Raw genomic sequence first — 55436 nt, forward strand, 5'->3', positions numbered from 1 at the left:
AGACGAAAAAGTCCGAGGCCAAGCCGAAGAAGAAGGCGGATGCCAGCGCCGAAAAGCCGCTCGCCGCCAAGGCCGCCGCAAAAGCGAAATCGGCCAAGGGCGCGGCGAACAGCAAGCCTATTTGATAGCCTTCAGAGGGTGGCCAGCGTCCGGTTGGTGATCGCGCCCGCATAGGCGTCCCGCTGGGTGACCTTCTGCTCCAGCGCGGCGATGATGCTGTCGGCAAAATCGATGTCGTAGAGATCGAACATCACGTTGAGGCCGCCCGGCGTGAAGACGTTGATCTCCAGAATCTTGTCGCCGACGATATCTAGGCCGACGAGGAACATGCCGTCCTCGACGAGTTTCGGCCGCACCATTTCCGCAATCGCAAGGATTTCCGGTGTGATCTCGACGGAGACCGCCGTGCCTGCCGCGTGGATGTTCGAGCGCACCTCGCCCTTCGCGGGCACCCGGCGGATCGCGGCATATTTGCCGTCCCGCTCCAGCGGGCGGCCGTTCATCAGGAAGAGCCGGATGTCGCCTTCGGTCGCGGCCGGCAGGTAGTTCTGCGCGATCAGGTAGCCCTCGCCGCTGACGGCCTCGAAGATCTGGTTGAGGTTCGCCTCGTCGGGTGAGCCGATCTTGAAGACGTTCTTGCCGCCGGAGCCCTGCAGCGGCTTCATGATGACGCCCTCCTTGTGCCCATCGATGAAGGCGCGGATTTCGTCGATGCTCTTGGAAATCAGCGTTTCCGGCCGCACGGCGCGCGGAAAACCCTGGAAATAGAGCTTGTTCTGCGCCAGCGACAGCCCGTCCGGATCGTTGACGACGATGGTGCCGCGCGCGGCAGCAAGCCGGCCGAACATCGCGCCGACATGGGCCGCCCAGGGCCGGTCATCGGCATCGAGCGACGGGTCGTTGCGCAGAAACAGCACGTCGACATCGCTCGTGTCCATCGTCTCGATGGCAGTGTCATCGCCCTGGAGGGCCGAGTGAAAACTCTCCGCCTTCTTGTAGCGTTTTCCCGGCAGCACGCGGCCGCGCACCGACAGGCTGTCATCTGCCCTGAGCACGAAATCGCCCGGCGTCACGTAGCAGATCTCATGCCCGCGCGCGAGTGCGGCCATGGCAAGGCCGGTGGTGGTATAGGTCGGGGTTTCCCCCTCGATCGAATTGACGAAAAAGGCGATACGCATGGTTGCTCTCCTCAAGCTTCGAGCATTGTCAGGGGTGTCAGTCCGGCACGGGCGAGCTCCAGCCTTGCGCGCCCGCGATCGGTTTCGAGACAGAGTGGCCGCAGGATCGGCGCCTTCAGCAGGCCGCGGGCGCCGAGTTCCTCCATCACGCTGAAATGGCCTGCCGAAATCTTGCCCATCCAGAACGGATCGAGCGCGCCGCCGCCCTTCAGGTGGCTCAGCAGCGAAAGCAGCCCGCGCAGATAGATCGCGTCCTTGGCGAGCCCGCCGCCGCGGAAGACGCGCAGCAGCAGGCCGAAGGCGGTCTCGGCGTCGAAATCGTATTCCTGCGTCAGCGTGCGAAAACTCTCGACGAAGGAGGCGCCGGCCAGCATCAGGTCACAACCGACGACGCGGGCGGCGAGCAGCCGCAGCCGCTCCGGCGTGAAGCCGCCGGCAAGGAATTCGGCGAAGACCGCCAGCCCCTCCTGCATGCCTTCATAACCGGAAAGCCCGGTGCGGAAGACGCGCAAGCCCTGCGCCGAGCCGTTGAAATAGGTGAGCAGGTGCACGCCGACCTCGTGGCTCAACAGCGCATCGACGCGGTGGCGCATCATGCGCGTGCGCCGTGAAATCAGCAGGCGGCGGCCGGAGACGAGCAGGCCGGCCGGCACGTCGTCGCGCAGTTCGATCGCCGCGTCGAAACCGTCATAATTCTGGTGGTAGTGCATCATCATAGAGCGCGCCTTGCGCTCGACATAGAAGCAATCCACCACCTCGTCGTCATCGGCCGCGGCGGGCATGCGCTTGGCGTCCCCCGTCCCATGAAGGACTTCCGCCGCTGCCTTGCGCAGCGACGGCTCGACGGGGCCGTAGAGCGCGCGGCCGAATTCGACGAAACGCGCCTTCTCCCGCGCGCCGATCAGCGTCAATTGCAGGTCGAGCTCCTGCTGCTTTTCGCGGTAGATCTGGTGCAGGACGGGATCTTCGAGCCGGTCGAGCGAAATGGAGTAGAGGCGGCGCTTCTGCCCCTCCACCAGGAGGTTCAGCGGCCGGTAGAGGAAACGTGGCGGCCGGTCGTATTGGTTCGCCTTGAACTCCTGCCAGGCGGCATTGGCGTTGATCGGCGTCACGGCAAGCAGGAAATCAAAGCTGGAGGCGACATCGTCCATGCCGCGGTCGGCCCGCTCGACCGCGTCGATGAAGGCCTTTCGGCCGAAGGCCCGGTAGGTGGCGGGTTTCGGAAAGCCGTCCGCCTCCAGAAAGGCCGCGAAGGCGCGCAGGCCGGCGTCGAGGAAATTGTCGACGAGGCGCTCGCGCAGGTCCGGATAGGTGGCGTCGGATCCTGTGACGCGGTAGATCGGCGCGAAGCGCAGCGTCAGAAGCGGCAGCTTGAGCTTCAGAAGCTCCGGCCGTGCACAGGGATCGTCCTCCGCTGCGCAGAGCTCGACATGCGGCGTGCGGAAGCGGGCCTCGAACGCCTCAACCGCCGTCTCGAACGCCTCCATCGCCCGCCTGGCTGCGGGCTGGCGCGTCGCCGACAGCATGACCTCGAAGGGCTGGAGGAATGGTGCATCGTCGGACAGCAGCCGGTCGCGCTGCAACTCGTCCACGTCGAGCAGCACGAAGGTGCCGAATTTATTGCGCAGCGCCGCGGCAATCGGTGCGATGAGCTCGACGGCGTCCTCGATGCGCGGCGTGACGAGGTAGGAGGCGTTCGCGGCGGCGACCTCGCGCGCCACGACATGGGTGTCCGGCTCGCCGACATGCAGGCAGAGAAACGGCAGTGGCCGGTCGATATGCAGGCGCCCGCCTTCGAGGTCGCGCCGCACCGGCTTGCCGGCTTCGAGCGCTTCGATCACGTCCTGAACAAGCATCTTTTCCTGCTTCTGGCGCGGCTTGCGCGCCGCCTTCGCTGGGCTCATGCGACCTCCCGCAGCGCCCGTTCGAGCACCGGCGCAGCACCCGCGACGAGCGCCTGAAGGGCCGCAAGCGCCTGCCAGTCCGGCGCGCCCGTCCATTCGTCCATGAAGACCTTCTTGAATTCGACGGCGATGGCGCAACCGTTTTGCGGGAAACGCTCGTGGATGAAGCGCGTCTGCTCGCCACGCCCCTCGAAGGCGATGTTCTCGCGCACGTCCAGCCGGCGGCCGAGAAAATCGAAATCGGCGGCGAAGTTCATGAAGGCATCGACCACCGGCGCCCATCGGGACCGATCCATCGAGGAGGTGCCGATGTTGATTTCCGGCGCATCGCTTGCTTCGGTCGGAGGTGCCGAGGGGCCGGCGCGGCGGTGGTTGTAACTGTGCATGTCCAGCACGACGAAGCGGCCGTGCTGCGCCTCCACGCCGCGAAGATAGTTTTCCAGCATGCCGTAATAGGCATCGTGCACGGCGAGGCTTTCGGCAAGCTCGGTTTCGGAGGGCGGCGCGCGCCAGACCTTCAGGCCCCAGGCCTGTTCCGGCCGCAGGTAGATGGCGCCATCGCGGGCGCGATTGAGGTCGATCTCGAAGCGGGAGCGGTGGAAGACGATGCGATTGCTGAGGCCGCGAATGGTTTCGGCCGTGAACGGGTCTTCCTCGCGCAACCGCTCGTCGTCGTCCAGCGCCATGTTCAAGAGGAGGTTCTGGCGCACGGCGTGGCCATTGTGGATGGCGGTGCCGACGATCGGCGAGGCGCCGCGCTGCGTCGTCCACCAGGCATGCTCGTCTCCGCGGTCGATATCGTCCAACATTCGCCTCGCCCTGCCCTGTTTCCGTCCGCAAGGAATGCCCGAGGAAGATGTTCGTTCCACCCGTTGCGGTACGATGGCCCCTTGGAGGCGGGCGCAAAGCACTCTATCTGAACGGCAACACGTTTTTTTGAACGAGGATCCCCGTGCGCTCGCTCTACATGCTGGCCGGCCTGCTGATGACGGCGCTCGGCATTATCGGCGCTTTCCTGCCCCTGCTCCCGACGACACCCTTCCTGCTCGTCGCCGTCTGGTGTTTTTCGCGCTCCTCGCCGCGTCTCGAACAGTGGCTGCTGAACCACCGCACGCTCGGCCCGCCGCTCCAGAACTGGCGGCGCGAGGGCGCCATCTCCGCGCGCGCCAAAATCGTCTCCGTCTGCCTCATCGTCGCGAGCTACGGCTTCTTCTATTACCGCACGCAGCCCTCGCTGCTTCTCGCCGCAACGGTCGCGCTCATCCTGTCGGGAAGCGTGCTGTTCATCCTAACCCGTCCCCTGCCGAAAAGGAGCTGAAGAGATGGCTGCGAGCGAAAATCCGGTCATCGTCTGGTTCCGCAAGGATCTGCGCGTCGACGACAACGCCGCGCTCGCCGCCGCCGTGGAGACGGGGCGCCCCATCGTCACGCTCTACATCCGCGAGCCGGAAAAAGCCGGAACAGGCCCGCTCGGGGGTGCGCAGCAATGGTGGCTGCATCATTCGCTGGCCTCGCTCGGCAAGACGCTTCAGAAGCTCGGCTCACCGCTGGTGCTGCGCAGCGGTGCGGCGGATGCGGTGCTTGCCGATCTGATCGAGGAGACCGGCGCCGACGCCGTCCACTGGAACCGCCGGCACGATCCCGCGGGCATCGCGATCGACACGGAGATCAAGGCGGCGCTGAAGGGGCGCGGCATTGCCGCCAAAAGCTTCGCCGGACAATTGCTGCACGACCCGACGCGCCTGATGACCGGGGAGAAAAAGCCGTATCGCGTCTATACGCCGTTCTGGAAGGCGCTGGAGCGGGAGGGCGAGCCGCATGAGCCGATCGACGCGCCGGAGAAACTGACTTCCCTCCGAAAGACCGCTGCATCCGAGACGCTCGACGACTGGGACCTCCTGCCGAAGAAGCCGGATTGGGCGGCCGCATTCCCCGATGTCTGGACACCCGGGGAGGAGGCGGCGCGCGAACGGCTGGAAAGCTTCGTCGACGGCGCGATCGACGGTTACAAACAAGATCGCGACCATCCCGCGATCGACGCGACGTCGATGCTGTCGCCACATCTGGCGCTGGGCGAAATCTCGCCCGCCCGGATCTGGCATGCCACACGCGGCCTGAGGGCGCCGGCGGAGGACGTCGTGCATTTCCGCAAGGAACTCGCCTGGCGGGAATTCTGCTACCACCTGCATTTCCATTTCCCGCAGCTTGCGGAAAAAAACTGGAACGACCGTTTCGACGCCTTCCCTTGGGAAGCGGCTCGCAAGAACTTCAAGCTCTGGACCCGCGGCCAGACGGGCTATCCCATCGTCGACGCCGGCATGCGGCAGCTCTGGAAACATGGCTGGATGCACAACCGCGTGCGCATGATCACCGCTTCCTTCCTGATCAAGCACCTGATGATCGACTGGCGGCGTGGGGAAGAATGGTTTCGCGATACGCTGGTGGATGCCGATGCGGCCTCGAATGCGGCGAACTGGCAATGGGTGGCGGGCTCCGGCGCCGATGCCTCGCCCTTCTTCCGCATCTTTAACCCGATCCTGCAGGGCGAGAAATTCGATGCGGACGGCACCTATGTCCGCACCTTCGTGCCGGAACTGGAGAAGCTCGATGCGGCCTGGATACACAAGCCCTTCGATGCGCCGGAAAGTGCGCTGAAGAAGGCCGGCGTCGAGCTTGGGAAAACCTATCCGAAGCCGATCGTCGATCACGGCAAGGCGCGCGAACACGCACTCGCCGCCTACAAAGCGCTGAAGGGCGACTGAATCAGTCTTCGCGCGCGAGTGCGGAGACGAGCAGCGAGACGAAGGCCTCGCCCGCCTCTTCCAGCGCGCCGCTATTGTCGATGACGACGGTATCGGCGGCGACGACAATTTCCGGCACGGCACGGTCGAGACGCTTTGCAATGCCCTCCGCACTTTCCCGGCCGCGCGCGGCAAGCCGGGCGGCAAGAATGTCCGGCCGCGCGGTGATCACCACGACCTTCAGCCGCGCGTAGGCATCGGCGAAGGCGGGCAAGGCCGAACGGCTGCCATTGGCAACGAGCGTCACGCCGGTCGCCAGCGCGTCCAGCGTTTCGCGCGGGATGCCGTAGGACAGGCCATGCGCCTCCCAGGAGACGGCGAAGCCGCCCTTGGCGGCGCGTGTGCGAAACCCTTCCGCGTCGATCGCCTCATGCTCCTCCCCCCCGGCATCGGCCGGGCGCGTGATGACGCGGCGAACGAAGCGCACACGGGCCTCTTCGGCAAAATGCCGCGCCGCATAGCACATCACGCTATCCTTGCCGGCACCGCTCGGACCGACGACGACGACCATCGTGCCGGCAGCAACGACAGGCGGCTGGCGGACGGCGGCTTCGGCGTCGAGGCTCATGCCACGCGCCTGCCCTGGCGCCAGACGGAGCGCACGACCGGAACGCCGGAGGGGCGGCGCACGCGCACGAGATCGGCGCGCAGGCCCTTGGCGATCGCGCCTCGATCATCGAGGCCGACCGTGCGGGCGGGGGTCGTCGAGACCATGTTGATGGCCTTCGGCAGGTCCATGCCCTCATCGGCGAGGATGAAGGGCGCGTGCATCAGGCTGAACGGCACGTAGTCGGAGGACAGCACGTCGAGCACGCCGATGTTGGCGAGGTCGCGAGCGGCGATGTTGCCGGAATGCGACTTGCCGCGCACGATGTTCGGCGCGCCCATCAGCACGCTCATGCCGGCACCATGCGAGGCCTTCGCGGCTTCGACGCTGGTCGGGAATTCGGCAAGGCGGATGCCGTAGCCGATCGCCTCCTCGACATGCTCCAGCGTCGCATCGTCGTGGCTCGCGACCGAGATGTTGCGGGCGGCGCAGGAGGCGGCGATCGCATCGCGGTGCGGCTTGGCATAGCGGGCGGAAAGGTCCTGCTGGCGCTTGCAGAAGGCGTCGAACTCGTCGTCGGTGAGGCCGCGCTTCTTCTTGTAGTAGAGGATATATTGCTCCAGCGTCTGGAACTGGCGCTGTCCAGGCGCGTGGTCCATCAGCGAGACGAGACGAACGAGCGGATCATCCTCGAATTCCTCGTAGTGTTCCAGCACGTTGTCGGTCGAGACTTCGCAGCGCAGGTGAATGAGGTGTTCCGCGCGCAGGCGGTCCTCGTTCTGCGCCTCTGCGATGGCGTTGGCCATGGCGCGCATCTCGCCCTTCTCGAAGCCGCCGTCCTCGTCCGAGCCCATGCGCAGGCAATCGAAGACGGTGGTGATGCCGGAGGTCACGACCTGGGCGTCGTGTGACTGGATGGCGGCCGTCAGGCCCCAGCGCACGCCGGGGCGCGGCGAATAGTGGGCTTCCAGATGGTCGGTGTGCAGTTCGACGAGGCCGGGGATGAGGAAGTCACCTTCCATGTCCTCGCCCTCATTAGAGGAGCCTTCGGAGATGTCGGCGATCAGGCCATCGCGCAACACCAGCGTGCCGTCGAGGATCCTGTCCTCAAGCACGATGCGGGCATTGGAGAGAACGGTTTCGCGGGTCATGTCAGGCGGTCTTTCTGTTGGCTGCGGCTGCGAGCGGGAAGAGCGAATGGACGGTGAAATCAGCGCCGCGCGACGGCTCCCGGAAGAGCGCCAGACCGGCGATCGTTAGCGGCCGGCCGTGGAAATCGGCGAACTGGTCGAGAAGCACGCGTTCGACGGCATCGCGGCGCTCGGCCGGAACGCGCCCCGTCAGCGTCATGTGGAAGCGGAACTCGTCGAACACGTAAGGATAGCCCCACTGCACCAGGTTCTGGCGCTCGGCGGCCGTGAGTTCGTCGGGCTTGCGGCGGGAAATGTCTGCCGAGGTCAGCGGCGCGCGAAAACGCTCGAAACGGCGCACGACTTCGCCGGCAAAGCTCTGCAACGCGTCGCACTGGTCGCCCGGCACGAGCGCGAAGAACGAGCCGAGCCGGCCGACGACGAGTTCCGGAATGTCGAACGGCTCGGTTTCTGAGACGAACCGGCCGATTTCAGCCACGAAGTCGGCCTCGCTGCGGCCTTCGGCAAGCGCAAAGGGCGCCTTCATCGTGGCGTGGAAACCATAGCGGCGCGGGTCTGCCGTGAGGCCCGAAAGCGTCGCCGCGTCGAACCCGCCCACGGCCGGCTGCTCCAGGGCTGCACCCGTGAACGCATTGCGCCCCAGCCAGCGCTGGGCGGAAAGGGTCAGCGGGTCGCTTGCAGGCGGGGTGAAATAGAGGGCGTAACGCAAGGGCTCATTCCTATAAAATTCAAGTCATGCCGCCGGATCGGCGGCATCGGATCTTGTAGGGATTCGTGTGGCAGCATCATGCCGCCACGCCGATCAATGCGACGGCTTGCCCATCAGGCGGGAACGCAGCGCATTCGATATGCCGTCGAAGACGAAAACCACCATGAGGATCAGCAGTACCATGTAGGCGACGTTCTCCCAGTCGGAATTCGTGCGCATCGCCTCCCAGAGCTTCAGGCCGATACCGCCGGCGCCGACGGCACCGATGATCGTGGCGGAACGGGTGTTCGATTCCCAGAAGTAAAGCGCCTGCGAGGCGAAGAGCGGCATGACCTGGGGCAACACGCCGAAGCGCTGCACGGCGACGGGTGCCGCCCCCACCGACTTCACGCCTTCGCGCTGCTTGTCGTCGATGTTTTCCAGCGCTTCGGAATAGAGTTTGCCGAGCGTGCCGGTGTCGGTAAAGAAGATCGCCGACATGCCGGCGAGCGGCCCGGGACCGAAGGCGCGGGTGAAGAACAACGCCCAGATGAGCATGTCGACGGAGCGCAGGAAGTCGAACAGGCGCTTGGTGATCTGGTTGGAGAACCAGTTGCGCGTGATGTTGCGCGCCGCGAGGAACGCCAGCGGGAAAGCGAGCAGCATCGCAAACAGCGTTCCGACGAAGGCCATGACGATCGTCTGGAGCAGCTTGGTCCAGACGTCGAGATGCTGCCATTCGGAATTGTAGAGGATATTGTCCCAGGCAAGCGACAGGTTCGACTGTTTCGGGTCGATGCGCTCGCCCGAGGTGATCAGCGACACCACGTCAGACGTCGACTTGCCGTGGAAGGGCGAGTTGGTGTCGAACAGGAAATTCGCCCAGCCGAGGAAGCGTTTGCGGATCGAGACATCGTCCGCCTCGATCTCGCCCCAGCCGGCAAACCCAAAGGCCAATGTGATCTTCTGGCCCGGCGTCTTCTGCGTCGCCCAAGCCGGCAGCGTGCCTTCGGGCTTCACCTCGGAACCGTCCACGTCCACCACGAGCGTCTCGCCGGCATGCTGGACCGTCACGCGCTCCGGCACGACCTCGACGCTCGTCGTGGAATTGAGCGTGATCTTCGCGCGCTTGACCACTTCTTCCTCGCGCGTCGTCGCCGTTGCAAGGCCCTCGGCCGCAGCAGCCGAGCCGCCGATGACGGCGCCTTCGCCCATGAAGCCCATTGAGGCGGGCTTCTTTTCCGTCGTGGTCGTGGCACCGGCAGCAGGCGTCGTGCGGGTCATCGTGCCAAGCTCGATTTCGACCCAGTCAGGCTTGGCATTCGGGCCGAGCGGCGAGAAGCGCGGATAAGTGAGCTTCATCGCGCCATCGGGATCGATCGCCACTTCCGGGCGGACCTCGTAGGAGACCCAGTCGGCGAGATAGGTGCCGGCAATGTTCCAGTTCGCGGTGCCGAGCACATGGCCGATCGCGAAAAACCACCAGCAGTAGAGCGCATAGAGCACGAAGCCGCCGGTGATGATGGCGATACGAAAACGCTGCCAGAACGAGCGGTGGAAGACGGCCGGGTGGCGTGCCGCGATCTCATCCATCTGTGCGGAATTGAGGGTCGTCATGGCGCACTCCTATTGAGCCAGCCGGAAGGCATGATCGCCGACCAGCTTGCGGCGCAGCCAGGCGGAAAACTGGTCGACGGCGATGATGGTGATGAGGAGAAGCAGCACGATGGCGAGCGTCTTCGCCTGGTGGTTCTGGCCGATCGATAGGCGCAGCAGCTCGCCGATGCCGCCGCCGCCGACGGCGCCGATGATGGTCGAGGCGCGCACGTTGATTTCAAGGCGCAGCAGGAAATAGCTCACGAAGTTCGGCAGCACCTGCGGCACGATGCCGAACCAGACGCGCTCCACCCAGCTCGCACCCACGGCGCGAAGCCCCTCCTCGGCCTTCATGTCGGCATTCTCGACGACCTCGAAGAACAGCTTTCCAAGCGCACCCACCGTGTGGATCGACACGGCGATGACGGCGGGAAGCGGCCCGAGCGACAGGATGGCGAGGAAGAAGCCGGCGAGCACGACTTCCGGGAAGGCGCGAAGGATTTCCATGAAGCGGCGCACGAAACCGCGCAGCAGGCGGTTGGCGACGAGATTCTTGGCGGCGAGGAAACAGAGCAGGAAACCGAAGACCATGCCGATGATGGTAGAGAACAGCGCGATGTTCAGCGTTTCCAGCATTTTGTGGAAATATTCCGGCACGTAGAGGCTCTCGGTGATGTAGAGCCGGCCTTCGGGATAATTGTACTTGAAGCTGCCATCGTCATAGGGCGACGGCAGGTCGAACAGTGCGCGGAAGACCTCAAAGCCATCGCGTGGCACCATGTCGCCGACGAAGTCGAAGAGATAGGGCAGCCGGTCGAAGAACTTGCCGGCATTCGTCTCGTTGGCGAACCACAGCGAGCCGGAGAGTGCGACCGCAAGGATGGCGAGGCCCAGCCAGGTATAGAGGCGGCGGCGCGCGTTCAGCTCCTGCCAGTGTCGCTCGATCAGTGCGCCCTTCTCGCTGAAGCCGTCGTGGAGCGTGTTCGTGGCCATGGTCTATCCCGGCTTGTTCAAAAAACAGAGGCGCCGGCCGGGGTGCGGCCGGCGCCGATGTCCGTATGGCGATCAGCCGCCGATCGTTGCCTTGCGGGCGTCGATGATCGGCTTGTAGAAGTCGACGTTGACTTCCGTGAACGAGGTGAAGTCACCGCCCATGACGGCGGAGAAGCAGGCTGCGTCCTTCTTCGGCAGGTCGAGCATGAACTGCTTGAACTTCGCCTTGGTCTCGTCAGCCATCGCGCTGCGAACGACGATCGGGCCGTTCGGGATCAGCGGCGACTTCCAGATTTCGACGAGGTCGTTCATGTCGAGAATGCCCTTCTCGACCATCTTGTAGAGGTTGCCGGAGGTGTAGCCGTCCTTGAACTCGCCAACGCCCGAACCGAAGGTCGTGCCGGCATCGAACGTGCCCTTCAGCACTTCGAGGACGAGGTTTTCGTGACCGCCGCCGAAGCCAGTTTCAGCGAAATATTCCTTGACCGGGCCGCCGATGGCTTCCGGCAGGGTGACGAGCGGGATCAGGTAGCCGGAGGTGGAGTCCGGGTCGGCGAAGCCGAGCTTCTTGCCCTTCAGGTCTTCGAGCTTGGTGATGCCGGAATCCTTGCGAGCGACCATGATCGAGTGGTAGCCAGTCGAGCCGTCGGTCTGGACGGTCGTCAGGATCGGCTCGACAGCCTTCGGGTCGGCGAGGTAGATCTTGGCATAGCCGGAAGCGCCGAGTTCGGCGTAGTCGAGCGTACCGCCGAGCAGGCCCTGGATGACGCCGTCATAGTCGGCAGCCGGGAAGAACGAGACCTTCTCGAAGCCGAGGTCGGCCTTCAGGTGATCGCCGAGGCACTGGTAGTTGCGCAGGCGATCCGCTTCGTTTTCGCCGCCGATGATGCCGACGCGGAATTCCTTGAGGTCTTCAGCCTGTACGTGGCCGGCGAGCGCGATGAGCGCGACGGCGCCGAGAAGAACTTTCTTCAGCATGGTCTCTCTCCTGTTTGACCGGCTTTGCCGGCTGGAAGTTTATGACCCTTCACGCGGGTCCTTCGATCCTGGCGGGGAGCTTAAAGCCCGGCCAGTGCCAGCGGTGTCGGGCTGGCGGATTCCTTGATGTTGTCCTGTTTGGCGGGGTTGCGGATCGCCGTGGAGGTCATGCTCTCGTCGATTTCCGCGCCATCTGCGCCCGTGCCGTAGATCGTGCGCACCGCTTCGCTATCGAGCTCGCGCGCCGAACCGTCGAAGACGACGCGGCCATGCGCCATGCCGATGATGCGCTCGCAATAAGCGCGCGCCGTATCGAGCGTGTGCAGGTTGGTGATGACCGTGATGCCCTCGCGCTCGTTGATGTCGCGCAGCGCGTCCATGACGATCTTGGCGTTCAGCGGATCGAGCGAGGCGATCGGCTCGTCCGCGAGCAGCATCTTCGGGTTCTGCATCAGCGCACGCGCAATCGCCACGCGCTGCTGCTGGCCGCCGGAGAGCGTGCCGGCCGGCTGAAGAGCCGTCTGCTCGATGCCGAGGCGTTCGAGCGCGGCAATTGCCATGATGCGCTCTTCCCGGGTGAAGAGGTTGAGGATGCTGAGCGTGGTCGAGCGGTGGTTCAGGCGGCCGAGCAGCACGTTGGTCAGAACGTCGAGACGCGGTACCAGGTTGAACTGCTGGAAGATCATGGCGCAGTCGCGCTGCCAGTTGCGCAGGCCGGAGCCGCGCAGCGACGAGACCTCGATATCATTGAAATGGATCGAACCTTCGCTCGGATCGGCCAGACGGTTGATCATGCGCAGCATGGTGGACTTGCCGGCGCCCGAGCGGCCGATGACGCCGACCATCTGGCCCTGCGGGATGTCGAAGGTCACATCGTCGACCGCAACGCGCTCGCCGAAACGGCGGGTGACATTCTTCAGTCGGAACATGGCGGATCCCTCTTTTTTCAGGCTGAGCCCAAAGTCGGGCAGTGTCGTTTTCGGGACTGGCTGTAAACGCTGTTGATGAAGCGGCAATGTCAGTTTCATGTCGGAAAGATTACAGTCCACAGGGCTGAAATTCCGGCTTCTCGCGCGCCCTCTTACCCGTCGTGACGGGCAAGAAAGGCTTCTGCGTCAAGTTTGCGAAAATCGTCCAAAGCGGTGCGCAACCGGGCATGATCCCAGTCCCACCAGGCGAGTTTTTCCATGCGCTCGGCGATGTTTCGGGGGAAACGTTCGCGGATGACTTTCGCCGCCACGCCGCCGACGATCGTGTAGGGTTCGACGTCTTTTGTGACAACCGCGCCCGATCCTATGACAGCGCCATTGCCGATTGTGACACCGGGCAGAACCGTCGATCCGTGGCCGATCCACACGTCATGGCCGATGGTGACGCGGTGCTCGCGCCGCCAGGCGAAGAAGTCCGGTTCGGGCTCGGCATCGGGCCAGTAATCGTTGGCCCGATAGGTGAAGTGGTGCAACGTCGCGCGCCACATCGGATGGTTCGTTGCGTTGATGCGGACCGACGAGGCGATGTTGGCGAACTTGCCGATCGTCGCGCACCAGACCGAACCATCCTCCATGATGTAGGAATAGTCGCCGATCTCGGCCTCGCTGATGCGGCAGCGCTCGGCGATCTCGGTATAGCGGCCGAGCGTCGTCTCCGCGACCTTCGCCGTCGGATGGATCAGCGGCGTTTCGGAAAGCTTGGTCATGCGGCGGCCTTTCGCGGTGAAAAGGCGGACACATCCACGATGCGGTCGGCGACCTTTTCGCGCACGTCCTCGTCGTGGAAGATGCCGAGCAACGCCACGCCGGCCGCCTTCTTCTCCTCGATCATGCTGACGACGACGGCGCGGTTCGTCGCGTCGAGCGAGGCGGTCGGCTCGTCGAGCAGCAGGATGCGGTGATCGGTGATGAAGCCGCGCGCGATGTTGACGCGCTGCTGCTCACCACCGGAGAAGGTGGCGGGCGGAAGCTGCCAGAGTTCGCGCGGCAGGTTGAGGCGGGCAAGCATCGCTTCCGCGATCTCCCTCGCTTCCGCCGCAGCGGTCCCGCGGCCGAGCAGCGGCTCGGCGACGACATCGACGGCCGCGACGCGCGGCACGGTGCGCAGGAACTGGCTGACGTAGCCGAGTGTGGCGCGGCGCACCGACAGGATCGTGCGCGGATCGGCGGTCGCGAGATCGAGCAGGCGTCCGCCATGTTCGATCAGGATCTGGCCGCTGTCGACGGCATAGTTGCCGTAGACCATCTTCAAGAGCGAGCTCTTGCCGATGCCGGACGGACCACCCAGCACGACGCATTCGCCGGCCTTCACGGAGAAGGCGACATTCGACATCACCGGCAGGCGGATGCCGTCGCGAAGATGCATTGTAAAGCTCTTCGCCACTTCGGAAACAACGAGAGGGGTCGGCATGGTCACACCTGAAGGATCGAGGAGACGAGGAGCTGGGTATAGGCTTCGCGCGGGTCGTCGAGCACGCGGTCGGTCAGCCCCTGCTCGATGACGACGCCGTCCTTCATCACCATCATGCGGTGCGAAAGCAGGCGCGCCACGGCAAGGTCGTGCGTGACGATGATCGCCGACAAGCCCAGGTCCTGAACGAGGCCGCGCAACAGGTCGAGCAGGCGGGCCTGCACCGAGACGTCGAGGCCGCCCGTGGGTTCGTCCATGAAGATCAGGCGCGGCGAGGTCACGAGGTTGCGGGCGATCTGCAGGCGCTGGCGCATGCCGCCGGAAAAGGCGCGTGGCTGGTCGTCGATACGGTCGACGCTGATCTCGACGCGGCCGAGCCAGTTGCCGGCCGTCTCGCGGATATTGCCGTAGTGCCGCTCGCCGACGGCCATCAGCCGCTCGCCGACATTGGCGCCGGCCGAGACGGCCATGCGCAGGCCATCCGCCGGGTTCTGGTGCACGAAGCCCCAGTCGGTGCGCATCAGGAAGCGGCGCTCCGCCTCGCTCATGCGGGAAAGCTCGCGCATTTCCCCATCCCGCATGCGGTATTCGACGGCGCCGGAGCTCGGCATCAGGCGGGTGGCAAGGCAATTGAGCAGCGTCGTCTTGCCGGAGCCGGATTCGCCGACCACCGCCAGAACTTCGCCGGGCCAGAGGTCGAAGGAGACATTCTTGCAGCCGATGCGCGCACCGTAGAACTTTGAAATGTCACGGACTTTGAGCAGAGGGGCGTCAGTCATTCGGCGGCCTCCTTGTTATAGGCGAGATGGCCGCGGTGGCCATTGGCGCAACGTTCCTCGCAATGGTCGGTGTCGGAGCAGACGAACATCCGCCCGCCCTTGTCGTCGAGCACCACTTCGTCGAGATAGACATTCTCCGCGCCGCACAGAGCGCAGGGCTTGTCGAAGGTCTGGATCTCGAAGGGATGATCCTCGAAATCGAGGCTGACGACTTCGGTATAGGGCGGTACGGCGTAGATGCGCTTCTCGCGGCCGGCGCCGAACAACTGGAGCGCCTCCGAGCGGTGCATCTTCGGATTGTCGAATTTCGGCGTCGGCGACGGGTCCATCACGTAACGCCCCTCGACCTTCACCGGATAGGCATAGGTCGTGGCGATATGGCCGTTCTTGGCGATGTCCTCGTAGAGTTTTACATGCATCAAGCCGTATTCTTCCAGCGCATGCATCTTGCGCGTCTCGGTCTCGCGCGGCTCAAGGAAGCGCAAGGGTTCCGGGATCGGCACCTGGTAGACCAGCGTCTGGCCGGCCGTGAGCTTCTCTTCCGGAATGCGGTGGCGCGTCTGGATGATCGTCGCCTCGCGGGTCTTCGTCGTCACCGCGACATTCGCCACCTTCTGGAAGAAGGCACGGATGGAGACGGCGTTGGTCGTGTCGTCGGCGCCCTGGTCGATGACTTTCAGCACATCCTTCGGTCCAAGGATCGCTGCCGTCACTTGCACGCCGCCGGTGCCCCAGCCATAGGGCATCGGCATTTCGCGGCTTGCGAAGGGCACCTGGTAGCCGGGAATGGCGATCGCTTTGAGGATCGCACGACGGATCATGCGTTTCGTCTGTTCGTCGAGATAGGCGAAGTTATAGGTCGCGAGCCCGGCGCTCGTCGGAACATCAGGAGTCATGGGTCGTTTCCTGCTGGGAAAGGAGGAGGACATGGAACTGACCACCTTCATCGTGATCATGATCGCGATACTGGTTGCCGTCGGCGTCTTTTCGCGACGGCGTGAGAAGGACTGAGCTCATTCGGCGGCATCCCTCATGACGGCGTCGGCCCGCTCCTCGTATTCCCGCCGCATGCGGCGCACGAGATCGAGTTCAGCCTGGAAATCCACGTAATGCGGCAGCTTTAGGTGCTCGACGAAACCGGTCGCCTGCACATTGTCCGAATGGGAAATTACGAATTCCTCATCCTGCGCCGGCGCCATGATGTCCTCGCCGAATTCTTCGGCGCGAAGAGCGCGATCGACCAGCGACATGGCCATGGCCTTGCGCTCGCTCTGGCCGAAGACGAGGCCGTAGCCGCGGGTGAACTGCGGCGGGTTCTTTGCCGAGCCCTTGAACTGGTTGACCATCTGGCATTCGGTAACCTGGATGCGGCCGAGCGAGACGGAGAAACCGAGCTCCGGCATGTCCAGCTCCACCTCGACCTCGCCGATGCGCACTTCTCCGACGAAGGGATGGGTGCGGGCATAACCGCGCTGGGTGGAATAACCGAGCGCCAGCAGAAAACCTTCGTCGCCACGGGCAAGCGCCTGCAAGCGCAGGTCTCGCGCCATCGGGAATTCCAGCGGCTCGCGCGTGAGATCCCCCGCGACATGGCCCTCCAGCAGGTTGCCATCATCCTCGACGAGGCCTTCGCGGGCCAGGATGTCGGAGACGCGCATGACCGGCTCGCCGGGCTCGTCGCGTTCGAGGGCCGTGTCGACCGGTTCGTCGCCGAGCAGCGACGGGTCGAGAAGGCGGTGCGTATAGTCGAAGGTGGGCCCAAGAAGCTGGCCGCCCGGCAGGTCCTTGTAGGTCGCCGAAACGCGACGCTCGACGAGCATCGCGCCCGTCTCGACCGGCTTCGAATAACCGAAGCGCGGCAGCGTGGTGCGATAGGCGCGCAGGATGAAGATCGCCTCGATCATGTCGCCCCGCGCCTGCCGGACGGCAAGGGCCGCAAGCGCCCGGTCGTAGAGCGAGGCTTCCGCCATCACCCTGTCGACGGCGAGCCCGAGCTGGGCGACGATCTGCTCGATGCCGATCGCCGGCAGCGAACGGTCACCGCGGCGGCGGTCGGCGAGAAGGCGGTGGGCGTTGGAGATGGCGGCTTCGCCACCCTTGACGGCAACATACATGGCTCAGGCCTCCTTCACGCGAAGAACGGTGGTGCGCGGCAGGCACAGGATCCGGTCGCCGGCAACGAGGATCAGGTCCACGCCGCGCGGAAAATTCTGCCGGTTCTCCGACCAGAAATGCGGGAACATGTCCGGCAGGCCGAGCGGTGCGATCTCTTCTTCCGTGCGGATGCCGGGGCCGGTCAGCACGAGCGGGCGGCCACCTTCGAAAGCTTCGATCTCGACGACGAGCGTCGTGGAACGATCCGGATATTCCTGCGTGCCCTGCGCGAAGAGGCAGAGATTGGGCAGCATCGCGCCCTTTTCCACGAAAGCGAAACGGGCGTTCTGGCGCTCCTCCGTCAGCGTTGCGCCGGCATTGAAGGCGAGCCAGCCGGGCAGCGCCGAGGCGCCGAGCTTCGGCGTCAGCCAGACGGTGGTGTCATGGTCGCAGAGGGTGAGCGCGACGGCGCCGGCGGCGGCGTTGAGCGGTGCCGGTGGCATGACGGGCGCGGCAACCTGGCCGATCGTGCCCGGGCGGGCCATGCAGTCCATCAGCGTGCGGAAGACGGCCTGCGCCTCGAACACCGGCTGCGCAAAGCCGCCGGCAAAGGCGAGCGTATCGAGTGACATCAGTCCTCTCCCCGAACCATGGTGAAGAAATCGACGCGTGTGGCGGCCGTCTGACGCGCCTTTTCAGCGTCCTCGTCGGCAATGCGCGCCGCAATGGCATCAAGCAGCGTTTCGACATCCGCCTTGCGGGCTGGCTGCTGGAAGAGCGCATCGAATGTCGCGGCAAGCCGCGCCTTGACGGGGTCCGTACCGAGCGACTGGCCGTGGCCGACCGTGCCGTCTTCCAGCCGGATGCTGGCGCGGGTGACCGTCGCCTCGCCGAGATTGAACGGCGCGCCGCCACCGCCGATGCGGCCGCGCACCATGACGAGGCCGGTTTCCGGCCCGCGCACGGGCTGGACGGCCGGCTTGTCGTCAATCGCGTCCCAGGCCGCCTGCAATTCCGCGCGGCTCGCCTTCGCCAGCAGGCCCATCGCCCTCTGCCGCTCGCCGGCCGCGCCTTTCGCGGCGCTCTCGGCAGATTTCTGTGTTGATGTCATTGTCATCTCTCCAAATGTCTATTAATCTAGACAACCGAACATCTAAGTCTTGTCTTATTGGGCGGGAATGACAAGGGTGTGACAGAGGGTATTCGCGGGGGCGAAAATGGTGGAACGACAATCGGGCGTGGCGCTTTGGCGCCAGATCGCGGATCGCATGCGGCTTGCGATCAACAATGGCGATTTCGACGAGACCGGCATGATGCCGCCGGAAGTGGTGCTGGCCGGCCGCTTCGGCGTGAACCGGCATACGGTGCGCAGCGCCATGGCGGCGCTTACGGAAGAAGGCATCGTCCGGCCGATCCAGGGCATCGGCACCCGCATCGAGCGGCGCGACCGCCTGCGTTTCCCGATTTCGCGGCGCACGCGTTTTTCGCAGGGCCTTGGCAACCAGGCGCGCGATCTCGAAGGCAAGCTGCTGGATGCTGCGACGGAAGCCGCACCGGCCATCGTTACGGAAGCCTTGGGGCTGGCGGCCGGTTCACGCTGCGTGCGGCTGGAAATCGTCAGCAGCGCCGACAAGCGGCCGATCTCGCGCTCGACGAGCTACTTCCCGGCCGACCGTTTCGCCGGCATGGCGGAGGCTTACGAGAAGACCCGGTCGATCACCGCGTCCTTCCGCGAACTCGGCCTTCCCGACTATGTGCGCCGCTCCACCGAAATATCGGCCATCCATGCCGAGGGCGACGACATGCGGCAACTGAAGCTCTCGCCAGGTGCCATCATCCTCGTGGCGGTGGCCACCAATACCGACCTCGACGGCACGCCCATCCAGTTTTCCCGTACGCGTTTTGCCGCCGATCGCGTCAAGCTGACGGTGGAGCCGGAGCCCGAGGTTATTTCCGGCAGCAGAGGATGAAGCGGCGGTAAAGCAGCGTGCGCAGCTTGTTGCGCAGATCCGCGGTGCGGCGCTGCGCGGCAGCGATCGGCGCATGCGAGCCGATCGTCATGTTGCGAAAGCCTGCTGCTTCCAGCAGCGGCAGCACGCGGTTGACGCTGAGGCCGTCTCCGAAGGGAAGCCGCTCCATGATGCTGGCATGCCGCTCGCTCATCGCGCCGTCATAGTGGGGATCGACGCCGGCAAACCTGTCGATGACCGCGATGGCGCGGCTTGCCAGCCGGCCGAGCCGGGTGGGTGCCGCCCAGTCGCCATCGAAGAACAGCAGCGTGCCGCCGGGCTTCAGCATGCGGTGCCATTCGGCAAAGGCGTGTTGCGGCGTCGTCAGCGTCCAGACCAGGTGGCGGCAGACGATCGCGTCATAGCTTTCGTCCGGCTCCATCGGGTTTTCCGCATCGGCGAGCAGGAAGCGCAGCCCCTTCGCGCCGGCATGTTTTCGCCGCGCGACCTCCAGCATCGCCTCGGAAAAATCGAGCGCCGTCACTTCGTGGCCGAGCGACAGCAGCAGGCGCGTCACCTCCCCCGTGCCGCAGGCAAGCTCCAGCACGCGGCGCGGTTGCGGGCCGAGCCGCTCGCGGATCGCTGCCGCCCAGGCATCGAATTCCGGGCCTTCCGGAATGCGGTGGCCGAAGGCGAGGTCGAAGGTTTCGGACCGTCGCGACCAGTAGTCGCGAATGTCTTCCTTGAGGTGGCTGTTGGGGAGGGCTCCGTGCATCAGTTTCCCTCGCCTGCGACGAGTTTCAGGCGCGGCGGCCGCGGATCGGGACGGCGATAGCGGATGACGCAGCCACCGGCGCCGTCGCGCTCGACGTCAACGGTCACGCCGAAGACATCGTGCAGGCGCTCTGGCTCCAGCACCTTGGCGGGTGTGCCGAGGGCCACGATGCGGCCGCCTTGCATGACGGCGATGCGGTCGCAGAACATGGCGGCGTGGTTGAGGTCGTGCAGGGCTGCGACCACGGTCAGCTCCTGTTCGCGCACCAGCTGGAGCAGGCCGATCTGATGGCCGATGTCGAGATGGTTGGTCGGCTCGTCGAGCAGCAGGATCGGCGATTGCTGCGCGAGCGCGCGGGCAATGTGCAGCCGCTGCCGCTCGCCACCGGAGAGCGTGTGCCAGAGCCGATCGGCGAAATGCGCCATGTCGACCTCCTCCAGCGCCCGGTCGACGATCGCATCGTCCGCTTTCGACCAGGGCGTCAGCGCGCCGAGATGCGGCGTGCGGCCGAGCTCGACGGCCTGGCGGGCGGTGATGCGCTCGGTCGTCTCCGCCTGCTGCTCGACGAAGGCGATGCGCTGGGCGATCTCGCGCCGGCCATGCGCCTGCAAGGGCCTGCCGCCGAGCAGGACGTCGCCGCGCTGCGGCTTGCGGATGCCGGCGATCAGCGCCATCAGGCTGGTCTTGCCGGAGCCGTTCGGGCCGATGATGCCGAGGAACTCGCCGGGGCGCACGTCGAGCGAGACATCCGACAGGATGGTCGTGCCGCCGGCCGACCAGAAGAGACCATTTGCCGAGAGCGTCATAGCGCCGATCTCCGCTGGCTGAGGATGAGGGCGAAGGCCGGCGCGCCGAACAGCGCCGTGATGACGCCGATGGGCAGCACCTGGCCGGGGATGATGACGCGCGACAGCACGTCTGCCGCGATCATGAAGATCGCGCCGATGAGCGCGGAAGCCGGCAGCAGCAGGCCATGGCGAACACCGACGACCATGCGCGCGGCATGCGGAATGACGAGGCCGACGAAGCCGATCGAGCCGACGATCGACACCATGGTTGCCGTCATCAGCGCGGAGATGGCGATCAGCACGATATAGACGCGGCGCACCGGAATGCCGAGCGAGGCGGCCGATTCCGTGCCGAAGGTGAAGGCGTCGAGCGCGCGGGCATGCCACAGGCAGACGAGAAGGCCGAGGATCGCCACCGGCAGCGCCAGCCAGACATCCGGCCAGCGCACGCCGGAGAGATTGCCGAGCAGCCAGAACATGATGCCGCGCGCCTGTTCGGCGCTTTCGGCCTTGGTGACGATGAAGGAGGTGAGCGCATTGAAGAGCTGCGAGCCGGCGATGCCGGCAAGGATGATCGCGCCGGTGCCCCGCCCTGCCCGCACGGCAAGCGCACTGACAAGGCCGAAGGCGACGATTGCGCCGAGGAATGCGCCGGCCGGCAGCGTCAAGGCGCCCGCGCCGATGCCGAGAATGGCGACGGAGACCGCGCCGGTGGACGCCCCCGCCGAAATGCCGAGGATATAGGGATCGGCGAGCGCATTGCGCAGCAGCGATTGCAGGATGACGCCGCAGAGCGCCAGCGCCGAGCCGCAGCAGGCGGCGACCACCGCCCGGCTCAGCCGGTAGTTCCAGATGATGCCCTCATCGATCGGCTCGATTGCGTGCCCCGCCTGCCAGAGGCGGTTCGCCACCGTCTTCGCGACGATATCGAGCGGTATCGCCGTCTCGCCGACGGCGGCCCCGACGCCGAGCGCGACGACCAGCAGGACGAGCGCCGCGAAAGCGGCGCCCGTGCGGAACAAGAGGGGGCGTTCCGCTATCACTTCGCCAGACCAGCCTTTTCAATGGCATCGGCAAGCTGCTCGATGCCCTCGATCGTGCGGATCGTGGGGTTCATCGCCTGCGCGTCCATATCGAAGACATGGTTGTTCTTGACGGCCGGCATCAGGCTTGCCACCGGGTCGGTCTTCAGGAAGTCGAGCTTTGCCTCGAGGCTGTCGAGCGGATAGCGGCGGCGTTCCATCGAACCGGCCACGATGATCGTCGGACCCGACTTGGCGATCGTTTCCCAGCCCACCATCGGCCACTCGTCGTCGGTCTTGATGATGTTGTCGATGCCCAATGCCGACATGATGTAGCCGGGCGCACCGTTCTTGCCGGCGACATAGGGATCGGAATCAGCCGCGCTGGAGAACCAGAACACGGCCGACAGCTTGCCATCCGCAGCCGCGACCTTGGCGCGGGCCGCCGCCTCGCGTGCCTTCAGTTCGGCAACGACCTCTTCGCCCTTGTCCTGTACGTTGTAGATCTGTGCCAGTTCGCGCACTTCCTGATAGACGAGGTCCATCGTGAAGACCTGATGGCGCACGCCGTCGCTTGCGGCGCTGTTCTCCTTACCGACGCAATCGGACGGGGATGTGTAGACCGGAATGCCAAGCTCCTCGAACTGTTCGGGTTTGGCGACCACGCCTTCCGGGCCGATCTGCCATTGGAACTGGACCGTGACGATATCCGGCTTCTTGCCGAGCACGCTCTCGAAGCTCGGGTCATTGTCCGCGAGGCGATCGATCTTGGCATTGACCTCTTCATAGCCCTTCAGAACGGGGCCGACCCAGAGCGCGGTGCCGACCACGCGGTCTGCAAGACCGAGCATGTAGAGAATTTCGGTCGAGCTCTGGCCGACCGAAACGGTTTGCGTCGGCGCCTTCTGGAAGGTGACCGGACGGCCGCAATTCTGCAGCGTCAGCGGATACTGCGTCTCGGCCGCCGCGGCGGTGTAGGCTGAAAGCAGAAGCGCCGCAGAGCCGGCGACGAGCGAGAGCAGCGATGCGGACCGCGCGGCCGCAGAAAACAGGGTCATGTATTTCTCCCGGATGAATGAAAGCGTGCGGCCTCAGCCGACGCGCCAAAGGGGGCGGATCGATCGCGGTCGGGAGAAAACGAGGGAAGGTCTGCCAGGTACGGCAGGCAGGTTCGTCATGGCGTCTCCGTTCCGGGCATCCCCGCCCGTGACTTGGATTGTTGCTATGACGGCAGGTCTCCTGGCTCACGGATATCTGCTGCCTGTCTGCCTTCCCGCGGAAAACCGCAGTGGCATGACGCGAAAATCGCGTCCGAGGACAGGCGGCAATCCGCCTACAGTTGCGGGGGCAGCCACGGAATGGGTCCCTGTTGGGTCGTCCGTACCGTGTTCCCTATTAATCCCCTGGGAGTCATCCTTCAGGGAACCGTCATCCCATCCTTAGTCCCCGGCAGTCGGCAGCGTCAAGGCGCTCAGCTCTCGAAATCCCCGAAGACGTCCTGAAGGCGGGTCAGCGTGTCGACGCGCTCGCTCACAGCCTCGCCCATCACGACGATGATGTTGGAGAGCATAAGGTCCATGACGGCGGTCATGGTGGCCGCGCCATCCCACAGCGGCCCGTGCGAGCCTGGCACGATGAGGCAGATATCCGAGACCTCCGGCCCCCAGGGGCAGAACTCGTCTGTCAGGAGCACGACCTTGACGCCCGCGCGTCGCGCCTCCAGCGCCAGCGGCCGCGCCTTGGCGGCAAAGCGGCGCACGTCGTGCAGAAACAGCAGGCGCCCCTCGACGGAGCCGTCCAGCAGTTCGGAATAGGTGCCGTTCAGCCCGTCGACGAATTGCACGCGAGGCCGCGTATAGGAAAGCTGGCTCGCGAAATACTGCGCGATGCCGCGCACGTTCTGGTAGGCGGCGACATAGATCTCCGTTGCGCCGACCAGCGCATCGATCGTCTGCTGCCATTCCGGCGCATTGGTGATTTCGTAGATCTGGCCGAGATTGTCGATCTGCTGCTGGATGAGGCCCGCGAGAAGTTTTCCTTCCTTGCGGTCCTGCTCCAGCCGGTCGACCTGGCCCTTGACCTGCCAGGCGGGGTTGGAGCTGCCGCGGCGCAATTCGCCCTTAAGCTCGTCGAGGCCGTCAAAACCCATGCGGCGGAGATACCGCCCGACGGTCATCGGGGAAAGTTCCAGCCGCTGGGCGATGGAGCGCGCCGTCTCGAAGGGCAGATCGGCGATGTTGCGCTCGATATAGTTGGCGATCAGCTTGTCGGATTTGGACCGCCGGAGGTCGTCGGACTGAACGAGCTTCAGAATGCGTTTCGACACGTCGCCCTCCCCCAAAAAGACCGCCCGTCCGAAGACGGGCGGGATAGTCACGCCATTACTGCGCCGTCTTCACCCGCGTCCAGACACGGTCGAGCTGGCGGAGCGCCGGGCCAAGATCCTCGAAGATCTGGAGACGCGCCATGGTCTCGGCCGGCGGATTGATCTCCTTGCTATTCTTGATCTTTTCCGGGGTCAATTCCCGCGCCGGCACGTTGGCCGTGCCATTGGTCTGCTGCGAGACATTGAGCGCCGCGATCTCCGGCCGCGTGTAGAACTGGAGGAATTTGACGGCGTTCTCCTTGTTCGGCGCGCTCTTCAGCACGCAGACGTCCTCCTGGTACATGGTCCCGCCTTCTTCCGGGATCACGTAGCCGAGATCCTTATCGTCGGCGAAGACATCGACCATGGCGCCGACGAAGAAATGGCCGGCCGCAACATCGCCGGATTGCACCATCGGCCGCGTGTCATAGGTGAAGGCCGCGACATAGGGCTTCATGGCGATGATCGTTTCCGCCGCCTGCTGCAATTGGGCCGGATCGGTTGAGTTGATCTTGTGGCCGTTCAGCATGAGGCCGACGGCGAGCACCTCGCGCATGTCGTCGAGCAGGGTGAATTTCAGCCCCTTGGCCTTCACCGTCTCGATCAGGTCCTTCCAGCCGGTGATGTCCTTGCCGAGGATCGTGCGGTTATAGAAGATGCCGACCGAACCCCAGGCATAGGGCAGGCAATATTCTCCCTTCGGGTCGCTTTTCGCGCGCAGGAAGGCGGGGTCGATGTTCTTGAACCCCTCATAGGTGTTGATGTCGGTCTTTTCGAGCAGGTCCAGCTTGGCCATGATGTCGTGCATGTGTACGGACGGAAAGACGATGTCGTAGCCCGTTGCACCACCCTGGATTTTTGCCAGCATTTCCTCGTTGGAGGAATAGGTCGAGAGGTTGACCCTGATCTGGGTCTCCTCCTCGAATTTCTTCAAAACCTCCGGATTGATGTATTCGCCCCAGTTGTAGATGTTGAGCTCAGTGGCATTTGCCACGCCCGCCATGGCCACGAGGGCGGCAAGCGAGAAAGCGGTCTGGCGCGTCCATGCGCGAAGGCCGGATGCGCCGGCATTGGAAATTTTGATCATCGATAGTCTCCTCTGTTGGTTGGCCCGCGTGGCCCCGGCGCTTTCCTTTGCGCCGCCTGTTCCTGTCCCGGCTTCTTTCGGCCGTTGACTTGGATGAACAAATGGTATCCAGATATCTAAATCGCACAAGCGTTATTTTTATAACATAATGGGGAACGACGATGCGAGATTCCATAGTCCGCCTGGAAAAGGCGGCGAAGGCCTTTGCCACGCCCGAAGGCCAGACCGTGACGGCGCTCGATGCGATCGACCTCGATGTCAGCCGCAACGAATTCCTGACGCTGCTCGGTCCTTCCGGCTGCGGCAAGACCACGCTGCTTCAGGCGATCAGCGGTTTCGTCGAGCTCGATGCCGGGCGCATCCTGATCGACGGCGAGGATATGACGGACCGTCCGCCCTATCGCCGCCCGGTCAATACGGTGTTCCAGAACTATGCCCTCTTCCCGCATATGACCGTCGGCGAGAACACCGGCTATGCGCTGGAAGTCGCCGGTGTGGCGAAGGCGGAGCGCACGAGGCGTGTCGCCGACGCGCTGCGTATGGTGGGGCTCGAAGGCATGGAGGGCCGCAAGCCGCGCCAGCTTTCCGGTGGCCAGCAGCAGCGCGTGGCGCTTGCCCGCGCCATCATCGCCCGCCCGAAACTGCTGCTGCTCGACGAGCCGCTGTCAGCCCTCGATAAGAACCTGCGCCAGGCCATGCAGATCGAGCTGAAGACGCTCCAGCACGAACTCGGCATCTCCTTCATCTTCGTGACGCACGACCAGCAGGAGGCGCTGACCATGTCGGATCGGGTCGCCGTTCTCTCGGGCGGGCGCATCCAGCAGCTCGATACGCCGCGTGCCATCTACGACCAGCCGAAGAACAGCTTTGTCGCCACCTTCGTCGGCGCCAGCAATCTATTCGAAGGCGAGGCGGTTGGCGGACATCTCCTGACGAAGGACGGCCTCTCCATTTCGCATGCCAAGGCACAAACCACAGGCACGGCGACCGCCCTCATCCGCCCCGAACAGTTCTTCCTCGCGCAGCAGGGCGACAGCGCCCCGAGCCTCGACGTCGATCTCGAACAGATCGTCTTCGTCGGCTCCACCTTCGAATTGTTCGGCCGCACCGCGACGGGCCGGCGGGTGATCGCCGAAATCCCGGCGACGCGTCGAAACCTCGTCGGCGAGATCGAGCAGTCGCGCCGCGCGCGTCTCGCCTATGATCCGGCCGCCGTCCATCTCATCCCGGCGGAGGCCGCCTGACATGTCGTCGATCGCCTTTCGCCGCCGCGCCCAACTCGGCCTGCTTCTCGGGCCGGTCTCGCTGTTCCTTGCCGTCTTCTTCCTCGGTCCGCTCGCCATCATGATCGTGACGAGCTTTCTGGCGCCCGGCCTCTACGGCGGGGTGGAATGGACCTGGTATCCGCACAATTACGGCCGCATCCTCGGTTTCGCCGACCCGATGTTCGAGGATTTCGATCCGGTCTATATCGCGATCTTCCTGCGCTCGCTGAAGATCTCGGCACTCACCGTCGTCGCCACGCTTATCGTCTGCTACCCGGCCGCCTTCTGCATCAGCCGGCTTTCCGAGCGCTGGAAGAATTTCTGCCTGTTCCTCATCACCCTGCCCTTCTTCACCAGCCTGATCGTGCGGCTGTTCATCTGGGTGCTGATCCTGCGCCAGACCGGCCTCGTCAACGCGGTGCTGCTCAACACCGGCGTCATCGCCCGGCCGCTGGAGCTGATCTATACGGACGGCGCGATCATTCTCGGCATGGTCTATATCTTCATCCCGTTCATGTTCATGCCGGTCTATGCCAGTGTCGAAAAGCTCGACTGGACGCTGGTGCGCGCCTCGCTCGATCTCGGCGCCGGGCCGATCCGCACGTTCCTGCGTATCATCCTACCACTGACGGCGCCCGGCATTGCCGGCGGTGCGGTGATCGTCTTCATTCCCGCGCTCGGCAATTTCGTCGTGCCGGCCATCCTTGGCGGCGCCAAGGTCATGATGCTCGGCAACCTCATCGAGCAGCAGTTCCTCGCGGCGCGCAACTGGCCCTTCGGCTCGGCGCTTGCCATGATGGTGATGTGCGTGATGCTGGTGCTGCTTTTCGCCTATGTCATCGTGTCCGGCCGCCGCGGCATTGATGCCGCGACCGGGCGCTGAGGGAGGCCGGCCATGAAGATCATCGCCTCCCTCGCCCGCGGCAGCCTCATCGGCTACACCGCGCTCTTCTTCGCCTTCATCTACATCCCGCTGGTGCTGATCGCGGTCTATTCGTTCAATTCCAATCCGGTCAACATGATGACCTGGACCGGCTTCACCACCGAATGGTACGCTCAGGTCCTCGGCTTCAAGACGGCGGTTTCGGAAAGCGCGCTCTATATCGAATCGACCGACCAGCTCGTTCAGGCCGTCTGGAACAGCCTGATGATCGCCGCCTCCACCACCACCATCGCCACCGTGCTCGGCACGGCGATCGCCATCGCCCTCTACCGCTTCGATTTCTTCGGCCGGCGTTTTTATCGCGTCGTCATGTTCATGCCGATGCTGATGCCCGATATCGTGCTCGGCATCGCGCTGCTGATCTTCTTCGTCAATGCCGGCGTCAATCTCGGCCTCACGACGATCATCATCGGCCAGTGCACCTTCCTGATCTCCTACGTCTTCATCGTCGTCTCCGCCCGGCTCGCCGGCATGGATCGCACGCTGGAGCATGCGTCCGCCGATCTCGGCGCCAATGAATGGACGACGTTTCGCAGGGTGGTATTCCCGCAGCTCCTGCCCGGCATCGTCGGCGGCGCGCTGCTCGCCTTCATCATCTCGATGGACGACCTCGTGATCACCTATTTCATCGCGGGCGTCGATGTGACGACGCTGCCGATGTTCATCTTCGCCATGCTCCGGCGCGGCATCAAGCCGGAGATCAACGCCATCGCCGTGATGATGTTGACCTTCTCCTTCGTCGTCGCCTCGCTCGGCCTCTACCTCCGCTCCCGGCAGAAATGACCATGACCCAGACAAAACCCCGCGCCCGCGACCTCGGCCTGCCCTTCACCGCCCGCACCGGCCCCTTCAACGCCATCACGGATGTCGAGGGCATCGCCGTCGGCTTCCAGACCATCCGGGAGGAAACCCCGCGCCCCGGCCGCAAGCTGCCGGTGCGCACCGGCGTCACCGCCATCCTGCCGTATGCCGACAGCGAAACGCCCATCCCGGTCTATGCCGGCGTGCACCGCTTCAACGGAAACGGCGAGATGACAGGCACGCACTGGATCGAGGACGGCGGCACCTTCCTCGGCCCGGTGATGATCACCAATACCCACGGCGTCGGCATCACCCATCACGCGACGACCCGCTGGATGCTGGAGCGCTACGCCTCGACCTACGAGGTGGGTGATTTCCTCTGGCTGATGCCCGTCATCGCCGAAACCTATGACGGCGTGCTGAACGACATCAACGGCATGCCGGTAACGGAAGCGGACGTGCGCGCGGCGCTGGAAAACCTGTCGCGCGGCCCCGTTTCGGAGGGCAATTGCGGCGGTGGCACCGGCATGATCACCTATGGCTTCAAAGGCGGCACCGGAACTGCCTCCCGCATCGTCACCGTCGGTGATCGAGAGTATACAGTCGGCACGCTGGTGCAGGCCAACCACGGCCAACGCGACTGGCTGACGATCTGCGGTGTGCCGGTCGGCAAACACCTGCAGGACAACACGCCGCAAAGCCAGCTCAAGGAGCGTGGATCTATCATTGTCGTCATCGCCACGGACCTCCCCATGGCGCCGCACCAGTTGAAGCGCCTCGCCCGCCGCGCCGCCATCGGCATCGGCCGCAACGGCACGCCGGGCGGCAACAATTCGGGCGACATCTTCCTCGCCTTCTCGACCGCCAATTCACAGCCGATGGCCCACAAGGCACAGGCCATGCTCAACCTCGACATGGTCAACGACGAGCATCTCGACCCGGTCTATCTGGCGGCGGTCGAGAGTGTGGAGGAAGCTGTGATCAACGCCATGCTGGCGGCGGAAGACAGCGGCGGCACGCCGCATGACCGTTTCCGCATCGATGCCATAAGGCACGACCAGCTGATGGCGGTCATGCAGCAATACGGCCGGCACCTTTAGGCACCGGCCTCATCGAGGTCAGTTGGCCGTCCCGTCCGGCGTGACGCTCTGGCTGTCGCCGCCGGTGCCGGATTGCGAAGTCGGGTCGCGTTCCGTCGGAACCGTCTCGCCGCCGCCGGGAACGGTATTGTCGATCGTATCCTGCGTCGACGTGCCGTTCGAGGTTGAGGACGTCTGCTCGGTGTCGACCGTCGGATCGACCTGTTCGCCCCAAATCTCGACACCGCCCCATACCAGGACTGCAAGCGCAAGGCTGATGCCGAGCACCTTCAGCATCGGTTTGCCAAGGCGGCCCTGGCGGGTTTCCTGCGCCGCATAGTTCTTGCGGGCGGGATCGTGGGTGCGGGTCAGCGGATCGCCGCGTTCGTCTTGCTGGTGGGTCATGGCAGCACTCCCTGATTTTCGCGTCAGGGAAGGAACTTGCGGTGAAGGCGAAAGTTCCCGCCGCGTCCTAAGCCTCCGCAGGGCCATCCAGTCCCAGCGCCTCAAGGAGCAGGCGCTGGCGCAGCAGCAGATGGGTCAGCGCGATCACGTCGCCCTTCGCCGGCTGGTGCGTCATGCCCTCGTCGACGGCTTCGACGATCGCCTCCAGCGTATCGGCGATTTCGCGGGAGACGCCGTGCAGCTCGGCAAAGCGCCGGTCGGCGACTGCCGCCGCCAAAGTCAGGGTATTCACGCGCCCGATGCCGCGCGGCACCTTCGCGCCGGCATCGACATAGCCATCCGGCAGGCCGCCCTTGAGATTGCTGATCCGGCGGTAACGGATGGCATCGATGATCTGGTCGACCGCCTGGCAGGCGCCGGCAACGCGGGAGGGATGGTCCGTATCGGCCGCCGCATGCGGCAGCAGTTCGAGTTTGCCGGGATGGCGGCCGGCGAGCGTAAGATAGGGCAGCATCGGCCCGCTGAGCGCCCCGCTTTCCGCATCCTTGAAGAGGTCGGCGTCGATGGCCGCATGGCGCACCTGCCCCGCCGCCAGCGCCCGGTCGAGCGCCCCCGCATCCACCACCTCGCCGCGATCGTAATTGACGACCACCGCCCCGCGGTTCATCGCCGACAGCACGGCCTCGCCGACGATCCCGGCATTGGCATAAGCCCGCGTCACCGCATCGAGCCGGCCAAGGCCGACATGGACGGAGAGCACATCCGCCCCCTGCGCCGCCGCGGCCGGTGTCTCCGCGTGCTCGAACCCTTCCGCCTCGATCCATTGCCGGTGTTTCGCCCGCGCGTGCACGACGACATGCATGCCGAAGGCGCGCGCGAGTTTGGCGACCTCGCGGCCGATATTGCCATAGCCGAGCACCGCCATCCGGCGCCCTTCCAGCTTGCCGGTCGGATAGGACTTGAGGTCGCGGCCGGTATCGAAATCACCGGCGACGACCCGTTGGTGAAGCAGGTCGACCGGCAGGTCCGGCGTGACCTTGAGCACCGCCTTCATCACCATCTGCGCCGTTGCGCGGCTGTTGATGCCGGGCGTGTTCATCAGCGGCGCGACGCCGCCTTCGCCATCGCCGCCGCCCCAGGAGGCGGAGCCCATATTGCCGGTGCCGGCGCCGATGCGCACGCCGCCGAGCGGGAACAGGGCCTGCATCGGAATGAAGGTCGCCGCGGCGATCAGCGCGTCATATTGGCCATGGGCGGTCTGCGCGAGGATGTCGTCCTTGGTGCTCAGGTCCGGCTGGTAGAAGAAATGGATGCCGGGCGGCAAGGCCCCGCCCGCATAGGGGCCATCATGGAACGTGCCGCCGTGCGCCTCGATATGGGCCTGCACCTTGCCGTGGTCGGGCCGCCCATTCGCATCGAAGCGAAGGCCGATCAGGTCGGCGATCAGGATTCGATAGGCGCGCTCGGGGTCGTCCAGCCGCGTCCGGTCTTCAAAAGCCGCGTGTCGATCCTGCATGGCGCCCCTCCCTGCTTGTCCCCCATTTTTCGTAGGCGAGTTTTTCCGGGTGGGCAAGCGCCAAGACAAAAGCGACATGCAAGGTCAAAACAACCATATTGCCCGCCCCGCGCGCCCCCGCCATAAAGAGGCGCACGAGAGGATTTCCCATGACAGACCGCGCCTTCACCGTCATCGAAAACCAGTGGATCACGCTTGCCGACGGCACGAGGCTCGCCGCCCGCATCTGGATGCCGGAGGGTGCGGAACAAGATCCCGTGCCCGCCGTCTTCGAATTCCTGCCTTACAGGAAGCGCGATGGAACGAGCCCGCGCGATGAATCGACCTATCCGGTCTTCGCCGCCGCCGGCATTGCGGGCGTGCGGGTCGATATCCGCGGCTCGGGCGAATCCGACGGCGTCATCGATGGCGAATATACGCCGCTGGAATTGGCAAACGCCTGCGAACTCATCGCCTGGATCGCCGCTCAGCCCTGGTCGAACGGCGCGGTCGGCATGATGGGCATCTCCTGGGGCGGCTTCAATTGCCTGCAAGTCGCGGCACTCAAGCCCCCGGCGCTGAAGGCCGTCATCTCCATCGCCTCCACCGTCGACCGCTACAACGACGACATCCATTACAAGAACGGTACGCACCTTTCCGCCCAGCTCTCCTGGGCCGCCACCATGCTCGCCTACCAGTCGCGCTCGCCCGATCCCGAGATCGTCGGCGATTGCTGGAAGGCCATGTGGCTGGAGCGGCTGGAAAACGAGCCCTTCTTCCTGGAGGAATGGCTGCAACACCAGCGCCGCGACGCCTTCTGGAAACATGGCTCGATCGCAGAGGATTTTGCCGGCTTCCCCGTGCCTGCGCTCGTCATTGCTGGCTGGGCGGATGGCTATCGCAGCACGCCGCTGAAGGCCGTCGAAGGTCTTGGCGAGAAGGCAAAAGCGCTCATCGGCCCATGGGTGCACAAATACCCGCATTTCGCCTGGCCGAAGCCCCGCATGGATTTCCACACCGAGGCGATCGCCTGGTGGAACCGCTGGCTGCGCGGCGAGGAGAACGGCGCGGAAAACACACCGCAGGTGCGCGCCTATATCCAGGACGCCGCCCGCCCGTCGCTGCGCCGCGAAAACGACCCCGGTTTCTGGATCGCCAAGGATAGCTGGCAGACGCCGGACATGGCGACCTTCTACGTGGAACAATACGGCACGCTCGCGCCCGGCATGCCGATTGCCGGCGCCGTCGACCATGACCGCTTTCTGAAATCGCCGCTCGACACCGGCATCATGGCCGGCGAGTGGTTCACGCTGAAGCCGGATGCGGAAATGGCGCTCGACCAGCGGCTCGACGATGCCGGTTCGCTCGTCATCGAGACGCCGCCGCTCGCGGAGCCCCAGGACTTCCTCGGCCAGCCGGTGCTGGAACTCGATGTCGCGACGGAGGCCGACATTGCCAATCTCTGCGCCCGCCTCGTCGACGTGCATCCGGACGGTACGGCGACGCGCGTCACCTTCGGCGTCGTGAACCTCGCCCATCGGGGCGGCAATGCCGCGCCGGAGGCCATGCCGCGTAGCGAAAAAACCCGCATCCGCCTTGTGCTCGACGCGATGGGCTATCGCTTCCGCGCCGGCCATCGCATCCGCCTGTCGCTCTCGACCGCCTACTGGCCGATGGTGCTGCCGCCGCCGACGGATGCCGGCGTCACGATCGACTTCGCCTCGCTCGGCCTTGCTCTGCCGAAGCTCGGCGCGCATCGTGTCATCGCGCTTCCCGAGCCGGAAAACCCCGATCCGCTGCCGAAATACACCGAGCTTGCGCCCGGCGAAACGGCGCGCGGCGTGGAGCGCGACCTGACGAATGGCCTCACCGAATATTCGATCTACGAGGACACCGGCCTCTATGAGCATCCCGGCACCGGGCTCGCCACGCGGCAGGTGCGCGACGAACTCTGGTCGATCGCCGCAAACGACCCGCTCTCGATGACCGGCACCGCGGTCTGGACCTGCGACATGCAGCGCCCCGGCTGGTTCGTGCGCACGGTCTCGACGGCGACCATCGCCTGCACCGCGACGGACTGGCTGATCTCGGCAAGCGTGCGCGCCTTCGAGGGCGAGGCACAGGTTTTCGAGAAGACCTTCGAAAAGGCGATCCCGCGCGACTTCATGTGAGCCGGTCAGTGGAAGTCGCGGGATTTGACGCGGATTTCATCGATATGGCCGTAGCCGTCGACGAGATTTCGCGGTTTTACAAGTTTTGGCGCGCCACGCGGATCGTGTGGCGGGCTGCCGTGGTGGAACTCGTCGCCGCGCCCATGCGGTAGGGGAAACGGCCCGTCCCGATGGCCGACGCTGGCGAGCATACCGGAAAGGTCCGTCAGGTGCTGGGCCACCACATGCACCACCTCCCCCTCTCGCTGGATATAGCCCTTCACGCCGAGCATGGACGCGCCCATCACGACCTTGCGATAAGCGATAAAAACCCTTCTCCAGACGACGAGGTTGGCAATGCCCGTCTCGTCTTCGAGCGTCACGAAGATGACGCCCTTGGCTGAACCCGGCCGCTGGCGCACGAGGATCACGCCGGCCGTCTCGACCCGGGTCCGGTCACGCAGGTTCGTCGCGACATGGCAGGGGAGGATTTTCTGCCGTTGCAGATCCTCCCGCAGGAAGCTGACGGGATGGGCCCGCAGCGTCAGCCCGACATGGCCATAGTCCTCGACGACCTCGTTGCCAGCCGTCATGGGGCGAAGCGCAACGGCCGGCTCGTCCAGTTCCGCGATCACCGCCGCCTCCCTTTCAGCTGCCGCGACGAAGAGTGGAAGCGGTTCGTCGCGCAAAGCACGGATAGCCCAGAGCGCCTCGCGCCGGGCTAGCCCCAGCGACGGCCGAAAGGCATCCGCCTCGGCCAGTTCGACAAGGGGTGACACCGGCAGTTCGGCGCGACGCCAGAGATCGTCCACGGAAACGAAAGGTTCGTCGGCGCGCTTCGAGATGAGTTTTCCGGCCTCCGCATTGCTGAGACCCTTGATCATTTTGAGGCCAAGCCGTACTGCAAAGCGCTTCTTGTCCTCCGTCGGCTCCAGCGTGCAATCCCACCGGCTCGCATTGACGCAGACCGGCCGAACCTCCACCCCATGCTCCTGCGCATCGCGCACGATCTGCGCCGGCGCGTAGAAGCCCATGGGTTGCGAGTTGAGCAGCGCTGCGCAGAAAATATCCGGGTGATGGCACTTCATCCACGCGGAGGCGTAGGCGATGATGGCGAAACTATAGGCGTGGCTTTCCGGAAAACCATAGGAGCCGAAGCCTTCGAGCTGGCGGCACATACGTTCGGCGAATTCGATTGGATAATTGTTCTTGGTCATGCCAGAGATGAGTTCTTGCCGAAATTTATCGACGCCACCCGTGTGTTTGAAGGTCGCCATAGCCCGCCGCAACTGATCGGCCCTGCCGGCTGAAAAGCCGGCCCCAACAATAGCCACTTGCATGGCCTGCTCCTGAAACAAGGGCACACCCAGTGTCTTTTTGAGGACATTCTTTAAGTTTTCGTCATCAGGATAATCTGGTTTTTCCAACTTCTGACGACGGCGCAAATAGGGATGCACCATGTCCCCCTGGATCGGGCCGGGCCGGACAATCGCCACTTGGATGACGATGTCGTAGAATTCTTTCGGCCTAAGTCTTGGCAACATGGACATTTGCGCCCGACTCTCGATCTGGAAGGTGCCGAGCGTATCTGCCTTGGAAATCATCTCGTAAGTTGGCTCATCATCCAGGCTAATGTTCCAGAGGCCTTTTTGAATGCCCTTGAGGTCTTCCAGATATTCGAAAGCCCGGCGCATGCAGGACAGCATGCCGAGCGCCAGCACATCCACCTTCATGAATTCCAGGAACTCGACATCGTCCTTGTCCCATTCGATGACCTGGCGATCATCCATGGCGGCAGGCTCGATCGGCACGAGATCGTCGAGCCGATCACGGGTCAGCACGAAGCCGCCGGGATGCTGGGAAAGATGGCGCGGCACACCGGTCAATTGCCGGGAGAGCTCTACCAACAGCCGGATGCGTCGATCGTCGACATTAAAGCCGATATCTTCGATCTGTGCCTTCGGAATATCGTTGGACCAACCCCAGACCTGCGACGACAAGGCTTTGAGCACGTCCTCGGGCATGCCGAGTGCACGCCCGACATCCCGCATGGCGCCGCGGGAGCGATAGCGGATGACCGTGGCGCAAAGCGCAGCGCGATCATGGCCATAGGTATCGTAGACCCACTGGATGACCTCTTCGCGCCGTTCATGCTCGAAATCGACGTCGATGTCGGGTGGCTCACCGCGCTGCTCCGAAACGAACCGCTCGAAAAGCAAACCATTGTTGGTTGCATTAATTGAGGTAATACCGAGAGCGTAGCACACCGCGCTGTTTGCCGCCGATCCCCTGCCCTGGCAAAGAATGCCGATCGATCGGGCATGGCGGACAATCGAGTTCACTGTCAGGAAGTAAGGGGCATACTTCATCTTCTCGATGAGACGCAGTTCATAGTTCAGCTTCTTGCAGACGATATCCGGCACGCCGTCCGGGTATCGGTTCGCGGCTCCCTCCCAGGTGTATTTCTCCAGTGCCTCCTGTGGCGTAAGGTGGGCATACTCCTTCTCGTCGGGATATTGGTATTGCAATTCATCCAGTGAGAACTGGCAACGCTCCATAACCTCAAGCGTGCGTCGAAGCGCTTCCGGAAAGCGCGTGAAGAGACGGTGCATTTCTTCCGGGGGTTTCAGGTAGCGGTCGGCATGACGCTCGCGCAAGAAGCCGGCATTGTCGATGGTCACGTTGTGGCGGATGCAGGTCACGATGTCCTGCAACATCCGCCGGCCTGGTTCGTGGTAGAGCACGTCATTGGTGACGACGGTCGGCACGCGATATTGCGTGGCTAGGTTGGAGAGGTCAAAGAGGCGGAGCTGATCGTTTGGCCGGCGGCGAAGCGTCAGGGCGAGATAGCAGCGGTCCTTGAATGTTTCACGCATGCGGCGGAGCTGGAAGGCCGCGGTCTCGTCCGCCTCGTCGGGGACCAGAACGGCGATGAGGCCTTCGTTCCAATCCACGACGTCCGACCAGTCGAGATGGCATTTGCCCTTGCCCGCTTTCTTCTTGCCGATGGTGAGCATGCGGCAGAGGCGCCCGTACGCGTCGCGGTCGGTCGGATAGACGAGCAGCGACATGCCATCGACAAGGTCGAGCCGGCAACCGACAATGAGGCGCACGATGTTGGCGTCCGCAGGCAGCTCCTTCGCCGCCCTGTGGGCCTGAACGACGCCGGCAAGGCTGTTGCGGTCGACAACCGCCAGGGCCTCAATGCCGAGAGCGCTTGCCTGGGCGAACAATTCCGCGCTGCTGCTTGCCCCTCTCAAGAACGAGAAGTGCGATGTGACCTGGAGCTCTGCGTAGCGCGGCTTCATGCGAAAATTCCGTGCAGGAACCAGCGGCCGAGGCCGGCTGTCACCTGCTGTTCGTCGCCCGGGCGGAAGAGCCAGAAGCGTTCGCCGGCGGCGTCCTCGACCTGGAAATAATCGCGCACGGCGGCGAGTTCGGCGTCGCGTTTCCACCATTCGCCGAAGATGCGCTCGGGGCCGTCGGCGCGTTTCACCAGCCGGCGCTTTCCGCGCCAGGTGAAGGAGGCGGGCGGGTGGTCGGGCAGGAGCGCCATGACTTCGATCGGCTCGGGCCGGGCCAGCAGGCGCGCCGGGCGCGGCCAACTGTTCTGCCAGGTCGTGCCGACATCGGGGGCTAGCGGCGGAATACGGCGGAAGGAGCGTTCCGGCACGTCGCTTTCGACGGGGGCGATGCGGTAAAGGCGGGCGGCCCCGATGCGGTTGGCGATCACGTCGACGAGACCGGCAATGTCGGCCTGCTCCTCCTCGATCAGCGAGGAGACCGCCTGTTGCAGGACGAGCGGTTCGGCAAGCGTGGCGGTCAGGTCCATGATCTCTATGCCGAAACCCGGATCGATCGTCTCGATACGGTCCGAGAGGAGCCGCGTGAGGCGGTCTTCGTCGCGAACGGCGCGTGCCGTGCCGACGCGGATCGCCTGGAGCGAACTGTCGACGCGGTGGAAGAGGAGATCGAGCCGGCGGGCGCCGAGGCCGCGTTTTTCCAGCGCCTGGCAGAGATCGTGCACGAGGCCCTTCGTGTAGCGCGCGATGGTTTCGGGCGCGCCAATCGGCTCGCCGAACACTTTGCGGACCGTCACGACATCGGGATCGCGCAGCGAATCGACAGGTTCCGAGATCGTGCCCTGGATCTGGTCGAGCCGGCGGCCGAGGAGCGGGCCGAAGCGCAGCACCAGCGGCGCGCGGGGCACGGCCAGCACGTCGCCGATAGTGGCGAAGCCGAGCACGCGCAGGCCTGTCACGGTTTCCGGCGGTATCCGCAGCCCGAGGATCGGCAGCGGCGCGACGGTTTCGCCCACCGTGCCCGGCGCAATGACGCGCACGGGATCGGCAAGGAAACGGGCGGCGGCATGCGCGGCACCCCAGCTATCCGCCACCGCCGCGCGCGCAAAAATGCCGGAGGCCGCGAGGCGGTTGACGAGGCCGGTCAGCATGCGCTCCTCGCCGCCGTGCAGATGGTCGGCGCCGGTCGTGTCGATGACCAGGCCATCCGGCGGATCGGGCGCGACGATGGGCGCATAGTGCTGCAAGGCCCAGAGCGACAGGCGCTCCAGTGCCGATGCATCCGCCGCGGGATCGGCCGGCATGGTCACGATCTCGGGCACCAGCGCATGGGCCTTGGTGAGCGGCATGCCGACGCGCAGGCCCGCCTGTTCCGCCGGCTTGCTCACGGCGGTCAGGATGCGGCGCGAGCCCTCCCGGCCGACGAGCACGAGCCGCTTGTCAGGCGGAGGTGCCGCGGCGCCAAGCGCCCGCCTCAGACGATCGATCGGCCAGCCGGGAAGAAAAAGCGATACGACCCTCGGCATCGGGTGCCTCCACGTCAAAGTCTGCCGCCTCGCCGGCCCGGCAGCGCACGAGTTGCAAAAGCCACTGCGCCCGGCCGATGCCGGGCACGGGAAGGGCGACGGACGGCCGGACGGCCACCCGCCAGCGCGTCACGGCGGCAGAGGGCTGCCCAAAGGCGTTCTCCTCCGACCGGTGCTTGAAACGGCGCAGCGCAATGCCGAGCGTGCCACCGGCCTCGGCCGCCAGTTGCAGGCGGCGCGAGGCGGTCAGCGACAATCGCGCCACCTCCGCCACCACCGCGCCGAGCCCGCCATGGCGCAGGCCCTCCTCGAAACAGAGGAGCAGGCTTTTTTCATCGCCCGCCTCCACATAGATGACGCGGCCGGGGGCGAGCCCCGCCTGCGCGAGTGCAGGCGCGAAAAGATCGGGCCGGGTCAGGATCCAGAGCACCTGTCCCTTGGTGCGCGCCGCGATGCCGGCGGCAAAGAGCATGGCGGCCGCCCCCTCGACCGCATCGTTGCCTCCGCCGCAGACCTCGTGCAGGCTCGCAAGCGCCAGCCCGCCGCCCGGCAGCCTGTCGTCTATGTCCGGCACGCCGAAGGGCAGCACCGCCCGGTCACGCGCGGCACGGCCATCGAACTGCCGGATGCGGTCGCGCAGATCGGCGACAACGGCATGGGCGGCGGAGGCAGACATCGGCGTTGCAGCTCCCGAGTTTGAGAAGGTTTGTTCTTTATTTGTTCTCAAAGTGCGCGAGAGTCAATCACTGAGTCGCAGGGGAAAGATCACAGTTTGAATCATCGGCTGGAACCAACGGGCGCGGCGGTCGTTCTTGCTCATGCCATTCCATCAAATCCAGGAGACATGTCCATGGCTGACGAAAAGAGCACCGGCAAGCGCACGCTTGGTGTCGTTGAAAGTGGCGATAGCATTTCGGAGGATGCCCGTGCGGCGGCTGCGGAAGCGACGGTCAGCGAACAGATCGAAGTGCTGAAGGCGGAAATCAGCCGGCTGAAGGAAACCGCGGGGCTGATCGCCGAAGGCACCGGCCAGCTTGCCGTCGCCAAGGCGGAATCGCTGCGCGAGGATATCCGCCAGACGATCCAGGCCAATCCGCTCGCCACGCTCGCAGGCGCCGCGTTTATCGGCTACCTCTTCGGCCTGCGGCACCGGTAAGAATAAGCGGAGGCAATGGTTTGCCTTCGTTTGTTGAAGCACATGAAAAAGCCCGGCAGTGCCGGGCTTTTCCAGTTCAGAACCAGCGCTGCTGGCGCCGCGGCGGCTCGCTTTCGAGGGAACCGAGCAGATAGCCGATGACGACACCGGCAAGGCCGGCCGTCAACACCACGGTGGACAGTGCGGCCGGATGCTCGCGTGCGGCCTGGGCCACGGCAGCACCTTCGTTGCGCACATATTTCGTTGCCGAACGGACAGCGGGCCGGGCAGCCTCGACGGCATTGCCGGCGCGATCGCGGATCGTGTCATAGGCTTCGCTGCCCCGTTCGCCGAGGTCCTTCTGAAGCGCGGCGATTTCTGCGCGAAGAGCGGAAATCTGGGATTGAACGTCGTTGCTTGCCATTACGGTCTCCTTATCAGCAATGGAGACCGAACGGCTGGCGGGCGGCTTGGTTCCAAGCGGCCGGAAAAGTTGCCCGTCAGCTTGCCCTCCTCAGCCTGCTTGGCGGCGGCCGTCGCGGCGGATCTGCGAGGGCGTGTCGCCGAAGGCGGCGCGGAAACGGCGGGTGAAGTGCGACAGGCTCTCGAAGCCGGTTTCGAGCGCGATCTCGATCAGCGGCTTGTTGGTGCGCACCACCATGTTGAGCGCCGCCGCCATGCGGATCTTCATGTAGATCGCGCTCGGCGAAGCGCCCATGTCGCTTTCGAACAGGCGTTCGAGCTGGCGGCGGGAGACGTTCGTCATGGTGGCGATGCTGTCGATCGACAGCAGGTCTTCGGTGTGCTGCTCCATCATCATGATGGCAAGGTGCACGCGGCGGTCGCGCGCTTCGAGGCCGAGCGGGTTGCGCGGCTGGAGGTCGGTGGCGTCGCGGCGGTGGCGGATCTGCAGGATTTCCAGCGCATTGCGCTCCGCCGCCTCGCCGACATGGTGGCGCACGAGGGTGGCTGCGAGATCGGCGACGCTGCTGCCGCCGGCACAGGTGGCGACCTTGCCGTCGAAGCGGAAGATCTGCTCCGACGTCGCCTCGATATCGGGAAAACGGCCGCGGAATTCGCGGTGGTGCAGCCAACTCACGCAGGCCGTGTGCCCCTTCAGCAGGCCGGCTTCGGCGAGGATGAAGCTGCCGGTACACAGGCCGATCAGCCCGACGCCGGCATTCGCCGCCTTGCGCAGATAGGCGAGCGCATAGCTGTCGATCGGCTCGTCGACCTTCAAGAGGCCGCCGACGACGGCGATATAGTCGAAACAGGAGGGATCGGCGAAGGGCGCGGTGGGGGCAACCTGGATGCCGCTCGACGAGGAGATGAAATTGCGCGTGCTGCTGAGCACGTCCCAGTCGCAATGGACGCGCCGGGAGCGGTCCTCGCTGTCGCTGGCCAGCCGCAGCGTATCCACGAACAGCGCGAAGGCGGAAAGCGTAAAGCTCTTCGACAAGATAAAGCCGACGCGCAACGCCTTGGGACTTGCGGCCCCGCTCACATCCTTCGACGTCCGAACATCCACCGCCATCCAGATCTCCCAGAGCGTTTTGCCGGACACGATCGTCGCGGGCAAGGACGGCTCACGACACAGCCATAGCAGATTTCCCCCGCTGGCTCCATTCCTTGCACCGACCTTTGTGCGTTCCGAAGCGGCCGCATTTGCCACCGCGGCGAGTCTGATGCAGGGTGGCCTCATCGACTTCGCCTCGGGAGGAACCGTGAGCACCGAACTCTTCGACCTGACGGGCAAACGCGCCCTCGTCACCGGCTCCTCGCAGGGCATCGGCCTTGCGCTCGCGCGCGGCCTTGCGGCGGCGGGCGCCGAAGTCATCCTCAACGGGCGCGATGCGGCGAGGCTGGCGGTAGCGGCGGAAAGTCTCGGGGCGAAACACACGCTCGCCTTCGACGCCACGGACCACGAGGTCGTGCGCGCGGCCGTCGATGGTTTCGAGGCGGAGGTCGGCACCATCGATATCCTGGTCAACAATGCCGGCATGCAGCATCGTACGGCGCTGGAGGACTTTCCGGCGGATGCCTTCGAGCGGCTGTTGAAGACCAATATCTCGACCGTCTTCAATGTCGGCCAGGCCGTGGCCCGGCACATGATCACGCGCGGCGCGGGCAAGATCATCAACATTGCGAGCGTTCAGACCGCGCTCGCCCGCCCCGGCATCGCGCCCTACACGGCCACCAAGGGCGCCGTCGGCAACCTCACCAAGGGCATGGCAGCCGACTGGGCGAAATACGGCCTGCAATGCAACGCGATTGCGCCCGGCTATTTCGACACGCCGCTGAATGCCGCCCTCGTCGCCGATCCCGCCTTCTCCGACTGGCTGGAAAAGAGGACACCGGCAGGCCGCTGGGGCAAGGTCGAGGAACTCGTCGGCGCCTGCATCTTCCTGTCCTCGAATGCCTCCTCCTTCGTGAACGGGCACATCCTCTATGTCGACGGCGGTATCACAGCCTCGCTTTGACCCTCTAGCGTGCGAATTTCCGCGCGCCGGCGACGCAGAGCACGATGGCAAGCGTGGTGACGACCATCAGCGGGCTGACCTTTTCGTGCAGCAGGAAGGCGGCGAGCAGCAGGCCGAAGAAGGGTTGCAGCAACTGTAGCTGCCCCACTGCGGCGATGCCGCCGAGCGCCAGGCCGCGATACCAGAAAACGAAGCCGATCAGCATGCTGAAGACCGAGACATAGGCGAGCCCCGCCCAGGCGCCGCCATCGATGCCGGCCCAGGTCTGCGGCAGCGAGATGAGCGCGATGATCGCCATCAGCGGCAGCGAGAGGATCAGCGCCCAGGAGATGACCTGCCAGCCGCCCAGCGTACGCGAAAGTTTCGCGCCTTCCGCATAACCGAGCCCGCATACTACGACCGCGGCGACCATCAGCAGGTCGCCGACAAGCGAGACCTCTGCGCCGGAATTGAGCGCGAAGCCGACCACCGTCGCGCTGCCGATGCCGGAAAACAGCCAGAACAGCGGCTTCGGCCGCTCTCCGCCCCGCAGCACGCCGAAGATCGCGGTCGCCAGCGGCAGAAGGCCGATGAAGACGATGGAATGGGCGGACGTGATATATTGCAGGGCCACCGCGGTCAGCATCGGAAAACCGACGACGACGCCCAGCGCCACGATCGTCAGCGAGAACAGCGCATCGCGCGAGGGTTTCGGCTGGCGCAGCGCCAAGAGAAGTGCCGCGCCCAGCAGCCCGGCGATGACGGCGCGCGCCGAGGTCAGGAACAATGGCGAAAAATCCGATACGGCCACACGGGTTGCCGGCAGCGAACCGCTGAAAATGATGACGCCGACGAGCCCGCTGCCCCAGCCTTCCATGGATGATTTCATAACACCTCGCATTCGCACCCTTCGTACATGCGTGGGGCTGGCGGAAACAGGAACGGAGCAGTACAATTTGAAAGAACTGTATGTGTTCAAGGACCAGTACAATGAAGGCAAACTTCGCGAGAGACGCTGCGGCGGGAACCCGGATTTCCGAGGTCGTGGCGGCGATCGGCGGCCGGATCGCCAGCCGCGCCCTGGCGCCCGGTGACCGGCTTCCCTCGATCCGGCGTTTTGCGGCGTCCATGGGGGTTTCGCCCTCCACCGTTGTCGAGGCCTATGATCGCCTCGCGGCGGAAGGGCTGATCCGGGCACAACGCGGGTCCGGGTTCTATGTCTCGAATGCGGGTCTGCATCCGCTGAAACTGGCGGAAGCGGAGACGCCGAAGGCGCGCGCGGTCGATCCCTTCTGGGTGTCGCGGCAATCGCTCGATGCTGATGCCGCGGTGCTGAAACCCGGTTGCGGCTGGCTGCCGGCGGACTGGATGCCGGACGAGGCGTTGCGCCGCGCGATCCGCAGCCTTGCCCGCAGCGACGGCGATTTGCTTTCCTATTACGGCAGCACGCGCGGATCTCAGGCGCTGCGTCGGCTCTTGCTCGGGCGGCTGGCGGAGGAAGGCATCGAGGCGGGGCCAGACCACCTGATGCTGACGAGCTCGGGCACGCAGGCGCTCGATCTGATCTGCCGCTTCCTCCTGCGCCCCGGCGATACGGTGCTCATCGACGACCCCTGCTACTTCAATTTCCAGGCCTTGCTGAAGGCGCATCAGGTGACGGTCGTCGGCGTGCCCTATACGCCATCGGGGCCGGATGTCGCGGCCTTCGAGACCGTGCTGAATGCCGTGCGGCCGCGGCTCTACATCACCAATTCGGCAATCCACAACCCGACCGGCGCGACCCTTTCGCCGCAGGTCGCCCATCGCCTGCTGAATGCCGCGGCGGGTGGCGAGACGATCCTCGTCGAGGACGACATCTTTACCGATTTCGAGCCGGAGCCGTCTACCCGGCTTGCGGCCCTCGACGGGCTCGACCGGGTCATCCGCATCGGCAGTTTTTCCAAGACGCTCTCGGCCTCGGCGCGTTGCGGTTACATCGCGGCGCGGCCGGACTGGATCGAGGGGCTGGTGGACTTGCAGATCGCCACGAATTTCGGCGGCCCGAGCCCGATGTCCAGCGAGATCATCGCGCATATGCTGGCCGGCGGCGGCTATCGCAAACATATGGAGGAGTTGCGACGCAAACTCGTGCGTGTCCGGCGCGAAACGGCCGACCGGCTGTCGCGGCTCGGTATCGAGCCGTGGCTTTCGCCGCGCGGCGGCTTCTATCTCTGGTGCCGGCTGCCGGAGGGGGTGGATTCCGGCGAGGTGGCGCAGGCCGCCGTTGCCGAGGGCGTTGTGCTCGCCCCCGGCAATGTGTTCAGCGTTTCGCAGAACGCCGCGGGCTTCATGCGCTTCAACGTCGCGCATACGCTGGAGCCCCGCGTCTATGACGTCCTTGCCGCCGTGCTGAAGCGCTAGCGCCGCTTGGCCAGCATGGAGCGCGACAGCACCACGACGAGGCCGATGAGGACCGTCGCGGCGATGAAGAGGAAGGCGGCGGCGGCGATCGCCGGGCTGATATTCTCGCGGATGCTGGAGAACATCTGCCGGGCCAGCGTTCGCTGGTTGGGGCCGGCAACGAAAAGCGTCAACACCACCTCGTCGAGCGAGGTCGCGAAAGCGAGCACGGCGCCGGAGAGCACGCCGGGCATGGCGAGCGGCAGTGTCACGCGGCGGAAGACCGTGATGGGCGCGGCACCCAGGCTTTGGGCGGCGAGTTCCACGCGCTCGTCAATGCCGGCCAGCGCGCCGGTAACGCTGACGATGACGAAGGGCACGGCGACAACCGTGTGGGCGATGATCACGCCCGCATAGCTGTTCGTCAGGCCGAAGCCGGCGAGCAGCACCTGCATGCCGACTCCGAGCACGACGGCGGGCACCACCATCGGCAGCAGGAAGAGCGTGCGCATCGAGCCGCGAAAGAAGATCAGCCGGTTGCGCAGGCCGAGCGAGGCCGCGGTGCCGAGCACGGTGGCGAGCAGCGTCGTGCCCGTGCCAATGATCAGGCTGTTGATGATCGCGCGGCGCCAGGCATCCGCCGTGAACAGTTCCTCGAACCAGCGCAGCGACCAGGACGGGATCGGATAGGTGAGGATGACGCTCGACGTGAAGGCGAGCGGCAGGATGGCGATGAGCGGGGCGACGAGAAAGAGGATCGTCAGCGTTGCGAAGGTGACTTTGGCGAGTTTCATCGGCATGGCCTAGCGCCTCCCCGGTTCGTCGCTGGAGAGCCGTGCATAGACGCTGTAGAGCAGCAGCGTGGCGACGAGCAGCACGACGCCGAGCGCGCCGGCCATGCCCCAGTTCGCAGAGCCCGTCGCGTAAAATGCGATGATCGAAGAAATCATCTGGTCGCCCGGCCCGCCGATCAGCGCCGGTGTGATGTAGTAGCCGATCGCTGAGATGAAGACGAGCAGGCTGCCGGAGGCGACGCCGCGCAGGCTCAAGGGAAGCAGCACGCGCAGGAACGCCCGCCAGGGCGGCGCGCCCAGCGACGCGGCCGCCGGCATCAGGTTCTTGGGGATGGTGATCAGCACCGAATAGATCGGCAGCACCATGAACGGCAGCAGCACATGGGTCATGGCGATGATGACGCCGGTGCGGTTGAAGATCAGCGGCAGCGGCGCGTTTATGAGGCCGATCGCGCGCAGGAGATCGTTGATGAGGCCCTGTTCCTGCAGCAGGATGAACCAGGCGGCGGTGCGCACCAGAAGCGAGGTCCAGAGCGGGAGAAGCACGGCGCCGAGCATCAGGTCACGCTTCCAGCCGTCGAGCGACGCCGCGATGATCGCATAGGGGAACCCGATACAGGCGCAGAAAAAGGTGACGAGGGCGGCGATCCAGAAGGTGCGCACGAGAATGACCCGGTTGACGGACTGGTCGGCGGGCAGGTGCTCGATATCGCCCGCGGCATTGCGGCCGAGATCGACGGCGGCGAGCAGGTTGCGGTCGGTGAGCGGCGACAGCGCATCGGCGATCGCCAGCCAGAATTCCGGCCTCTCCCAGCGCTTGTCGATGGAAACGAGGTCTGCGGGCGGGTTTTCGACGTCGTTAAGCGCACTCGTCGTCTTCGACATCAGCGTGCGGAAGCCGGAGCGGGCGCTGTTGAGGCGGCGCACCATGTCGCCGAGCGCCTGGTCGTCGTCGACGGCCTTCAGGTCCTCCATCAGCGCCGCCTGCATGGGCATGGTCGGCGGCGACTTGCGGTCCCAGTCCGGCAGCACCTGCGCGCTGCGGGGGAGCAGGCGCAGCACGGCCGGATCCGACACCGCCTGTGACATCATGCTGAACAGCGGCCAGACGAAGAAGCCGATGAGGAAGATCAGCAATGGCGCCAGCAGGATCAGCGAGCGCCCGGTGCGTGACGAGCCCGCGCTCATTGCGCGATGACCCGGCAGTCGCCGGCCGAAAAGGCCGCATAGACCCGCGTCCCCGGCGCGAATTCGCGCGAGCGGCGGCCGAGCTTGGCGATCAGCGGATGGGCGGCATTCTGCAGCTGCACGCGAAGATGATCGCCCTGGTAGACGGAATCGGTGACCTCCGTTTCCAGGCAGTTGCGCTGGTCGCCGCGCGTCTCGCTGAGATCGACCCGTTCCGGCCGAATGGAGAGCAGCACCGGCTGGCCGGAGGCGACGCTGCCGGACACGGCCGAGACGATCTGCGCGCCCGACGACAGCCGCACCGTCGCCTCCTGCCCCTGCACGCCCTCGACGACACCCTCGACCAGGTTCGTCTCGCCGATGAATTCCGCGACGAAACGCGTCGCCGGCTCGTCATAGACCTGCCGCGGCGTGCCGATCTGCTCGATCTTACCCTTGTTGAAGACCGCCACCCGATCCGACATGGTGAGCGCTTCCGACTGGTCATGCGTGACGAAGACGATCGTCAGCCCGAGCCTGCGGTGCAGGTCGCGGATATCGAGCTGCATCTGTTCGCGCAGCTGCTTATCGAGCGCGCCGAGCGGTTCATCCATCAGCACGACGCGCGGCTCGAAGACCAGCGCGCGCGACAGCGCCACGCGCTGCTGCTGGCCGCCCGAAAGCTGTGATGGCCGGCGATCGACGAAGGCCGACAGTTGCACCATGTCCAGCGCGCGGGTCACGCGCTGGGCGATTTCCGCCTTGCCAAGCCCGCGCATCTGCAAGGGGAAGGCGACGTTTTCGCCGACCGACATATGCGGGAACAGGGCATAACTCTGGAAGACGACGCCCATGTCCCGCTTGTGCGTCGGCACGTCGTTGATCGCCGTGCCGTCCAGCACGATGTTACCCGAGGTCGGCTGCTCGAAGCCCGCCAACATCATCAGGAGCGTCGTCTTGCCGGAGCCGGAGGGGCCGAGCAGGCTGACGAACTCACCCTTGCCGATGCCGAGATCGAGGTTTTCGACCACGCAGAGCGGGCCGTAGAATTTGGTGATGCGGTCGAAGCGGATGAATTCGGCCACGAAAGACTCCATCGCTAGAGGCGAAGGACACGTCCCTCGGGACCCCCGCGGGAACGCATCCGGCCAGACAGGAAGGGCGCCGGCGGCGCCCTTCGTCATGGATGTTCTTACTGGGCCAGCCAGGCGTTGAAGCGCTGGGTCAGTGTTTCGGCATTGTCGATCCAGAAATCGACGTTGAGCGCGATCGAGTCCGTCATGTTGGCGGGATCGGTCGGCAGGTCCTTGGCGAACTCCGCCGGGACCTTGGCAGCCGCATCCTTGTTCGGAAGGCCGTAGGCGACGAATTCCGGCAACTTCGCCTGGTGCTCGGGCAGGCTCGCAAAGGCGATGAAGTCCTGCGCGGCGTCCTTGTTTTCGGCGTCCTTCAGCACGACCCAGCTATCGACGGCATAGATGCTGCCGGGGAAGACGACCTTGAAGTTCTTGCCTTCCGTGCGGTTGATGCCAGTGATGCGGCCGTTATATGCGGACGTCATGGCCACTTCGCCGGAGGCGAGGAACTGCAGCGGCTGGGCGCCCGATTCCCACCAGACGATGTTCGCCTTCAGCTCGTCGAGCTTCTTGAAGGCACGCTCGACGCCTTCATCCGTGCCGAGCACGTCGTAGAGTTCGTCCTTCGACACGCCATCGGCGAGCAGCGCGAATTCCAGCGTGTATTTCGGCCCTTTGCGCAGCGCGCGCTTGCCGGGGAATTTTTCGACATTCCAGAAATCCGCCCAGGAGGCCGGGCCTTCCTTCAGCTTGTCGCCGTCATAGGCGATCGCCGTGGACCAGACGATGGCGCCGACGCCACAGTCGTTGACGGCGCTGTCGAGGAACTTGTCCTTGCCGCCCATCTTGTCCCAGTCGATTTTTTCATAGAGGCCGTCGGCACAGCCGAGCGCCAGCTCTTCGGCTTCCACCTGCACGGCATCCCAGTTCGGCGCGCCGGCCTTGACCTTCGACTGGATGACGCCGATGCCGCCATCCCAGGCTTCGTCGAGCACCGGCTTGCCGGACTTTTCCGCGAAGGGCTTGAAGTAGATGTCGCGCTGCGCATCCTGATAATTGCCGCCCCAGGAGACGACGGTCAGGTCGCGGGCGAAAGCCGGCAAGGCAAGGCTTGCAGACAGCAGGATTGCCGCGGCGGCAAGAACACCCGATTGAATCTTCGTTTTCATGACATTCCCCTTTTCTTCGTTTGTGAAGGAACCGGTGTGATGCCGGCCCCGATGACGAACTCCTGCGGACTGCTCGCACCACCCTCGCCTTTGGCGTATCGGCGGTTTTGCAGCCTCTCCGGCCGTCGCGCCCTTTCCCCGGGGCGTTTCCAGCCGATTGATGCATTCCGGTCCCTGCCGGTCAACGGGATTTTTCCCGCGATTGACAGGCGTCAGACGTGTTGCCCTCCGTTGATGTGGATTTCCGCGCCGTTGATGTAGGAGGACGGCTCGGTGCACAGGAAATAGATGGTCTCCGCGACTTCGCGTGGTTCGCCCAATCTCCCCATCGGCACTTCCGCCGCCACCAGCGCGTCCGTTCCGGGCGACAGGATCGAGGTTTCGATTTCACCCGGCGCAATCGCATTCGCCCGCACGCCGCGTTTGCCGAATTCATGCGCCATCTCGCGCGTCAGCGAGCCGAGGGCCGCCTTCGACGCTGCATAGGCGACCCCCGCGAAGGGATGAACGCGCGTTCCGGCGATCGAGGTGACGTTGACGATCGAGCCCTTCGCCGCTTCGAGCTCCGGCATGAGAGCGCGGGCGATCAGCGCCGTCGAGACGACATTGACATTCAGCACATGCGTCCAGACATCCGCATCCGTGCCCATCACGCCGAGGCGGCTCTTTTCCGGGCCTTTCGGCGAAATGCCGGCATTGTTGACGAGCGCATGCAGCCGGCCGTTCGGCAGGCGCTCGCGCACGGTCGCCGCCAGCCGGTCGATCTGGCTGAGATCGGCAAGGTCGGCCTGGATATGGCTTTCGCGGGCCGATGGCCAGGCGCAGTCTTCGGAGAACGGCTGGCGGGAGACGGTGAGGATGCGCCAGCCCTTCGACTGGAACAGCTTGACCGTCGCGTGGCCGATACCGCGGCTCGCCCCGGTCAGCAGCATGGTGCGGCGTTCTTCGGTCATGCGCCCAGTCTCCTTTGATGCTTGATGCATCGTAATTGGCGGTTTTCGAAATGCAAGCCTTCTTTTTAAAGCTCAAGCCCGGCGAACCTTGCGCTCCGTGCCGCGCTCGATGCGTTCGAGGATCGGCTTGCCGCCGAGCAGGATATCGTCGACGATCGCCATCGAAGCGGCGGCCGGGTCATGCCGTTTCAGCGCTTCGACGACCGGATAGTGATGGTCGATCATCGCACGTCCGCCTTCTATATAGGCATCGGAAATGTTCGGTCCCATCTGTAACCAGAGCCGCCGCAGGATGGTGTTCAGCACCGGAAGCCCGGCGATCTGCGGCAGCATGAAGTGAAAAGCCTGGTTGAGCTGCGTGCCTCTCAGCCGGTCGCCGGCCGCGATAGCCTGCTCGTTTTCAAGCAAAATGCCTTCCAAGGCCCTGATATCCGCGCTGGTCGCCACTTGCGCGGCCGTCTCTGCCGCAAGCCCCTCCAGCCGCACGCGGATCGCCCGGATTTCCCGGTAGCGGCTTTCGCTCATTTCGGGAATGCGGATGTCGCGCGGCGAGCGGAAGGTGATCGCCTCGTCATTGGCAAGGCGGAGGATGGCGTCGCGGATCGGGGTCACGCTGGTGCCGAACTGTTCCGCCAGGTCGCGGATCTTCAGCCGGTCGCCGGGCTGGAACCGTCCCTGCATGAGGGCATCGCACAGTGCGCCATAAACGACGCAGTTGAGGTTCTCATGGTCCAGTGTGGTGAATTCAGGCATGGAACTGGTCCGCAAAATCGACTAATAAGATACTTGATGCATCTTTTTCGGCGTGTTTCAAGGTGAACGTCGAGGAAATGCGGAAAACCGCGCCAACGGAGCCACTATGACGAAACCAGCGCCCGCCGCCAAGAAGGCCGATTCCATGTCGGCGACGTGGAGCCCGACAGCACTCGCAGATGCCGAAGCCGCGGTGCTGAGTGTCTATGGCCAGAGCGGCACAATCAAGCGGCTTTCCAGCGAGCGGGACGAGACCTTTCTCTTCACCCGCGCGGATGGGACGGATTTCATCCTGAAGATCGCTAATCCCGCCGAGGACCCGGCGGCGCTGGAATTCCAGGATGGCGCGCTGTTGCATCTCGCCTGCGCAGCACCTGCCGTGCCGGTGCCGCGGCTGGTGCTGACGACGGACGGCGCACCGAGCCACACGCTTTCCACCGCCGACGGCCCGCGCATCATGCGCCTGCTCACCTTCCTCGGCGGCGAATTGCAGTACCGCACGCCGGCCACCGAGGCGCAGAGCCGCAATGTCGGCCGCGCGCTCGCCGAGCTGGGGCGGGGCCTTGAGGACTATGACGGGCGCCCGCCGGCGGGCAAGCTGATGTGGGACATCTCCCACACGCTCGATCTCGCCGCCGTCGTCGATCACGTCGCGCCGGAGCGCCGGGCGCAGGCGGAGGCCGTGCTTGCCGAATTCGAGCGCGCGCTTCCCACCATTGCCGGGCTCCGGCGCCGCCAAATCATCCACAACGATTTCAACCCGCACAATATCCTGCTCGATCCGGCGGCTCCAACCACGGTCGTCGGCATCATCGATTTCGGCGACATGGTGCACGCGCCTCTCATCAACGATCTCGCCGTCGCGCTCTCCTATCATCTCGCGACGGAGAACTGGGCGGCGCGGATCGGGGCGTTCCTTGAAGGCTTCCTGTCCGCCCGCGCGCTGGAGCCGGCAGAGGTCAAGCTTCTGCCGCTCCTCACCCGGTCGCGGCTGGCGATGTCGATCATCATCGCAGAATGGCGGTCCGCACGGTTTCCGGAAAACCGCGACTACATCATGCGCAACCACGCCACCGCCTGGTGCGGCCTGCAAAACATATCCGATCTGACGCCGGCCGGGCTGAAGCAGCTCGTGCCCAACCTTTCCGAGGGCTGAATCATGTCGATGGTAAATGCGTTTTCGCGAGCCGATTTCGAACGGCTGGACGAGACCGAGCGGGCGCTCATCGCGCGCCGTGAAAAGGTGCTCGGCCCCGCCTACCGCCTGTTTTACGAGAAGCCGCTGCATCTGGTGCGCGGCGAAGGCGTCTTCCTCTATGATGCGGCCGGCGAAAAATATCTCGACGCCTATAACAATGTCGCCTCGCTCGGCCATTGCCATCCGCGCGTGGTGGAGGCGATCACCAGGCAGACCGCCGTGCTCAACACGCACACGCGCTACCTGCACGAAGGCATCATCGACTATGCCGAGACGCTGACCGCCACGTTTCCGGAAGCCCTCAGCCAGGCCATGTTCACCTGCACCGGCAGCGAGGCGAACGACCTTGCCGTGCGCATCGCCCGCCACGTCACCGGCGGCACCGGCATCATCGCGACGGAGCTCGCCTATCACGGCCTGACGAGCGCGGTGGCGGAGTTTTCACCCTCGCTCGGCGAATCCGTGACGCTCGGCCCGCATGTGCGCACCGTGCCCGCGCCGGACAGCTATCGCCATTCGCCGGACGAGGTGATGGAAAAGTTCGGCCGCGATGTTGCGGCGGCCATCGCCGACCTGAAGCGCCACGGCATCAAGCCGGCCATGCTGATCACCGACACGATCTTTTCGAGCGACGGCATCTTCGCCGGCCCGAAGGGCTTCCTGAAACCGGCGGTGGACGCAATCCATGCGGCCGGCGGCCTGTTCATTGCCGACGAAGTGCAGCCTGGCTTCGGCCGCACCGGGGAAGCCATGTGGGGCTTCGAGCGCCATGGCGTCGCCCCCGACATGGTGACGATCGGCAAGCCGATGGGCAACGGCTACCCGATGGCCGGCATCGTGCTGCGCCCGGAGGTCATTGCCGATTTCGGTCCGCGGGCGCGCTACTTCAACACGTTCGGCGGCAATCCGATCGCTGCCGCTGCCGGCAAGGCCGTGCTCGACGCGATCCGCATCGAAGGCCTGCAACAGAATGCGCTGGATGTCGGCCAGTACGTGATGGACGGCCTCCGAAGCCTCTCCCATCCGGCGATCGGCGACGTGCGCGGTTCCGGCCTGTTCATCGGCGTCGAGATAGTTGCCGACCCGGCGGCAAAAAGCCCCGACGCGGCGCTGACGACCCGCATCGTCAACGGCCTGCGCGAGCGCCGCATCCTGATCAGCGCCTCCGGCCCCAACGCCAATGTCCTGAAAATCCGCCCGCCGCTGGTCTTCTCCCGCGAGAATGCTGACCTGCTGGTGGATGCGCTGGGCGACGTGCTGAAGGGGCTCTGAACGCAAAAAAGCCGAGGCTGCGTTGGCAGCCTCGGCTTTCGATTGATGTCAAAAGGCTCAGACGAGCGCGGTGACCTGGATTTCGACCAGCAGTTCCGGGGCCGCGAGGCGGGCTTCCACGGTGGCGCGGACCGGCAGGTTGTCCTTGTCGACCCACTGGTCCCAGACTTCGTTCATTTGGCTGAAATGGGCGATGTCGCGCAGCCAGATATTGGCGCTGATCAGCTTGGCCTTGGACGAGCCGGCCTCGGCCAGCAGGCCGTCGATCGTCGCAAGAATGTCGCGGGTCTGGGCAACCGTGTCGGTGCCGTCGCCGGTGACGCCGGCGGTGGTGACGATGCCGTTGACGACGACGGCCTGGCAGAAGCGCGCGCCGGGCTTGATACGCTTGATCATGAAAGGTCTCCCATTGTTGTGATCAGAGAATGGTCTTGCCGAAAGCCGACAGGATGAAATTGGCGCATTCCGCACCGATCGGCGATGGCAGCGCGGCATCAATGCCGGAAATGCTGAGCGAGCGCAACTTGCCGCTGAGCGCTGCCATCTCCATCGCCGAATGGGTCTCACGCACCGTGATGCCGTCAATGCCGCCGCTCCAGTCGGACATGTCGGTGGCCGTCGGCGAATAGCAGAGATGAAAGCCGCGCGTGCCGGCGCAGACCAGAGCGATGGCCTCGCGCATCGCCTGGCGCAGCCCCACGGCATCGATTTCCGCCATGGTGAAGACCCGCATGCGGGATGCCTTCAGCGCCGCGACCTCTTCCGGTGCGGCATTGCGCAGGCCGATCAGCACGATGTTTTCCGGTGCGACATGCGGCGGCAGGCGGGTGAGCATGCGGCGCAGCACGGCGTTTTCCGCCGGCGCCTCCGCGCCCTCGTCCGGCATCATCGCGGCATCGGAATCGATCCAGATCATGCCCAGTGCATCGTGCCGGCGGCCCGCCTCCTGCACGAAACGAATGACATCGCGCCGGCGGGCGCACACGGAGAGCGCCAGCGCATTTTCACCGGTGCCCTTTTCGAAGCCCAGTTGTTCGATGCGCTCGGCAATGTTCTGCACGACGACCAGCGCGCCGCCGATCGCATCCGTCTCGATCGCGAAGGTCCTCGCCTCGCCCGCCTCCTGCACATCCCGCATCGGAACCTTCTCCACATATTCGGACGTCATCACCGTCAGCAGCGCGCCGTAATTCATGCGGAAGCTGACATTCTCGCCGACAGCCAAGGGCGGTTCGGCCTCGGTGAGATCGAGCACCAGATGGTCGCTGGAGGCGCCGAGCACGCGCACGCCCGGCCGCGTCGGGATCAGCCCTTCGGCGATCACATCCTCGCGGCCGATATTGGCGATGCCGCGCAGCCGGTCGCCCTCGTCGATGAAGACCGGCACATTGCCGAAAGCGTCGATTCCGGAAAGGCCGATCGGCATGGAGGGTTTCGTCTTGACCTCAAGAAGCTCGCCGGTGAGTTCGAAGGCATCGCGGTTGAGCGCCTCCCAGGGATCGGTCAGGAACGTATCGCGCCCGCCCTGCAGGATGGCCTCGCCGATGCGCAGGTTGTTCACGCCGTTCGGCATGCCGCCGGCGAGCAGCAGGGGAAGCGGCGTGATGCCGGCTTGACGGCAGAGGTCCACGACGGTCCGGGCATTCTTTTCGATGCGGGCGAGGTCGATCGAGATTTACGGGTCGGACATCGCGTCAGTTCCTTTAGAGCACGCCCGCCGTATCGATCTCCGGCTTGCGGCCAGATACCAGATCGGCGACCAGTCTTCCCGAACCGCAGGCCATGGTCCAGCCGACATGGCCGTGGCCTGTATCGAGGAAGAGGTTTTCGTAGCGCGCGCCATGCACCGGCACGGAACCCGAGATCATCGGCCGGAGGCCCGACCAGAACACGGCCTTTTTCTCATCGATCGCGCCGGGGAAGAGATCGTGCGCCGTGCGGAGGTGGTGAGGGCCGCGGGCGAGGCCCAGGCGGTAGAATCGCCCGGCGAGATTAGGCCGGCATTGCTCTGGCTCGTGCCGCGCGCCACATCCTCGTGCCGTTCCAGCACGGTCACGTCATGGCCGTCCTTCGACAAATACCAGGCCGCAGCGGTGCCGACGACACCGCCCCCCAGAACCACTATTTTCACGTCTTCCCCCTAGCGTTAACGGCTGACTGCGCCCTGCTTGAACGTCGGCGCGAAGCCGCCCGAATCCCGTCGTTGAAGCGGATGATGCGCACCACCTCCTCGAATTTTTCACAGGACTGCCGCCACACCGAACCGGGCCAAACCAGTTACGCTGAGGCGTCGAGCGGCCGGTAGAGCGCCGTATAGAGCGTGCCGTAGCCGCGCCCGTAAGAGGTCTGGTAGAGCGGCGGGTGGCGGAACCCCGCAAGCGCGCGCTGCGTATCGGCGGCACCGGCCAACGACTTCTCCACCGCCGCTTCGCTCTCAACCGGCGAGCGCTATCGCCGTCCGTTTCCTGTCCATAGGCGCCGGGCGGCCAAGGTGATATCCCTGCGCCTCCACACAACCCTCGATGCGCAGGAATGCCAGCTGCTCTCCGGTCTCGACGCCCTCTGCCAGAACTGGAATGCCGAGGCTCCGGCCCAACGCAAGCACGGAGCGGACGATCGCCCGCGCTTCCGAGCTGTGCTCCGCATCCCGCGTGAAGCAGCCGTCGATCTTGATCTTGTCGAAGGGAAAGCTGCGCAGCGTATCGAAGGAGGAATAGCCGACACCGAAATCGTCGATCGACAGGCTGACGCCGAGCGCTTTGATCTGGCGCAGGACATGCAGCGCCTTCGCCTTGTCGGCGATGAAGGTCGACTCCGTGATTTCGAGATCCAGCCGCTCTGGCGGAAGCCCTGTTTCCATGAGGACGTTCTGCAGCAGGCCCGGTATATCGGCATTGATGAATTGAACCGGCGAAAGATTTACGGCGATCCTGTGCGGCAGCTCCCACGTTGTTGCCTCCGCGCAAGCCGTGCGCAGCACCCATTCGCCGATCGCGATAATATGGCCGGTTTCCTCGGCG

55 protein-coding genes, 2 pseudogenes and 1 riboswitch (2 of these 58 running past the window's edge) are annotated in these 55436 nt (G+C 64.9%); of the genes and pseudogenes, 14 read left to right on the forward strand and 43 right to left on the reverse strand.

Annotated elements, in window-relative coordinates; genetic code table 11:
• Positions 1-125, forward strand: the final stretch of a protein-coding gene (locus AC1Q6Z_RS14080; RefSeq protein WP_492648268.1) for a DUF2934 domain-containing protein. The gene continues 220 nt to the left of window position 1, outside the view; 125 of the gene's 345 nt are visible here — the last part of the coding sequence; its start codon lies beyond the left edge, outside the window; it ends in the stop codon at positions 123-125.
• A 6-nt stretch (positions 126-131) separates the two neighbouring features.
• Here AC1Q6Z_RS14080 and AC1Q6Z_RS14085 read toward each other — a convergent pair whose 3' ends face one another.
• Genes AC1Q6Z_RS14085 through AC1Q6Z_RS14095 form a run of 3 tightly spaced genes read right to left on the reverse strand, consistent with a single transcriptional unit; the run spans position 132 to position 3891 of the window.
• On the reverse strand, positions 132-1178 hold the full coding sequence (locus AC1Q6Z_RS14085) for a glutathione synthase (RefSeq protein WP_492648269.1): 1047 nt from the start codon (positions 1176-1178) through the stop codon (positions 132-134).
• An 11-nt stretch (positions 1179-1189) separates the two neighbouring features.
• A complete protein-coding gene (locus AC1Q6Z_RS14090) occupies positions 1190-3082 on the reverse strand; it encodes a flavohemoglobin expression-modulating QEGLA motif protein (RefSeq protein WP_492648270.1) in 1893 nt (630 codons plus the stop codon).
• Positions 3079-3891, reverse strand: coding sequence for an N-formylglutamate amidohydrolase (locus tag AC1Q6Z_RS14095; RefSeq protein ID WP_492648271.1), 813 nt, complete (start codon positions 3889-3891; stop codon positions 3079-3081). The genes AC1Q6Z_RS14090 and AC1Q6Z_RS14095 overlap by 4 nt, the downstream gene beginning before the upstream one ends.
• Before the next feature lie 143 nt (positions 3892-4034).
• Between AC1Q6Z_RS14095 and AC1Q6Z_RS14100 the strand changes: the two genes are divergently transcribed.
• Both AC1Q6Z_RS14100 and AC1Q6Z_RS14105 read left to right on the forward strand, forming a co-directional pair.
• Positions 4035-4400: a YbaN family protein gene (locus AC1Q6Z_RS14100; protein ID WP_492648272.1), complete on the forward strand. Its 366-nt coding sequence runs from the start codon at positions 4035-4037 to the stop codon at positions 4398-4400.
• Between the two features lie 4 nt (positions 4401-4404).
• Entirely contained in the window at positions 4405-5844 is a 1440-nt protein-coding gene (locus AC1Q6Z_RS14105; protein ID WP_492648273.1) for a cryptochrome/photolyase family protein, read from the forward strand.
• A gap of 1 nt (position 5845) precedes the next feature.
• Here the strand turns inward: AC1Q6Z_RS14105 and phnN are convergent, their stop codons facing one another.
• From phnN to phnG, 14 genes are all read right to left on the reverse strand, one after another.
• Entirely contained in the window at positions 5846-6451 is a 606-nt protein-coding gene (gene phnN / locus AC1Q6Z_RS14110) for a phosphonate metabolism protein/1,5-bisphosphokinase (PRPP-forming) PhnN (RefSeq protein ID WP_492648274.1), read from the reverse strand.
• Entirely contained in the window at positions 6448-7581 is a 1134-nt protein-coding gene (locus tag AC1Q6Z_RS14115; protein WP_492648275.1) for an alpha-D-ribose 1-methylphosphonate 5-triphosphate diphosphatase, read from the reverse strand. Before AC1Q6Z_RS14115 ends, phnN begins: the two co-directional genes overlap by 4 nt.
• A gap of 1 nt (position 7582) precedes the next feature.
• Entirely contained in the window at positions 7583-8290 is a 708-nt protein-coding gene (locus AC1Q6Z_RS14120; protein ID WP_492648276.1) for a DUF1045 domain-containing protein, read from the reverse strand.
• Between the two features lie 93 nt (positions 8291-8383).
• The gene (phnE, locus tag AC1Q6Z_RS14125; RefSeq protein ID WP_492648277.1) at positions 8384-9886 is read right to left on the reverse strand and encodes a phosphonate ABC transporter, permease protein PhnE; all 1503 of its coding nucleotides are present in this window, start codon (positions 9884-9886) and stop codon (positions 8384-8386) included.
• A gap of 9 nt (positions 9887-9895) precedes the next feature.
• Entirely contained in the window at positions 9896-10858 is a 963-nt protein-coding gene (gene phnE, locus AC1Q6Z_RS14130; RefSeq protein ID WP_492648278.1) for a phosphonate ABC transporter, permease protein PhnE, read from the reverse strand.
• A 72-nt stretch (positions 10859-10930) separates the two neighbouring features.
• Positions 10931-11836: a phosphonate ABC transporter substrate-binding protein gene (gene phnD, locus AC1Q6Z_RS14135; protein ID WP_435265992.1), complete on the reverse strand. Its 906-nt coding sequence runs from the start codon at positions 11834-11836 to the stop codon at positions 10931-10933.
• Positions 11837-11916: 80 nt separating this feature from the next.
• On the reverse strand, positions 11917-12765 hold the full coding sequence (phnC, locus tag AC1Q6Z_RS14140) for a phosphonate ABC transporter ATP-binding protein (protein WP_256116859.1): 849 nt from the start codon (positions 12763-12765) through the stop codon (positions 11917-11919).
• A gap of 152 nt (positions 12766-12917) precedes the next feature.
• Positions 12918-13532: a DapH/DapD/GlmU-related protein gene (locus tag AC1Q6Z_RS14145; RefSeq protein ID WP_492648279.1), complete on the reverse strand. Its 615-nt coding sequence runs from the start codon at positions 13530-13532 to the stop codon at positions 12918-12920.
• Entirely contained in the window at positions 13529-14236 is a 708-nt protein-coding gene (gene phnL, locus AC1Q6Z_RS14150; RefSeq protein ID WP_439617458.1) for a phosphonate C-P lyase system protein PhnL, read from the reverse strand. The genes AC1Q6Z_RS14145 and phnL overlap by 4 nt, the downstream gene beginning before the upstream one ends.
• A 2-nt stretch (positions 14237-14238) precedes the next feature.
• A complete protein-coding gene (gene phnK, locus AC1Q6Z_RS14155; protein WP_256116864.1) occupies positions 14239-15015 on the reverse strand; it encodes a phosphonate C-P lyase system protein PhnK in 777 nt (258 codons plus the stop codon).
• Positions 15012-15911 carry an alpha-D-ribose 1-methylphosphonate 5-phosphate C-P-lyase PhnJ gene (locus AC1Q6Z_RS14160; protein ID WP_256116865.1) on the reverse strand — a complete coding sequence of 300 codons (900 nt, stop codon included), beginning with the start codon at positions 15909-15911 and terminating at the stop codon, positions 15012-15014. Before AC1Q6Z_RS14160 ends, phnK begins: the two co-directional genes overlap by 4 nt.
• Positions 15912-16028: 117 nt before the next feature.
• Positions 16029-17129 (reverse strand): carbon-phosphorus lyase complex subunit, encoded by a 1101-nt coding sequence (locus tag AC1Q6Z_RS14165; protein ID WP_492648280.1) that lies wholly within the window; start codon positions 17127-17129, stop codon positions 16029-16031.
• 3 nt (positions 17130-17132) lie between these two features.
• Positions 17133-17741, reverse strand: coding sequence for a phosphonate C-P lyase system protein PhnH (gene phnH / locus AC1Q6Z_RS14170; RefSeq protein WP_492648281.1), 609 nt, complete (start codon positions 17739-17741; stop codon positions 17133-17135).
• Positions 17741-18226 (reverse strand): phosphonate C-P lyase system protein PhnG, encoded by a 486-nt coding sequence (phnG, locus tag AC1Q6Z_RS14175; protein WP_492648282.1) that lies wholly within the window; start codon positions 18224-18226, stop codon positions 17741-17743. Before phnG ends, phnH begins: the two co-directional genes overlap by 1 nt.
• 100 nt (positions 18227-18326) lie before the next feature.
• On the opposite strand from phnG, the gene phnF reads away from it, so the two are divergent.
• Positions 18327-19079 carry a phosphonate metabolism transcriptional regulator PhnF gene (gene phnF, locus AC1Q6Z_RS14180; RefSeq protein ID WP_256116875.1) on the forward strand — a complete coding sequence of 251 codons (753 nt, stop codon included), beginning with the start codon at positions 18327-18329 and terminating at the stop codon, positions 19077-19079.
• Here phnF and AC1Q6Z_RS14185 read toward each other — a convergent pair.
• The 6 genes from AC1Q6Z_RS14185 to AC1Q6Z_RS14210 form a co-directional block, all read right to left on the reverse strand.
• Positions 19057-19833: a class I SAM-dependent methyltransferase gene (locus AC1Q6Z_RS14185; protein WP_492648283.1), complete on the reverse strand. Its 777-nt coding sequence runs from the start codon at positions 19831-19833 to the stop codon at positions 19057-19059. The two genes, phnF and AC1Q6Z_RS14185, sit on opposite strands and share 23 nt — an antisense overlap.
• Positions 19833-20639: an ABC transporter ATP-binding protein gene (locus AC1Q6Z_RS14190; RefSeq protein WP_492648284.1), complete on the reverse strand. Its 807-nt coding sequence runs from the start codon at positions 20637-20639 to the stop codon at positions 19833-19835. Before AC1Q6Z_RS14190 ends, AC1Q6Z_RS14185 begins: the two co-directional genes overlap by 1 nt.
• On the reverse strand, positions 20636-21643 hold the full coding sequence (locus tag AC1Q6Z_RS14195) for a FecCD family ABC transporter permease (RefSeq protein WP_492648285.1): 1008 nt from the start codon (positions 21641-21643) through the stop codon (positions 20636-20638). The genes AC1Q6Z_RS14190 and AC1Q6Z_RS14195 overlap by 4 nt, the downstream gene beginning before the upstream one ends.
• Positions 21644-21660: 17 nt before the next feature.
• Complete coding sequence (locus tag AC1Q6Z_RS14200) at positions 21661-22701, reverse strand: ABC transporter substrate-binding protein (RefSeq protein ID WP_492648286.1); 1041 nt, start codon at positions 22699-22701, stop codon at positions 21661-21663.
• Between the two features lie 154 nt (positions 22702-22855).
• Positions 22856-23088, reverse strand: a riboswitch (cobalamin riboswitch).
• Between the two features lie 26 nt (positions 23089-23114).
• Positions 23115-23969 (reverse strand): MurR/RpiR family transcriptional regulator, encoded by an 855-nt coding sequence (locus AC1Q6Z_RS14205; protein WP_256116882.1) that lies wholly within the window; start codon positions 23967-23969, stop codon positions 23115-23117.
• Positions 23970-24024: 55 nt separating this feature from the next.
• Positions 24025-25095 carry a polyamine ABC transporter substrate-binding protein gene (locus tag AC1Q6Z_RS14210; protein ID WP_492648287.1) on the reverse strand — a complete coding sequence of 357 codons (1071 nt, stop codon included), beginning with the start codon at positions 25093-25095 and terminating at the stop codon, positions 24025-24027.
• Positions 25096-25256: 161 nt separating this feature from the next.
• On the opposite strand from AC1Q6Z_RS14210, the gene AC1Q6Z_RS14215 reads away from it, so the two are divergent.
• From AC1Q6Z_RS14215 to AC1Q6Z_RS14230, 4 genes are read left to right on the forward strand one after another with little or no spacing between them, the layout of a single operon-like run.
• Positions 25257-26339, forward strand: coding sequence for an ABC transporter ATP-binding protein (locus AC1Q6Z_RS14215; RefSeq protein WP_492648288.1), 1083 nt, complete (start codon positions 25257-25259; stop codon positions 26337-26339).
• Between the two features lies 1 nt (position 26340).
• Positions 26341-27243: an ABC transporter permease gene (locus AC1Q6Z_RS14220; RefSeq protein ID WP_492648289.1), complete on the forward strand. Its 903-nt coding sequence runs from the start codon at positions 26341-26343 to the stop codon at positions 27241-27243.
• A 12-nt stretch (positions 27244-27255) separates the two neighbouring features.
• Positions 27256-28086, forward strand: coding sequence for an ABC transporter permease (locus tag AC1Q6Z_RS14225; RefSeq protein WP_319313889.1), 831 nt, complete (start codon positions 27256-27258; stop codon positions 28084-28086).
• Between the two features lie 2 nt (positions 28087-28088).
• The gene (locus AC1Q6Z_RS14230; RefSeq protein WP_492648290.1) at positions 28089-29204 is read left to right on the forward strand and encodes a DmpA family aminopeptidase; all 1116 of its coding nucleotides are present in this window, start codon (positions 28089-28091) and stop codon (positions 29202-29204) included.
• 18 nt (positions 29205-29222) lie between these two features.
• On the opposite strand, the gene AC1Q6Z_RS14235 is transcribed toward AC1Q6Z_RS14230, so the two are convergent.
• A complete protein-coding gene (locus AC1Q6Z_RS14235) occupies positions 29223-29588 on the reverse strand; it encodes a hypothetical protein (protein ID WP_492648291.1) in 366 nt (121 codons plus the stop codon).
• A gap of 67 nt (positions 29589-29655) precedes the next feature.
• Positions 29656-31068, reverse strand: a pseudogene (locus AC1Q6Z_RS14240) (NAD(P)-dependent oxidoreductase); the annotation flags it as partial.
• A gap of 185 nt (positions 31069-31253) precedes the next feature.
• On the opposite strand from AC1Q6Z_RS14240, the gene AC1Q6Z_RS14245 reads away from it, so the two are divergent.
• Complete coding sequence (locus AC1Q6Z_RS14245) at positions 31254-33254, forward strand: CocE/NonD family hydrolase (protein ID WP_492648292.1); 2001 nt, start codon at positions 31254-31256, stop codon at positions 33252-33254.
• A 5-nt stretch (positions 33255-33259) separates the two neighbouring features.
• On the opposite strand, the gene AC1Q6Z_RS14250 is transcribed toward AC1Q6Z_RS14245, so the two are convergent.
• From AC1Q6Z_RS14250 to AC1Q6Z_RS14260, 3 genes are read right to left on the reverse strand one after another with little or no spacing between them, the layout of a single operon-like run.
• Positions 33260-36541 (reverse strand): error-prone DNA polymerase, encoded by a 3282-nt coding sequence (locus AC1Q6Z_RS14250; RefSeq protein ID WP_492648357.1) that lies wholly within the window; start codon positions 36539-36541, stop codon positions 33260-33262.
• Positions 36538-38061, reverse strand: coding sequence for a DUF6504 family protein (locus AC1Q6Z_RS14255; RefSeq protein ID WP_492648293.1), 1524 nt, complete (start codon positions 38059-38061; stop codon positions 36538-36540). The genes AC1Q6Z_RS14250 and AC1Q6Z_RS14255 overlap by 4 nt, the downstream gene beginning before the upstream one ends.
• Complete coding sequence (locus AC1Q6Z_RS14260) at positions 37976-38737, reverse strand: ImuA family protein (protein ID WP_492648294.1); 762 nt, start codon at positions 38735-38737, stop codon at positions 37976-37978. The genes AC1Q6Z_RS14255 and AC1Q6Z_RS14260 overlap by 86 nt, the downstream gene beginning before the upstream one ends.
• Before the next feature lie 174 nt (positions 38738-38911).
• On the opposite strand from AC1Q6Z_RS14260, the gene AC1Q6Z_RS14265 reads away from it, so the two are divergent.
• Positions 38912-39217, forward strand: a complete 306-nt coding sequence (locus AC1Q6Z_RS14265; protein WP_256116892.1) for a hypothetical protein — start codon at positions 38912-38914, stop codon at positions 39215-39217.
• A gap of 76 nt (positions 39218-39293) precedes the next feature.
• On the opposite strand, the gene AC1Q6Z_RS14270 is transcribed toward AC1Q6Z_RS14265, so the two are convergent.
• On the reverse strand, positions 39294-39620 hold the full coding sequence (locus AC1Q6Z_RS14270; protein WP_256116893.1) for a hypothetical protein: 327 nt from the start codon (positions 39618-39620) through the stop codon (positions 39294-39296).
• A 90-nt stretch (positions 39621-39710) separates the two neighbouring features.
• Complete coding sequence (locus tag AC1Q6Z_RS14275; RefSeq protein ID WP_369431632.1) at positions 39711-40775, reverse strand: GlxA family transcriptional regulator; 1065 nt, start codon at positions 40773-40775, stop codon at positions 39711-39713.
• A gap of 145 nt (positions 40776-40920) precedes the next feature.
• Between AC1Q6Z_RS14275 and AC1Q6Z_RS14280 the strand changes: the two genes are divergently transcribed.
• Complete coding sequence (locus AC1Q6Z_RS14280; protein ID WP_492648295.1) at positions 40921-41676, forward strand: SDR family oxidoreductase; 756 nt, start codon at positions 40921-40923, stop codon at positions 41674-41676.
• Positions 41677-41680: 4 nt separating this feature from the next.
• On the opposite strand, the gene AC1Q6Z_RS14285 is transcribed toward AC1Q6Z_RS14280, so the two are convergent.
• On the reverse strand, positions 41681-42544 hold the full coding sequence (locus AC1Q6Z_RS14285; protein ID WP_492648296.1) for a DMT family transporter: 864 nt from the start codon (positions 42542-42544) through the stop codon (positions 41681-41683).
• 101 nt (positions 42545-42645) lie between these two features.
• On the opposite strand from AC1Q6Z_RS14285, the gene AC1Q6Z_RS14290 reads away from it, so the two are divergent.
• Positions 42646-44055: an aminotransferase-like domain-containing protein gene (locus AC1Q6Z_RS14290; RefSeq protein ID WP_492648297.1), complete on the forward strand. Its 1410-nt coding sequence runs from the start codon at positions 42646-42648 to the stop codon at positions 44053-44055.
• Here AC1Q6Z_RS14290 and AC1Q6Z_RS14295 read toward each other — a convergent pair.
• From AC1Q6Z_RS14295 to AC1Q6Z_RS14320, 6 genes are all read right to left on the reverse strand, one after another.
• On the reverse strand, positions 44052-44834 hold the full coding sequence (locus AC1Q6Z_RS14295; protein WP_256116898.1) for an ABC transporter permease: 783 nt from the start codon (positions 44832-44834) through the stop codon (positions 44052-44054). The two genes, AC1Q6Z_RS14290 and AC1Q6Z_RS14295, sit on opposite strands and share 4 nt — an antisense overlap.
• A 3-nt stretch (positions 44835-44837) precedes the next feature.
• Positions 44838-46016 (reverse strand): ABC transporter permease, encoded by a 1179-nt coding sequence (locus AC1Q6Z_RS14300; protein ID WP_256116900.1) that lies wholly within the window; start codon positions 46014-46016, stop codon positions 44838-44840.
• A complete protein-coding gene (locus tag AC1Q6Z_RS14305; protein WP_492648298.1) occupies positions 46013-47092 on the reverse strand; it encodes an ABC transporter ATP-binding protein in 1080 nt (359 codons plus the stop codon). Before AC1Q6Z_RS14305 ends, AC1Q6Z_RS14300 begins: the two co-directional genes overlap by 4 nt.
• Before the next feature lie 95 nt (positions 47093-47187).
• Complete coding sequence (locus AC1Q6Z_RS14310; RefSeq protein ID WP_435265963.1) at positions 47188-48240, reverse strand: ABC transporter substrate-binding protein; 1053 nt, start codon at positions 48238-48240, stop codon at positions 47188-47190.
• Positions 48241-48452: 212 nt separating this feature from the next.
• The gene (locus tag AC1Q6Z_RS14315; RefSeq protein WP_256116904.1) at positions 48453-49193 is read right to left on the reverse strand and encodes an SDR family NAD(P)-dependent oxidoreductase; all 741 of its coding nucleotides are present in this window, start codon (positions 49191-49193) and stop codon (positions 48453-48455) included.
• 72 nt (positions 49194-49265) lie between these two features.
• A complete protein-coding gene (locus AC1Q6Z_RS14320; protein WP_492648299.1) occupies positions 49266-49946 on the reverse strand; it encodes a GntR family transcriptional regulator in 681 nt (226 codons plus the stop codon).
• Between the two features lie 106 nt (positions 49947-50052).
• Between AC1Q6Z_RS14320 and AC1Q6Z_RS14325 the strand changes: the two genes are divergently transcribed.
• Positions 50053-51102 carry a phosphotransferase gene (locus tag AC1Q6Z_RS14325; protein ID WP_492648300.1) on the forward strand — a complete coding sequence of 350 codons (1050 nt, stop codon included), beginning with the start codon at positions 50053-50055 and terminating at the stop codon, positions 51100-51102.
• Between the two features lie 3 nt (positions 51103-51105).
• Positions 51106-52416, forward strand: a complete 1311-nt coding sequence (locus AC1Q6Z_RS14330) for an aspartate aminotransferase family protein (RefSeq protein ID WP_492648301.1) — start codon at positions 51106-51108, stop codon at positions 52414-52416.
• A gap of 57 nt (positions 52417-52473) precedes the next feature.
• On the opposite strand, the gene AC1Q6Z_RS14335 is transcribed toward AC1Q6Z_RS14330, so the two are convergent.
• The 6 genes and pseudogenes from AC1Q6Z_RS14335 to AC1Q6Z_RS14360 all read right to left on the reverse strand — a co-directional run.
• Entirely contained in the window at positions 52474-52812 is a 339-nt protein-coding gene (locus tag AC1Q6Z_RS14335) for a RidA family protein (protein WP_435265959.1), read from the reverse strand.
• 22 nt (positions 52813-52834) lie between these two features.
• A complete protein-coding gene (locus AC1Q6Z_RS14340) occupies positions 52835-54046 on the reverse strand; it encodes an arginase family protein (protein ID WP_492648302.1) in 1212 nt (403 codons plus the stop codon).
• Between the two features lie 73 nt (positions 54047-54119).
• Positions 54120-54344, reverse strand: a pseudogene (locus tag AC1Q6Z_RS14345) (FAD-dependent oxidoreductase); the annotation flags it as partial.
• Positions 54281-54547 (reverse strand): FAD-dependent oxidoreductase, encoded by a 267-nt coding sequence (locus tag AC1Q6Z_RS14350; protein ID WP_492648303.1) that lies wholly within the window; start codon positions 54545-54547, stop codon positions 54281-54283. The pseudogene AC1Q6Z_RS14345 and the gene AC1Q6Z_RS14350, both read right to left, overlap by 64 nt.
• Positions 54548-54693: 146 nt before the next feature.
• The gene (locus AC1Q6Z_RS14355; protein ID WP_492648304.1) at positions 54694-54837 is read right to left on the reverse strand and encodes a hypothetical protein; all 144 of its coding nucleotides are present in this window, start codon (positions 54835-54837) and stop codon (positions 54694-54696) included.
• Positions 54838-54850: 13 nt separating this feature from the next.
• Positions 54851-55436 carry the end of a putative bifunctional diguanylate cyclase/phosphodiesterase gene (locus AC1Q6Z_RS14360; RefSeq protein WP_492648305.1) on the reverse strand. It continues 1430 nt past the right edge of the window, so the window shows 586 of its 2016 coding nt (coding positions 1431-2016); its start codon lies beyond the right edge, outside the window — the gene reads right to left on this strand; it ends in the stop codon at positions 54851-54853.

This window comes from Shinella sp. GW835-FHT14H05 (genome assembly GCF_058793575.1).

Excerpts from the sequence above, each read along its gene's own strand:
- AC1Q6Z_RS14085 (WP_492648269.1), bottom strand. The coding sequence starts at position 1,178 with ATGCGTATCGCCTTTTTCGTCAATTCGATCGAGGGGGAAACCCCGACC.
- AC1Q6Z_RS14090 (WP_492648270.1), bottom strand. The coding sequence starts at position 3,082 with ATGAGCCCAGCGAAGGCGGCGCGCAAGCCGCGCCAGAAGCAGGAAAAG.
- AC1Q6Z_RS14095 (WP_492648271.1), bottom strand. The coding sequence starts at position 3,891 with ATGTTGGACGATATCGACCGCGGAGACGAGCATGCCTGGTGGACGACG.
- AC1Q6Z_RS14105 (WP_492648273.1), top strand. The coding sequence starts at position 4,405 with ATGGCTGCGAGCGAAAATCCGGTCATCGTCTGGTTCCGCAAGGATCTG.
- phnN (WP_492648274.1), bottom strand. The coding sequence starts at position 6,451 with ATGAGCCTCGACGCCGAAGCCGCCGTCCGCCAGCCGCCTGTCGTTGCT.
- AC1Q6Z_RS14115 (WP_492648275.1), bottom strand. The coding sequence starts at position 7,581 with ATGACCCGCGAAACCGTTCTCTCCAATGCCCGCATCGTGCTTGAGGAC.
- phnE (WP_492648277.1), bottom strand. The coding sequence starts at position 9,886 with ATGACGACCCTCAATTCCGCACAGATGGATGAGATCGCGGCACGCCAC.
- phnE (WP_492648278.1), bottom strand. The coding sequence starts at position 10,858 with ATGGCCACGAACACGCTCCACGACGGCTTCAGCGAGAAGGGCGCACTG.
- phnD (WP_435265992.1), bottom strand. The coding sequence starts at position 11,836 with ATGCTGAAGAAAGTTCTTCTCGGCGCCGTCGCGCTCATCGCGCTCGCC.
- phnC (WP_256116859.1), bottom strand. The coding sequence starts at position 12,765 with ATGTTCCGACTGAAGAATGTCACCCGCCGTTTCGGCGAGCGCGTTGCG.
- AC1Q6Z_RS14145 (WP_492648279.1), bottom strand. The coding sequence starts at position 13,532 with ATGACCAAGCTTTCCGAAACGCCGCTGATCCATCCGACGGCGAAGGTC.
- phnL (WP_439617458.1), bottom strand. The coding sequence starts at position 14,236 with ATGCCGACCCCTCTCGTTGTTTCCGAAGTGGCGAAGAGCTTTACAATG.
- phnK (WP_256116864.1), bottom strand. The coding sequence starts at position 15,015 with ATGACTGACGCCCCTCTGCTCAAAGTCCGTGACATTTCAAAGTTCTAC.
- AC1Q6Z_RS14160 (WP_256116865.1), bottom strand. The coding sequence starts at position 15,911 with ATGACTCCTGATGTTCCGACGAGCGCCGGGCTCGCGACCTATAACTTC.
- AC1Q6Z_RS14165 (WP_492648280.1), bottom strand. The coding sequence starts at position 17,129 with ATGTATGTTGCCGTCAAGGGTGGCGAAGCCGCCATCTCCAACGCCCAC.
- phnH (WP_492648281.1), bottom strand. The coding sequence starts at position 17,741 with ATGTCACTCGATACGCTCGCCTTTGCCGGCGGCTTTGCGCAGCCGGTG.
- phnG (WP_492648282.1), bottom strand. The coding sequence starts at position 18,226 with ATGACAATGACATCAACACAGAAATCTGCCGAGAGCGCCGCGAAAGGC.
- phnF (WP_256116875.1), top strand. The coding sequence starts at position 18,327 with ATGGTGGAACGACAATCGGGCGTGGCGCTTTGGCGCCAGATCGCGGAT.
- AC1Q6Z_RS14185 (WP_492648283.1), bottom strand. The coding sequence starts at position 19,833 with ATGCACGGAGCCCTCCCCAACAGCCACCTCAAGGAAGACATTCGCGAC.
- AC1Q6Z_RS14190 (WP_492648284.1), bottom strand. The coding sequence starts at position 20,639 with ATGACGCTCTCGGCAAATGGTCTCTTCTGGTCGGCCGGCGGCACGACC.
- AC1Q6Z_RS14200 (WP_492648286.1), bottom strand. The coding sequence starts at position 22,701 with ATGACCCTGTTTTCTGCGGCCGCGCGGTCCGCATCGCTGCTCTCGCTC.
- AC1Q6Z_RS14210 (WP_492648287.1), bottom strand. The coding sequence starts at position 25,095 with ATGATCAAAATTTCCAATGCCGGCGCATCCGGCCTTCGCGCATGGACG.
- AC1Q6Z_RS14215 (WP_492648288.1), top strand. The coding sequence starts at position 25,257 with ATGCGAGATTCCATAGTCCGCCTGGAAAAGGCGGCGAAGGCCTTTGCC.
- AC1Q6Z_RS14220 (WP_492648289.1), top strand. The coding sequence starts at position 26,341 with ATGTCGTCGATCGCCTTTCGCCGCCGCGCCCAACTCGGCCTGCTTCTC.
- AC1Q6Z_RS14225 (WP_319313889.1), top strand. The coding sequence starts at position 27,256 with ATGAAGATCATCGCCTCCCTCGCCCGCGGCAGCCTCATCGGCTACACC.
- AC1Q6Z_RS14230 (WP_492648290.1), top strand. The coding sequence starts at position 28,089 with ATGACCCAGACAAAACCCCGCGCCCGCGACCTCGGCCTGCCCTTCACC.
- AC1Q6Z_RS14235 (WP_492648291.1), bottom strand. The coding sequence starts at position 29,588 with ATGACCCACCAGCAAGACGAACGCGGCGATCCGCTGACCCGCACCCAC.
- AC1Q6Z_RS14245 (WP_492648292.1), top strand. The coding sequence starts at position 31,254 with ATGACAGACCGCGCCTTCACCGTCATCGAAAACCAGTGGATCACGCTT.
- AC1Q6Z_RS14250 (WP_492648357.1), bottom strand. The coding sequence starts at position 36,541 with ATGAAGCCGCGCTACGCAGAGCTCCAGGTCACATCGCACTTCTCGTTC.
- AC1Q6Z_RS14255 (WP_492648293.1), bottom strand. The coding sequence starts at position 38,061 with ATGCCGAGGGTCGTATCGCTTTTTCTTCCCGGCTGGCCGATCGATCGT.
- AC1Q6Z_RS14260 (WP_492648294.1), bottom strand. The coding sequence starts at position 38,737 with ATGTCTGCCTCCGCCGCCCATGCCGTTGTCGCCGATCTGCGCGACCGC.
- AC1Q6Z_RS14265 (WP_256116892.1), top strand. The coding sequence starts at position 38,912 with ATGGCTGACGAAAAGAGCACCGGCAAGCGCACGCTTGGTGTCGTTGAA.
- AC1Q6Z_RS14270 (WP_256116893.1), bottom strand. The coding sequence starts at position 39,620 with ATGGCAAGCAACGACGTTCAATCCCAGATTTCCGCTCTTCGCGCAGAA.
- AC1Q6Z_RS14285 (WP_492648296.1), bottom strand. The coding sequence starts at position 42,544 with ATGAAATCATCCATGGAAGGCTGGGGCAGCGGGCTCGTCGGCGTCATC.
- AC1Q6Z_RS14290 (WP_492648297.1), top strand. The coding sequence starts at position 42,646 with ATGAAGGCAAACTTCGCGAGAGACGCTGCGGCGGGAACCCGGATTTCC.
- AC1Q6Z_RS14295 (WP_256116898.1), bottom strand. The coding sequence starts at position 44,834 with ATGCCGATGAAACTCGCCAAAGTCACCTTCGCAACGCTGACGATCCTC.
- AC1Q6Z_RS14300 (WP_256116900.1), bottom strand. The coding sequence starts at position 46,016 with ATGAGCGCGGGCTCGTCACGCACCGGGCGCTCGCTGATCCTGCTGGCG.
- AC1Q6Z_RS14305 (WP_492648298.1), bottom strand. The coding sequence starts at position 47,092 with ATGGAGTCTTTCGTGGCCGAATTCATCCGCTTCGACCGCATCACCAAA.
- AC1Q6Z_RS14310 (WP_435265963.1), bottom strand. The coding sequence starts at position 48,240 with ATGAAAACGAAGATTCAATCGGGTGTTCTTGCCGCCGCGGCAATCCTG.
- AC1Q6Z_RS14315 (WP_256116904.1), bottom strand. The coding sequence starts at position 49,193 with ATGACCGAAGAACGCCGCACCATGCTGCTGACCGGGGCGAGCCGCGGT.
- AC1Q6Z_RS14320 (WP_492648299.1), bottom strand. The coding sequence starts at position 49,946 with ATGCCTGAATTCACCACACTGGACCATGAGAACCTCAACTGCGTCGTT.
- AC1Q6Z_RS14325 (WP_492648300.1), top strand. The coding sequence starts at position 50,053 with ATGACGAAACCAGCGCCCGCCGCCAAGAAGGCCGATTCCATGTCGGCG.
- AC1Q6Z_RS14330 (WP_492648301.1), top strand. The coding sequence starts at position 51,106 with ATGTCGATGGTAAATGCGTTTTCGCGAGCCGATTTCGAACGGCTGGAC.
- AC1Q6Z_RS14335 (WP_435265959.1), bottom strand. The coding sequence starts at position 52,812 with ATGATCAAGCGTATCAAGCCCGGCGCGCGCTTCTGCCAGGCCGTCGTC.